Source organism: Rhodococcus mengyinensis, from assembly GCF_048381435.1.
Classification (GTDB): domain Bacteria; phylum Actinomycetota; class Actinomycetes; order Mycobacteriales; family Mycobacteriaceae; genus Rhodococcus_F; species Rhodococcus_F opacus_D.
Window position 1 is genome coordinate 1 of record NZ_JBLWIT010000050.1, and the last position, 57451, is coordinate 57451.

The following is a 57451-nucleotide window of genomic DNA, read 5'->3' on the forward strand; positions in this document are numbered from 1 at the left end:
GCCGCCACCTTGATCGCCGCGATCTCCGTCCGCGCCTCCTTGTTCCCCACCGTATCCATCAGATACGCCGCCTTCAGCGTCAACAACCGAATCATCTCGATCTCGATCCGCGCCTCCGCAATCCAATCCTGAACATTCGCATTCTCACTGACCGGCTTACCGAACGTCACCCGCGACGACGCCCGACGACACATCAACTCCAACGCCCGCTCCGCCATCCCGATCGCCCGCATGCAATGGTGAATCCGACCCGGACCCAACCGCGCCTGCGAAATCGCGAAACCCTCCCCCTCGCCCTTCAGCACATCCTTGGCCGGCACCCGAACATCGGCGAAATCGATCTCCGCATGCCCCTCCCGATCCTGATACCCGAACACCGGCAACCCCCGCATCACCGTCACCCCCGGCGCATCGATCGGCACCACCATCATCGACTGCTGCCGATGCGGCGCCGCCGACGGATCCGTCTTCCCCATCACGATCAACACCCGGCAATTACGGTGCAACGCATTCGACGCAAACCACTTCCGCCCGTTCAGCACATACTCGTCACCGTCCCGGACCATCGACAACTCCACATTCGTCGCATCCGAACTCGCCACCGCCGGCTCCGTCATCGCGAACGCCGACGCCATCGTCCCCTCCAGCAACGGCGTCAGATACTTCTCCTTGTGCTCGGCCGTACCGAACAACTCGAGCACCTCCATATTGCCCGTATCCGGCGCATTGCAATTGCACGCCTCCGACGCAATATGACTGCGCCCCATGATCTCCGCCAACGGCGCATACTCGAGATTCGTCAACCCCGCACCCGTCCCCGGATGCGGATGAAACAGATTCCACAACCCCCGACGCCGCGCCTCCGCCTTCAACTCCTCCAACACCGGCGGCTGGAAATGCGGATCCCCCGACTCCCGCATCTGCTCCTCGTACACCGCCTCCGCCGGATACACATGCGAATCCATGAACTCCAGCAGATCGGTCTGGTATTGCCGGGCGCGATCGGATAAGTCGAACAGCGACATGCGGACTCCTCGTGCGGTCGGGTCAGGACGGCTGGGCGAGGAGCGAGGCCTGGTAGCGGCGCATTCCCCGGATCCATCGGTCGTAGTCGGTGCCCTTGTGCCGATACATCTCCAGCACTTCGGGGTGCGGAAGGATCAAGAACTGTTCGGCTTCCATTGCGGCGAGCACGCATTCGGCCACCTCGGACGGTTCGAGCACCGAACCCGCGGTGGTGACGGCGCGTGCGGCGGTGGCCGACAGGGCGGCGTCGTCGGTGAGCAGCTTGGTGTTGACGCCCATCGGGCACAGGCAACTGACGCGGACGCCCTTGTCGCCGTACGTGACGGACAGCCATTCGGCGAATCCGACGGCGGCATGTTTGGTCACCGAGTAGGGGGCGGAACCGATCTGGGTGAGCAGCCCGGCGGCCGAGGCCGTGCTGACGAAGTACCCCTCGCCGCGCTCGATCCAGCCGGGGACCAGGCGGCGTGCCGCGCGGATGTGCGCACGGACATTCACGTCGAGGGCGAGGTCCCACACCGCATCGTCGGGTTCGAGGCCCTCCCCGGCCGCGACACCCGCGTTGGCGAAGTAGAGGTCGACGGGGCCGAACGCCTCCTCCGCGGCGTCGATGACCGAGCCGATCTGCGCGTCCTCGGACGCATCGGCACCGCGGGCGATCGAGGCCCCTGGACGCGTCGCGTTGATCCGGTCCGACACCGCCTGGGCCGATGCGGCATCGAGATCGGTGACGACTACCCGGGCCCCCTCGGCGGCGAGCCGCTCCGCGAGCGCACCGCCGATTCCACCTCCGCCACCGGTGACGATGGCGACCTTCTGCGCAACCTGCACGAGATTCCTCCCTCGAGGGGACACGGACGTGGCCCCAGTCTTCCACAGAAAACACCTGAACCCGGTGTCGGATTCAGTTTCGTCGACCTGGGTATCCCCACGCGATCACGCCGTCGGAGAGAGCTCAGCTCCGCTCGGGGAACCTCAGTCCATTTGCCCAGATGCGCGTCGTGGTGAACACGACGTCGTCGAAGTCGACGGGAGTGCCGTCAGTCCCGTTCACGCTGGCCACGAACACGTTGTACGCCAACCGGCTGACCATCCCCGACAACGCCCGTGAGGCAAGCATCGGGTCGAGTTCCTTATCTGCGATGCCCCGCGCCTGCAGTTCCGCGATGCCCCGCGCGTTGCGCGCGATGAACGCGTCGGCCCGCTGGCGCCGCAGGTCCGCGAACGCTGGGTCGATGTGCGCGACCTGCTCCAGCAGCCCCATCAACTTGGCGTTACGCCGGTAGGCCTCCAGGTAGGCGCGGTTACTCGCCTCCAGGACGGCGTACGGGTCGTCGGTGTCCTGCACCCGTTTCATGCCCGGGTGCATCATGTCTTCCTGCGCCACCTCCAGTACGGCGGCGAACACCTGTTCCTTGTTGTCGAAGTATGTGTAGAACGACCCCGTCGAGCAGTTGGCTTCCTTCGTGATGTCGGTGAGCCTGGCATCGAGGTACCCGGACCGCTCGAACACCGTCCGCGCGGCCGCCACCAACGCCGCGCGCGTGCGTGCACCGCGCGGGGTCGCCGGAGGCTCCCGCAACAGATCGGTGGCCGCCATCGACGGGGCGGGCTGGTCGTCCCACTCTTCATGGACGGTGCGCGTGGTCATTTCCTACTTATACGCCAGCACGGCAGCCCCGCCCAACCCGACGCTCAGGTGATGGTGATGCCGCCGTCCACCGCGATCGTCTGACCGGTGACGTACGCGGCAGCGTCCGAAGCGAGCCAGACGACGGTCGCGGCCAGCTCCTCCGGGTCACCGAGGCGACCGAGAACGAGCCGCGATTTCATCGATTCGAGGTACCCGTCCTGGTACTGGTCCGTCATCTCCGTCTCGAAGAATCCGGGAGCGATCGCATTCACCCGGATGCCCTTGCGGGCACCCCACTGCTGCGCCAGGTCGCGGGTGAGACCGATGACCCCGGCCTTGCTCGCGGCGTACGCGGCCTGCGGAAGTCCCGCGGTGGTGAGACCGAGCACGCTCGCGATATTCACGATCGCGCTGCCCGGCTTCATGACCTTGCCCGCCGCCTGCGCCGCCCAGTAGGAACCGTTCAGGTTGATGTCGACGACCTGCCGGAACTGCTCCGGCGTCTCCCGCGTCGCGGGGACTGCCGTACCGACGCCGGCGTTGTTGACGAGCACGTCCACGCGGCCGAACTTCTCCATGGCCGCGTCGATCATGTTCTGTGCCTGAGCCGGGTCGGCGATATCCGTCGCAACGCACAGTGCCTCACGTCCGGCGGCCCGCACCAGTTCGGCGGTCTTCTCGAGACGGTCGGTGCGGCGCGCCGCCAGCACCACGTCGGCGCCGGCCTCCGCCGCGGCCTGCGCGAACGCCACCCCGAGGCCCGACGACGCACCGGTCACGACGACCACCCGATCGGTCAAGCTGAACTTGTCGAGAACGGACATACGAAGCGACTCCTTTGTCGTCGGGGTACGGGGTACGGGTTCAGAGGCCGAGGTCGCGGCCGATCAGTTCCTTCATGATCTCGTTGGAACCGGCCCAGATCTTGGTGACACGGGCATCCATCCATGCACGGGCGGCACGGTACTCGGTCATGAATCCGTAGCCACCGTGCAGCTGCACGCAGTGGTCGAGGACCTCGTTCTGCACCTGAGCAGTCCACCACTTGGCCTTGGCTGCGTCCACTGCGGTGAGCTCACCGTCGGCGTGTGCGGCGACGCAGTTGTCGACGTAGGCCTGGGTGACCTCGACACGGGTGACGAGGTCCGCGAGGAGGAACTTGTTCCACTGCAGCGAGCCGATGGACTGGCCGAATGCCTTGCGGTCCTTGGCGTACTGGATCGTCTCTTCGAGAATCGGCGCGGCGTGCGCGATGTTCGAGACGGCGGCGCCGACACGCTCCTGCGGCAGCATCTCCATCATGTGGATGAATCCGCGGTCGATCTCACCGATGATGTTCGTCGACGGCACACGCACGTTCTCGAAGAACAGCTCGGCGGTGTCCGACTCGTGCTGGCCGACCTTGTCGAGCTTGCGGCCGCGCTCGAAGCCCTCCATGCCCGTCTCGACGGCGAACAGGGTGATGCCCTTGGACTTCTTCTCGGGACTGGTACGCGCCGCGACGATCACCAGGTCGGCGTTGTAGCCGTTCGTGATGAACGTCTTGGAACCGTTGATGATCCAGTCGTCACCGTCCTTGACCGCGGTGGTCTTGAGCGAGGCGAGGTCGGAACCACCGGAAGGCTCGGTCATGCCGATCGCGGTGAGCAGTTCACCGGTGCAGAACTTGGGCAGCCAGCGCTGCTTCTGCTCCTCGGTCGTGAGCTGCACGAGGTACGGCGCGACGACGTCGGCGTGAATGCCGAAACTCGACGACACGGCGGCACTCGCCCGCGAAAGCTCCTCGGCGAGAACCGCGTTGAACCGGTAGTCGCCGGCCTCGCTTCCGCCGTATGCCTCGGGGACCTCGAGGCCGAGGAATCCGTTGCGGCCCGCCTCGAGCCAGATCTCGCGGTCGATGAAGCGCTGCTCGATGAGCTTGTCGGCCACCGGCAGGAGGTTGCGGTTCACGAACTCCCGGGCCGATTCGCGGAATGCCTCGTGATCGGGGCCGTACAGGGTGCGTCGCATGACCGCTCCTTTGTCGAAATCCAGCTGACTGTGTCCACGCTTTCCAGCATGTAAGCGTGTGCTTATTTTCTAAGCGCTTGCTTATACTGATGGTGCGGCGCGGTATTGTCAACAGCCGCGCAGCCGAGGATGGAGAAAGACATGAGCGAATCACCGAACCAGGTGATCAGCCCTTCCAAGGCTGCCGCCCGCATCCGAGCCGCAGCCGTCGACGCATTCGCGACCAGCGGTTACGGGGGCACCACTACCCGCGAGATCGCCGCCCGCCTCGACATGAGCCCCGCCGCGATGTACCCGCACTACCGATCCAAAGAAGAGCTGCTCTTCGCGATCAGTTACGAAGGCCACACCGCGGCACTCGACGTTGTCGTGAGCGCAGACCTCCCCGACGAGGCACCCTCGACGAGGCTGCAGGCGCTGATCGGCGCATTCGCGAGCTGGCAGGCCACGCACCACGCACAGGCTCGTGTCGTGCAGTACGAGCTCAACGCACTCACGCCCGAGCACTATCGCGACGTGGTCAAACTGCGCCGTGACATCACCCACATCGTCCGCGCCGTCGTCGACGCCGGGGCAGCATCCGGCGAATTCACGGTCCCCGACGGCGAAGGCGTCACCCTCGCCCTCATGTCTCTGTGCGTCGACATCTGCCGCTGGTTCCCGGCCGGCGCCTACACCGAGCCCGAGGCCGTCGCGGACCTCTACGCCGACCTCGCCATGCGCATGGTGGGTGCCGGCTAGGTATTGCCAAGGCCCCGCGGGGTCGGCTAGACTAGAACATACGTTCGATTCGGGGGAATCGACGGCAGCCGGGGGGTCGGGGTGGATGCAGCAGCGGTAACCGCATTTCTGGCCGAGTTACCGAAACTCGACCGGGACATCGACGATGCGACGCGCATCGACGTACTTCGCACACTCGAAGAGGTGAAAGCCGCCTGTGCGGGCGTGCAAGCCCGGGTGACCGCAGACCTCGACGCCTCCATCCGCACCGCACGAGCAGACCGCCAAGTGCCGGTCTCACATCGAGGGCGCGGTATCGCCAACCAGGTGGCGTTGGCACGACGGGACTCACCGTTTCGAGGTGGCCGTCATCTCGGCATGGCCACCGCTCTGGTCCACGAGATGCCCCGCACCTTGGCGCTTCTCGAACGAGGGGTCCTCAGCGAGTGGCGGGCAACGATCCTCGTCCGCGAAACCGCGTGCCTCACCCGAGAAGATCGCACCGCACTCGATTACCTGCTGTGCGCCGACCCGGCAACATTGGACGGGCTCGGCGACCAGGCGGTGTGCGCGAAAGTTCGCGCGGCCGCTGCAGAAGTCGACGCCGAGGCCATGGTGCGACGGGCCCGCAAGGCGGTATCGGACAGGAGGGTCACCTCCCGGCCCGCACCGGACACCATGGCGTACGTCAGCGCTCTGCTGCCGGTGGCACAGGGGGTCGCGGTGCACGCGACTCTCGCCCGTGACGCCGATTCCATCCTCGCCGCCGGTGACGAGCGAACGCGGTCGCAGATCATGGCCGACCTCCTCGTCTCCCGAGTCACCGGCACGCCCCACACCGCGACGACACCTCCGATCACCGTCAACCTCGTTATATCCGACCGCGCGCTCCTCGACCGAGGGTCCGAACCCGCCTACGTGCAGGGGTACGGTCCCGTCCCCGCGGCACTCGCGGGGCACTGGATACATGAGGCAGTCCAGGCCACGATCGATCCGGAAACCGGGGACGAGGCGCGGGTGACCCTGCGCCGCCTGTACGCGAACCCGCACTCCGGAGCCCTGACCGCAACCGAGTCCCAGGCCCGCTGCTTCCCCGCCGGGTTGGCGAGGATGATCGATCTGCGCGATCGAACGTGCCGGACACCGTGGTGCGATGCGCCGATCCGGCATCACGACCACATCCAACCCCGCGAATACGAGGGCCCGACCACCGCACACAACGGCGCCGGCCTGTGCGCGGCCTGCAACTACGCCAAACAAGGCGCAGGGTGGAACGCCAAACCCCACCAGCTGCCCGGCGGACTGCACAAGATCGAGATCCACACCCCCACCGGACACCGGTACCGATCAACCGCACCACCACTACCGAAACCGTTGCCGTTCCGTGAGGTTCAGATCAGCTCACCAGTGGAACGCATCCTGATCGAATACCTCCACGCGGCCTGAACATCGGGTCGCTGCACACTAGACCGAGTGACACACCCGTGCGGTAGCATCACCGCACGCGGCCGTGGGGGTCCTGTCGAGTACTGGGGGGATGGGGATGAGCAAAACACTGCGTCTGGAAGATGACGCAATCGAGAAATGCGTCGGCGTGTGCAACACGATGCTGGAGCAGGTGCGTGATGCGATGAAGGAAGCAGACAGCCTTCGCATGGTCACCGGCTTCGGAGGATTCACCTCCGCGCAAGAGCTGCAGGCTGGATATCAATCGAAGTTCACCGGTGACGCTGGGTCGGTGCATCAACGCCTTAGTCAGTTCCGTGACGCAATAATTCTGATGCGCGATACCTTCGCGGCCGGAGGCGAAGCCTTCGGGAACGCTGACAGCGCAATCCGACAAGCCCTCGCTGCCATTCAGGAGGACATTCCAGCATGAGGCGTTCTCTTTCATGGATCGGCATTGCGTCGACCGCCATAGCGCTGGTGGGGTGCACGGCGAGCGCGAGGACTGAGTCGGATCCACAAACCTCATCCACCCGAGTTCCGCGCCACGTCGACGAATCGACGCGCCCTCAGGTTGCCTTCGATCCGTGCCTCGACATTCCCGACGAAGCTCTGCTGGAGGCGGGGTACGACCCGGGTAGTGAAGAGAACGCGGACTTCCCTGCGGGGAGTTACACCTTCTTGGGCTGTTCGTACGATTCCACCGACGACCTCTACGGGATGAACGCGTTGTCCGGAAATATCACTTGGGCCGAAGAGCAAGAAAAATCCAAGGACCACGCCACGCAGATTGAAATTAACGGTCGCCGGGCACTTCTGAAGTTCAACCCTGAGGTAACGAATGCGTGCGATCTCAGCATGGAAACCGCCTACGGCATGTTCGGACTAACCCGAAGCATCTTCCCCGATTACGCTGGGTCCGCACCCCAACCGGAATGGTGCGCTGGCCTCGAAGACACCGCCCGCATCTTTGAGCGCTACATTCCGAAGGAGGGCTGAGCCATGCCGCCCAACGATCCTGTATCAGCGATCCTCGGTTCACTGAGTCCGAATGGCGCAGGCGAGCAACGCCGCGCAGGCCTCCAGAGCTCGGCGGACAGGCTCGCTGCGGGTTCGGGAACAGATGACCCGTACATCCGCACCATGGAGAGCTTCCACGGTATGGGTCACGAAGAAATGTACGCGATGGTGCAGACCATGGTTCCCGACGCCATCGGTCAACTCGCCCAGGCCTGCCACAGCATCTCGAACTCCCTCCCCCTTGCCTTCGGATTCGCGATCCTCCGCAATACGATTTCTGAGCGTTGGGAGGGTGCCGCGGCGGATGCCGCGGCACAAGCGACCGAGAAACTCGCTGCAACCAGCGGTCAGCTGACATCGAGTATCGCAGCAATCGCCGTGAAGCTCGATATCTTGAGCAGCGCGGCTGCAGACGTGAAAGCGTCTGTGCCTCAGCCGGCTAGTTCCGACGGTGTCCTGTCCCAACTCCCGCTGAGTCCGCTTGCCGCGGAAACGTCCGAGACTTCGAGGGAAGCCGCACGACTCGAGGCGGTTCGGAGGTTGGAAGCGATCTACGTGCCGAACTACCGCGATGTCGGCACGAACGTTCCGCAACTCCCGGAGCCTTACGCCCCTTCTGGAGATGGTGCCGGCTCCGACGGTGTCCTGAATGCTCATGGAACGTCCCCTCAGGGTTCGAACCCCTGGGGCACAGCCGACAGCAATACCTCCTCCGCGTCGGGCGAGGGCGATTTGTCGGCGGATAGCGAGAACTCCGCGGACGGGGATTCCGCAGGGGAGGATGCCGCGGCTACGTCCGCAGCGAATGCCGAAGCCGCTGCCAGTATGGGCGCCGGGGCTGGATCCGGCTCGGCCGCACAGACTGCCGCCGCGAATGCGCAGAATGCGGCCGGCGCCGGTTCGCAGTCGGGCAGCGGCGCGGGTGCCGGGGGTTACGGTGGCGGAATCGGCGGAGGGTCGGGGTCCAGTGCCGGGGGATCGGGCGTCGGGGGTTCGGCGTCGAGCGCGCGCCGGAAGAACGACAAGCGCGACTCCGAGTCCAACTCGAGCGGTGTGGTTCCGGGTGGCCCGATCCCGTCCGGTGGCGCCGCGGCCGGCGCAGGGGCGGCTGCCGCTGCTGCAGCGGCGACCCCGGTGAAACCGAGCATGAGTCGTCCCGGAATGGGTATGGCACCCGGGATGATGGGTGCACCCGGTCGAGCAGGCGGCAACGGCGATGGTGACACGGAGCATCAGACGCCGAGCTACCTCATCACCGTCGACAACGGCAACGAACTGATCGGCACACTCGACCCCGTCGCACCCCCGGTGATCGGCGCATGAACTGGCGGCTGACGTCAGCCCAGTTCATGTGCCTCTGGGAGGCAACCGATCTCGACCGGATGCCGTACCCGCTGCAATACCGGTCCGCGGCCGCGACGGAAGACCAGTACGCCCTCCAGCAACGCGAGCTGGAGCAGTGGCGGACCGCGCTCGACGAACCGAAACTGGTCGCCGCGATCCAGGCGCTCCGGGATCCGCACTTGTCCGTCACGGTGCTCGCCCCCTCCCCCGAACTCGAGTCGGGGCTTCGCCGGAGGGGCAGCATCCGTGGCAGGGTCGCTGTCGTCGCCGAACAGTTGCGCGGCGCACCGGGCCGCGGCGACATCCGGATCGACGCCGGCACCGCGGGCGTCGACTGGCTGACCACCCAACTCCTGAAAGACCTGCCCGGCTGCGCGCCCGGACGGACCCCGTCGCTGACCGCGCACCCCGACGACCTCGAGAACCGAAGCAGCGGTACTTCCGTCCTGCAGAACGCCCGAGCCTCCGACGGCACTCTTCTGCGAAGGATCGTGGGCCGGCCACGGACCGGAATCGGGTATATCTGCATCCGGGGTGCTCGCAACGGGCTCGACGAGCCCGTTCTGGGTGAACTGACCTGGATCGACGTCGAAGCGGACGGCCGGTACCTCTATCACCAGGACGACCGCGTTCACCTGCGGTCCGCGACAGTCCGGTTGGTTCGCGACGAGCTGTCGAAACGCGTGTCGGCGGCCCTCGCCAACCCTTCGCCGACCCGCGGCTGAGCGTTACCCTTGTCCCATGACCGATCGGGACAGGGACGGGACGGGGAAACCCCTCAACGCACGCCCCCGCGATGAGCTCGGCCGACCCCTGCCGCACGACGCCGAAGGGGTACCGCGTATCCCCGACGACCTCCGATTACCACCCGATGAGGCGATCACCGAGGCTCAGCGGCTACTTGACCACGGCATGCCGTTCCATGCCCACGAGATCCTCGAGGGTACGTGGAAGATCGCGCCCGAGGACGAGAGGGAGCTGTGGCAGGGGCTCGCCCAGCTCGCGGTGGGTCTCACCCATCTGATGCGGGGCAACAAGACCGGTGCGCGGTCACTGCTGCGCCAAGGCCACGACCGGATCCGGCATTACGAGGTGGAGGCGCCGCACGGCCTCGACATCGCCGGCCTGCTGACGTGGTCGGAACACCTCACGGACGAGATCGATCGCGTCGACCCGCTGCCGGCGACGCCCGTACCCCGATTGAGAATCCCCTGATGACTCTGCTTCCCATGTTCCCGCTGGGCTCGACGATGCTGCCCGGTCAGCAGCTCCCCCTCCACGTGTTCGAACCCCGCTATCAGGAACTGGTCCGCGACTGCCTGGACTCACCGGACGGTCCCCGCTTCGGTGTCGTTCTCATCGCCCGCGGCAACGAGGTGGGCGGCGGCGACGTCCGCCACGATGTCGGCACCATCGCGCGGATCGAATCCCACGCGTCGATCGGCGAGGGGCGGTACGAGCTGTTCTGCCGCACCGAGGAACGGATCAAGGTGTCGAAGTGGTTGCCCGACAACCCGTATCCGATCGCCGAGGTCGATGTGTGGCCGGACGAGAACACCGGGACCCAGACAGCGGATTACGAATTCCCGTCCCTCATCGAGAGACTCGAATTCCTGTACGGCCTCCTCCGCCGTCTCGCGACGGAGACCGGCAACGTCCCGCCCGACGTTCCCGTCATCGGCGGTTTCCGCGGGTCGCTCGGCACGAGGCTCTACGAGATCGCCACCTACATTCCGATGGGGGACGCCGACCGCCTGCAGATCCTCGCTGCGGCCGGCGCGGACGAACGCCTGCGGGAGGTGTCCGAGGCGATCGAGAACGCCATCGAAATGGTCCAGTTCCGGCTGATGTGACCTAGCCCTCCCCGGGGTTGGTCAAGAGCACTCCGGGAAGGGTGTAGTGTTGTCAATGCAACGCGGGGTGGAGCAGCTCGGTAGCTCGCTGGGCTCATAACCCAGAGGTCGCAGGTTCAAATCCTGTCCCCGCTACCACTGGAAACGGCTCCGGAGATTCAATTCTCCGGAGCCGTTTTTCGTTGTTCCACATCCTCCAGGACTAGAACGTATTCTCGTACGTGAGGCCTCAGGAGGGACAGTGCAGCTCGCCGACGTCGATCTCTACAACCCGGACACCTTCGCGAAGGGCGTGCCCCACGAGATGTTCGCCGTGTTGCGGCGGGAGGCCCCGGTCTACCGGCACCTCGACGAGCGCGGCGACCCGTTCTGGTGCGTCACCCGCCATGCCGACATCGTGACGGTGAACCGGGACGCCGAGACGTACTCGTCGTGGCGGGGCGCCACCTACATCGACGACCTGAGCCCGGACGACCTGGCGGGCCAGCAGTTGATGATGCTGAACATGGACCCACCGGACCACACGGCGCTGCGGAAGATCGTGAGCAAGGGTTTCACGCCCCGCCGCATCGGCCAGCTGCACGAGATTCTCGCGCGTCGGGCCACGGCCATCGTCGACGCGGTGATCGAGCGCGGCGAGTGCGACTTCGTCGTCGATGTCGCCTCCGAACTCCCACTTCAGGCGATCGCCGATTTCCTGGGGGTGCCCCAGGAAGATCGCAAGCTGATCTTCGATCTGACTAATCAGATGATCGGCTCGTCCGACCCGGAATTCCATCTCGAGGAAGGGCAGGAACGGGCGGCGGCGGCCCAGATGTTCGCGTACAGCCTGGAGATGTTCGAGGACCGCAAGAAGCACCCCCGCGACGACATCGCGACAGCTCTCATCCAGGCCGATGTACACGGCGAGAAGCTGGGCGAACTGGATTTCAACATGTTCTTCATGCTCCTCGCGGTCGCGGGTAACGAGACCACCCGCAACGCCATCTCACACACCCAGCTGGCGCTGATGGAGAATCCCGAGGAGCGCAGGAAGGTTCTCGAGGATCCGTCCAAGCTCGACGCTCTGATCGAGGAGGGGTTGCGCTGGGCCACACCCGTCATGCAGTTCCGCCGGACCGCGACCACGGACACCGTGCTGCACGACGTCGAGATCTCCGAGGGCGACCGCGTGGTCATCTGGCACATGTCGGGAAACCGCGACGAGGCGGTGTTCGACGACCCCTACACGTTCGACATCGACCGGCCCACCGGCCACTATTCCCAGCACATTGCGTTCGGCGGCGGTGGTCACCATTTCTGCCTCGGCGCCAACCTTGCTCGCGCGGAGATGAAGGTGATGCTGAGCGAGATTCTGCGTCGTATGCCCGATATGGAACAGACGGCACCGGCGCAGCGCCTGCGCTCCAACTTCATCAACGGGCTCAAGCACCTGCCGGTGTCGTTCACGCCCTCGTCCCTCTGAGCGGAGCGCCGCCTTTTCTGACAGCCTGGTCGGGTGAACAACGTCGACGCAGTGGTGATCGGATCCGGTCCCAACGGACTCGTCGCTGCCGCGACCCTGGCGGATGCGGGCTGGGACGTCGCGGTCGTGGAGGCGCAGCCGACGCCCGGCGGTGCGGTGAGGTCGGCGGAACTCGTCCCGGGCTTCACGTCGGACCTGTTCAGCGCGTTCTATCCCCTGTCCACCGTGTCGCCGGCGCTCCGCGGTCTCGATCTCGAGTCGCACGGTCTTCGGTGGAGTCACGCGCCCAGCGCGCTCGGGCACGCCCGCTCGGCCGCCGACGAGGACGCGCCGGTGATCCATCCCGACCCCGCGGATACGGCCGCCGACCTCGAACGCCGTCAACCTGGTGACGGCGCCGCGTGGACGGCGCTCGTCGAGCAGTGGCACGACATCAAGGAACCGCTGCTGAGCACCTTGTTCAGCCCGTTCCCGCCCGTGCGTGGCCCGAGCCGACTGCTGCGACAGCTGGGGACCGCCGAGTCGTTGCGGCTGGCCCGATTCCTCCTCCTGCCCGCACGGCGGATGGCCCATGAACTGTTCCGCAGCGAGGCGGCACGACTTCTGTTGCTGGGTAACGCGATGCACGCCGACACCCCTCCGGACGCACCGGGCAGCGGTGTCATGGGTTACATCCTGACGATGCTCGCCCAGGACGGCGGTTACCCCGTTCCGGTGGGCGGCGCGGGCGAGTTGTCGGCCGCGATGGTGCGCCGGGCCGAGCACGCGGGTGCGCGCTTCTATTACGGCGACGCCGTGACCGGGATCGACGTCCGGTCGGGTCGCGCCGTGGGGGTGCGGACGGCGTCGGGTGGCCGTTACACGGCACGTCGGGCGGTGATCGCCGACGTCTCTGCGCCCGCGCTGTACGGGTCGCTGCTTCCGGACCACGCCGTCCCCGCCCGCGTGCGGGCCGACCTCGCGCACTTCGAGTGGGACACGCCGGTCCTGAAGGTCAATTACGCCTTGTCGCAGAAGATTCCGTGGCGTTCCCCCAGCCTGAACGGTGCGGGCACCGTCCACCTGGGGGCCGACGACAACGGACTCGTCCACTGGATGGCCGACCTGACCACCGGCACCGTCCCGTCCAGCCCGTTCCTGCTGTTCGGGCAGATGACGACCGCGGATCCCACCAGGTCGGCGGAGGGCACCGAAAGCGCCTGGGCGTACACGCATCTACCGCGCGACATCACCGACGACGCGTCCGCCGATCTGCTGGCCGCGCGAGTCGACGATGTACTCGAGGCGCACGCACCGGGTTTCTCGGAGCGGGTCGTCGGACGGGTCGTCCAGCGCCCGTCGGATCTCGAGGCGGCCGACGCGAATCTCGTGGGCGGTGCCGTCAACGGCGGGACGGCGCAACTCCATCAGCAGCTGATCTTCCGGCCGGGGCCGGGCACGTCCCGTTCGGAGACGCCGGTTCAGGGCCTGTACCTGGGAAGCGCCTCCGCGCACCCGGGTGGGGGCGTACACGGGGTGTCGGGCCTGAACGCCGCCCGCGCCGCGCTGGGCGAGGACGGACCGCGCGGGTGGCTGCGGCGGCGCACGTCGCGCGCCGTGATCGACCTGTTGTCGAAGGGACCGATACCCTAATTTGTCCCGTGCCGGGGTACCACACCGTGCAATGATCTGAGTCGTCGAATTCGGACCACGAAGGGGCATCATGCAGCATCGAGAATCATCCTTCGCCGGCGTCGGCGGAATTCCCATCGTCTACGACGTGTGGCTCCCCGAGCGGCGCCCGCGCGGCGTGCTGGTTCTGTGCCACGGCTTCGGGGAGCATGCCCGGCGCTACGACCATGTGATCGAACGGCTCGGGGAACTCGACCTCGCGATCTACGCGCCCGACCACCGTGGGCACGGGCGGTCGGGCGGCAAACGGGTCCACCTCAAGGACTGGACCGAGTTCACCGACGACCTGCACCAGTTGTTCGGCATCGCATCGACGGACTGGCCCGGCACCGACCGGTTCCTCATCGGGCACAGCATGGGCGGTTCCATCGCGCTGACCTACGCACTCGACCACCAGCAGGACCTGAAGGCACTCATGCTGTCCGGGCCTGCGGTCGACGTGACGAGCGGCACGCCGCGCATCGTGGTCGAGATCGGCAAGCTGGTGGGTCGCTTCCTGCCCGGAGTGCCCGTCGAGTCGCTCGACGCGAAGCTGGTCTCCCGCGATCCTGCGGTCGTGTCGGCGTACGAGGAGGATCCCCTCGTCCACCACGGGAAGGTGCCTGCCGGGATTGCGCGCGGGATGATCCTCGCCGCCGAACGGTTGCCGGAACGTCTGCCGTCGCTGACGATTCCCCTGCTTCTCCAGCACGGCCAGGACGACGGACTCGCGAGTGTGCACGGCACGGAACTGATCGCGGAGTACGTCGGTTCGGAGGATCTCACGGTGGAAATCTACGAAAACCTGTTCCACGAGGTGTTCAACGAACCGGAGAACGAGGAGGTACTCGACGACCTCGTCGAGTGGTTGCGGCCGCGCGTACGGGCCTGACTTCGTCGGGGGTGTTCTGCACCCCCGGACGATGGATGCCAGGATGGGCTGATGAAACGTCACGTCAGCGCCACTCTCGACATCGAGGTCACCGACGCCACCAGTCTCGAATTCAAGATCGCGGTGGCCCGGACGCCCGGTTCGGAGTTGTCGGAATCGTTGACGTTCACCCTCGACGGTAACCGTGTCGAGGCACGAGAGATGGTGGCGGAGCACGGTACTCGCGTCCACCTCCTGGACAGCGCACCCGGCTCGCTGCACGTCGAGTACTCGGCTTCCGTTCTGGGTAAGGCCGATTCGCCTCCGGTCACCGACTACGACCTGTCGAAGTATCTGCGCCCGAGCCGATATGCGGAGGCGGACAAGTTCTTCGGCTTCACCGGCGGCGAATTCAATCTGTCCAAGCCGCACTCGGAACTGCTGCAGGACATCACCACCTGGGTGGGATCGCGACTGCTGTACCAGGCGGGTTCGAGCAGATCCACCGACAGCGCCGTCGACACGATGCTGTCCGGGGCGGGCGTGTGCCGTGACTTCGCCCACCTCACGGTGGCGCTTCTGCGGGCCGTCACCATTCCGGCGCGGCTGGTGGCCGTGTACGCGCCGGGGTGCGATCCGATGGACTTCCATGCTGTCGTCGAGGCGTTCGTCGATGACGAATGGCGTGTGGTCGACGCGACCCGACTGGCGCCGCGTTCGGCACTCCTGCGGATCGCGACGGGTCGCGACGCCGCGGACACGGCATTCCTGGACAATCACGGCGGGGCGATCACGCTCGAAAACACCGTGGTGACTGCCGTCGTCGACGGCGAGTTCCCGTATGACGACTATGCGACACCCACCTCACTGACCTGACGGGTCAGGTTGCGTCCGAGAGCCTTTCGGTGAGCACGCCCACCTGAATCTTCTTGGCGTCGGCGTGCACCTCACGGCCGGCGTCGGTGACGTCGACGAACACACCTCGCCGGTCCGCCTCGCACAGCGCCCTCGCGACCAGGCCCGCCTTTTCCAGCCGGGCCACGCTCCGGGACAGGGCGCTGGGGCTGAGGTACATCTCGGCCGCGAGGTCCTGCATCCGGGGCCGCTCGCAGGTGGCGTCCATGAGTCGGTCGAGCGTCTCGAAATCGCTCATGCTCAGACCGTGGGCGTGTTGCATCTCACGATCCAACTCGCAGGCGATGGAGTTGTATCTGCTCGCGAGCAGCCGCCACGTGCCGCGCAGGTCTGCTTCAGAGCTCATGCCCCGCACCCTAGCGCGCGTCCGCAAAAGGTGCAAGCGAATTAAATGCAAACGAAATTAGTGCTTGCGCATTGATTGCACGTGCATCTACATTCTCCCTGTGACTATCAGCGACGCCACCCCGGACCTCGCCATCTCGTCGGGCGCCACCGCCACCCCGTCGACCGACCAGGCCTGGACACCCCGCCTCTGGGGCGTCCTGGCCGTGCTGTGCCTCGTCATGTTCCTCGACGGTCTCGACGTCTCGATGGTGGGTGTTGCGTTGCCCTCCATCGGAACCGAGTTGGGGCTGTCCACCACCTCACTCCAATGGATCATCAACGGATACGTACTCGGATTCGGTGGTCTGCTGCTGCTGGGCGGACGCACTGCCGACCTCCTCGGCCGCCGCCGCGTCTTCCTGATCGCACTCACCGTGTTCGCGATCGCGTCCTTGGTCGGCGGACTCGTCGACAACGGCACGCTGCTCATCGCGAGCCGCTTCGTGAAGGGTCTCGCCGCGGCGTTCACCGCACCGACCGCGATGTCCATCCTCACCACCACGTTCAAGGAGGGGCCCGCCCGCAACCGGGCGCTGTCGATCTTCTCCGTCTTCGGAGCCAGCGGCTACTCGTCCGGCCTGATCCTGGGCGGACTGCTGACCAGCGCCGGGTGGCGCTGGACCTTCCTGATGCCGGTGCCGTTCGCGGTCCTCGCCCTGGTCGCGGGCGCCGTCCTGATCCCCCGCGACCGCGCCGCCGACAACGGCGGACACGACATCGTGGGCGCCGCCACGCTGGTGTCGGGAATGCTGCTCGCCGTCTACACCGTCGTGTCGGCACCGGCCCGCGGCTGGGCCGATCCGCTCACGCTGGGCTCGTTCGCTCTGGCCGCAGCCCTGCTGGCGTCGTTCTTCGTCGTGGAGAACCGGGTGGCGCACCCGCTGGTGCGTCTGAGCATCCTCCGGGTCGGCTCGATCGTGCGGGCGAACCTCAGCATCGTCGCGCTGTTCGGCTCCTACCTGAGCTTCCAGTTCATGATGACCATCTTCCTGCAGTCGGTGCTCGGATGGTCGCCGCTGGAGATGGCGCTGGGTCTCCTGCCCGCCGGCATCATCGTGGCCTTCGGGTCGCCGTTCGTCGGACGCCTGATCGACGCGTTCGGCACGGCACGCATGATCATCGCGGCACTGACCTCGTTGAGCCTCGGCTACCTGTGGTTCCTCTTCGCAGGGAGCGACCAGCCCCACTACGCGGTCGCGATCCTGCCGAGCGTGCTGCTGCTGGGCGTCGGTTTCGCACTGGGCTTCACGTCGATCATGGCCCAGGCCACGTCGGGCGTCGACGACTCCGAGCAGGGGTTGGCGTCAGGCCTCGTGCAGACGTCCGCGCAGGTCGGTGCCGCGCTCGTGCTGGCACTCACCACCGCACTCGTCACCGCCGGCTCGCACACGGCCGCCGGGATCAGTGGCGCCGGGTTCCACCAGTTCCACTCCGGCCTCGTGCTCGTCACGGGAGTCGCACTGCTGGGACTGCTGATCACGGTGTCACCGCTGCTGCGCAGGGTGCTCAACCCCGCGTGAGACCCGAACGGCAGAACGGGTGGGCACAGGCCCACCCGTTCTGCCGTTCACATCGTTCAGGCCGAGTGCCGCTTCGACTCCGTGAGCGCGCGGGACGCGAAGTCGACAGTGAGTCCGATGATCGTGCGACTCTCCCGCAGCACCTTGCCGATCACAGGGAACGCGTGGATCTGCCCACTCCAGATGTGGGTCTCGATCTGCCGCCCCTCCCGATCGAACCGGTCCGTGATGATCTCCACGTCGGGCCGCATGATCTCGTATTCGGCGGCGGTGAGGAAAACAGGCGGGAACAGTGCCGGGTCCGCATTCACCGGGGACTGGGCGCCCGGAATCTGATCGGGCCCGGCCAGCCAGCGATCCTTCAGCTTGGCCACCTGCGACATCGGCAGGTACGCGTCACGTTTCATGAAATCGGGGTCGTGATCCTCGAGGTCGAGGTTGAGCAGCGGGGAGTACCCGATGACGGCCGCCGGGCGGGTGAGGCCCCGCAACGCGGCAACTTCCGCGACCTTCATCGCGAGATATCCACCCGCCGAGTCCCCCGCGACGATCACCCTGCTGGGGTCGTCGCAGACCTTCAGCACCTCGGTGTACGCGGTCATGGCGTCCACCAGCGACGCCCCGATCGCACCCTTGGGAAGCTGCCGGTATTCGACCGAGACGACGGGCGCACCCGAACGTGCGGCGAGCAGTCCGCACAGTGCCCGGTGGGTGGCGAGCCCGCAGAACACGAATCCGCCGCCGTGGAAGTAGAGGATGGTTGCGCCGTCCATCGACGTGATCGTGGGTCGCGGATGGGTGATCTTCTCGCACGGCACCCCGCCGAGCGAGATCGCCTCGATGTCGAGGCCCTTCGGCTTGGGAAGCCGGTCGATCAGCTCGTCGAGGGTCGCCAGCAATTCGATGCCGCGGTCCGTCGTCGGCCATATCGTGAACAGCGGTTTGACGAAAGCCCTGGCAAACCAGAACGTCATGCGCGCCCGGCGACTGACATCCCAGTGCCACACGATCGATTCACGCGTTCGCATACTGCCCTCCGTTGTATCGGACGCTTGTCCAGCCAAGTGGACACCCTAGGGCGATCCGGAGAGAAACGCACCCGAAACTTCTCACGTCCGCTCTCCGAGACCTCCCGCCACGGTAAGTCGAAGCCGCCCGTTGCCGAGCGACTTTGACCGATTTCCGTCCGATTGCGGGAGGTTCACCGAGCCAGTCGCTCCTCCAACCGAGCGATGATCTCGGTCGCAACCTGGGTGGGCGATCCGCCCACGTCCACCACGATCGCGTCCTCGTCCGGCTCGATCGGTTCGAGCGTCGAGATCTGCGTGTCCAGCAACGACGGGGGCATGAAGTGGTCGAGCCGGGCGGTCAGCCGTTCCCCGATCTGCGCCCGCGACCCGGCGAGATGCACGAAGACGACGTTGTCGCCCCGCAACACGTCGCGGTAGCTGCGCTTCAGCGCCGAGCAGGTGATGACCCCGGGAAGACCGTTCTCGGTATGTTCCCGAATCCACCCCGCGACGACATCGAGCCACGGCCAGCGGTCCTCGTCGGTCAACGGCTGCCCCGACGCCATCTTCGCGACATTCGCGGGTGGGTGCAGGGCGTCTCCCTCCTGGAGGTCCCAGCCCATGGCGCCGGCGATGATTCCCGCGACCGTCGACTTCCCGGACCCAGACACCCCCATCAGCACCAGGACCGGATCTACCGTCTGCGGCGTGCGTCCTGCAGGTTCGCGCGTACTCACGTGCATCTCACCAACCTCACTCGACATTTCTCAGCCCCCTTTAGATGAATACGCTCAGTGCGAGGACCCCGGCGAGACCGGTGACGGAGATGATGCATTCCATCACCGTCCACGTCTTCAGGTTCTGCACCACCGTGACGCCGAGGTATTCCTTCACCAACCAGAATCCCGCGTCGTTGACGTGCGACAGGAACAGCGAGCCGGAGCCGATCGCCAGCACCATCAGCGAGACGTGCGTGGAGGTCAGTTCGGCGGCGACGGGTGCGAGGATGCCGGACGCGGTGACCGTCGCGACGGTGGCCGATCCGGTGGCGACGCGGATGAGCACGGCCACGAGCCAGGCGAGGAACAACACGGGAAGGGCGCTGTCCTTGATCGCGTCGGCGATCACGTCGGCGATGCCGGTGTCGATCAGGACCTGCTTGAATCCGCCGCCGGCGCCGACGATGAGGAGGATTCCGGCGATCGGGGGCAGCGAACTCTCCAGCGAGACGGCGATGGCCTTGCGGTCCATGCCGCCACCCCGGCCGAGAAGCGCCATCCCGGCGAGCACCGCGAGCCCGAGGGCCACGACCGGCGTTCCGAGGAAGTCGAGCAGCGCCTTCGCGGGCGACTCCGAGTCGGCGGCGATGACGTCGGCGATCGCCTTGCCCAGCATCAGGACGACTGGCAGCAGGATGGCGGACAGTGTTGCGGCGAAGCTGGGCCGGCGACGCTCGGCGGCGGCTTCGGCGCCTTCCCGGTCCTCGACGGTGACGTAGAGCTCGGGGACGGGGACGTCCACCCAGCGGGCCGCCAGCTTGCTGAACAGCGGCCCGGCGATGACGACGGTGGGAATCGCGACGAGGACGCCGAGGGCGAGGGTGAGTCCGAGGTTGGCGTTCAGGGCCGCCACCGCGACCAGGGGCCCGGGGTGCGGCGGAACGAGACCGTGCATGGCCGACAGACCTGCCAGCGTGGGAATCGCGATCCGCATCAACGACAACCCCGAACGCCGCGCGACCAGGATGATGACGGGCATCAGCAGCACGAGGCCGATCTCGAAGAACATCGGCAGGCCGATCACGGCGCCGACCAGCGCCATCATCCACGGCAGCGTCCGCGGGCCCGCCCGTCCGACGAGGGTGTCGACGACGCGGTCGGCACCACCGGAATCGGCGAGCAACTTGCCGAACATGGCACCGAATCCGATCAGGATTCCGACGCTGCCCATCGTGGCCCCGAAGCCCTCGACGAACGCCTTCACCGAGTCTTGCCCGCCCAGACCTGCGGCGATACCGACGCCGACGGCGCCGATCGACAGCGCGAGGAACGGGTGGAGTTTGAGCCAGGTGATCAGCGCGATGATGACGGCGACGCCGACGACGGCAGCCGTGATCAGCCGCGCGTCGTGACCGGCACTGTCGGCCGCTGCGAGTAGTGACGCGGTACTCATTCTGTTGCTCCAGGGAGATCGGTGATGGAATTACCCTTATTCGTGACTCACGTCACTGTGCCCCATAAACCATATGATTTCAAGCCCCGGACTTATTAAGTACTACTTAGAGGCTGGATTGCGTGCCAACGTGTGTTCAATGGAGGCAACCGTGGGAACATCGGCGGATGACCAACGCAGACGGCGGCGAGTACCGGCAATTGCACGAAACGGTGCTCGATCGGCTGGGTAGCGACATCGTGGCCGGCGTCGTGGCACCCGGCACCCGGATCTCCGCCGACGACGTGGTCACCCAGTACTCCGTCTCCCGAACCGTCGTCCGCGAGGTGGTCCGGGTTCTCGAATCCCTCGGACTGCTGGCCGTGCGACGTCGCGTCGGGATCACCGTCCTGGGCGAGGAGCACTGGAATTCACTGGATCCGAGCGTGATTCGGTGGAAGCTGGCCGGCCCGCAGCGGTTCGAACAGCTGTCGAGCCTGAGCGAGCTACGGTCGGGCATCGAACCGCTCGCCGCGCGTCTCGCGGCGACACGCGCGACACCCGAACAGTGCGGGGCGCTGACGGCCGCCGTCATCGGAATGTCGTCGACGTCCCGCGCCGCGGACACGGACGCCTACCTGGCCCACGACTCCGATTTTCACCGCACGCTGCTGACCGCGTCGGGGAATCCCCTGTTGCGCGCGATGTCGCAGATCGTCGTGGAAGTGCTCGAGGGCCGCACCCGGCACTCACTGATGCCGCACGTCGCCGAGACGGAAGCAATCCGCCTCCACGGCGTCGTGGCGTCGTCCATTCAGATGGGCGACGCCGACGCGGCGGAGGCGGCCATGCGCGCGATCGTGAGCGAATCCGCGACGGCGGTCGAGCAGATGAAGGACGAAGAAGACACCCACGAGTGAGCTACTCGCGGGTGCCTTCTTCGCAGCGCGGTAAGTCCTACGCGACCGAATCCGAATGCATGGCTTCGAGTTCCAGGCCCTTCGTCTCCTTGACCCAGCGCAACACGAACACGAGGGACAGCACCGCGCACACGGCGTAGAAGCCGTACGAGATTCCCAGCGAGAAGTCCTTCATGGACGGGAACGTCACGGTGATCAGCCAGTTCGCCGCCCACTGAGCGCCCGCGGCGAGCGACAGGGCGGCGGCCCGGATGCGGTTGGGGAACGCCTCGCCGAGCAGGACCCACACCACGGGGCCCCACGACATTCCGAAGGCCACCACGAAGAGGTTGGCGGCAACGAGGGCGATAGGACCCTGCAGTCCGGTCAGCTGCGGCGTCGTGACGCCGTCCACGACGGTGGTGGACGCGGTGCCGAAGATGAACGCCATGGTCGCGAGCGTCACGGCCATACCGGCGGAGCCGATGATCAGCAGCGGCCGCCGGCCCACCCGGTCGATGTAGGCGATGGCGATGAGGGTGGTGGCGATGTTGACCACCGACGTGATGACCGTGATCTGCAGTGAGCTGCCCTCGTCGAAGCCGACTGCCTGCCACAGGACGCTGGAGTAGTAGAAGATCACGTTGATACCGACGAACTGCTGAAAGACGGAGAGTCCGATACCGATCCAGACGATCGGCATCAGGCCGAACGCGGAGCCCTTCAGATCACGGATCGACGGTTGCGTCTCGCGGGCCAGCGTCGAGCGGATGCTCTCGATCTTGAGGTCCAGGCCCTTCTCGCCGAGCAGGACCGCGAGGATGCCGCGGGCCTCACCGAGGCGGCCCTGGGCGATCAGGTAGCGGGGAGATTCGGGAATCGTCAGCGACAGCAGTCCGTAGGCCAGTGCGGGCACGCACATCGCGAGGAACATCCAGCGCCAGGCCTCGAGCCCGAACCAGAGTTCTTCCTGCGACCCGCCGGCGAGGGCCGCGAGGGCGTAGTCGACCAGGAGCGAGACGAAGATGCCCGTGACGATCGCGAGTTGCTGCAGCGACCCGAGACGTCCGCGCACCCGGGCGGGCGAGATCTCGGCGATGTAGGCGGGTGCGATGACCGAGGCCAGACCCACACCGATGCCGCCGACGATCCGGAACGTCACCAGCATCTCGACGTTGGCCGCGAATCCGGTGCCGATGGCGCTCAGCAGGAACATCACCGCAGCGGCCCGCATGGTGACGAGGCGTCCGTACCGGTCGGCGATCCGCCCGGCCAGCATCGCTCCCGCCGCGGCGCCCAGCAGCGCCGAGGCGATCGCGAATCCGAGGAGAGCGGAATCGACCTGGAACTTGCCCTCGATCGCCGACACCGCGCCGTTGATGACTGCGCTGTCGTAGCCGAACAGCAACCCGCCGAGTGCGGCGACGACCGCGATACGGACGGGAACCGAAGTGCCCTCTGCTGTGTTGCCTGGCGATTCCGCACCGGGCAACAGGACGTTTTCAGTCATGGGACTCCTCGTGAGCAAGGGGGTGATCGAGTCTCGGATCGAGCCGAGGCCTGCGCGAGAGCGCATTCGTTGTGGTGCGGAACACAGTAAGCAACGAAACAGGGAACCGTCAAGATATGAACATAAATAGGCGACATTCGCCGGAAGTATGTTCATAAATGAACGCGACTACCGTGACGAGCGCAGAGTTCACCCCACAAGCTGGTGGGAGACTTCAGCGGCGAACAGTCAGGCCGGAAGCGCGGATCGCAGACCCAGCGCGACGGCGCCGAGCACCTGCGCCCGGGGGCCGAGTTCGGCGACGCGGATGTCCAGGGAGCGAACCGCGCTGGGCACCGCGTAGCGGCCGACGACCTCGCGCATCGGCCCGAGCAGCAGTTCGCCGGCCAGCGCGAGTTCGCCGCCGATGACGAGTCGTTCGGGATTGACGAGGTTGCACAGGCTCGCTGCCGCGACCCCGACGTGCCGCCCCGTGTCGGCGAGCACCCGGATGCAGGCGGCATCTCCACCCTCGGCCATAGCGACGATGTCGGCGATGGTGAGATCGGGGCCGCGACTCGGTGCGAGCAGCCCGATCACGACGTGCGAGGCGACGAGGGTCTCGAGGCAGCCGCGGTTGCCGCAGCGGCATACCTGACCGAACTCGTCGAGCGTCAGGTGGCCGATTTCGCCTGCGGTGCCGCCTCTTCCGCGGTACAGCCGGCCGTCGAGGACGAGCCCGGCTCCCACACCGTCGGACAGTTTGATGTAGGCGAGATCGGTGGTTCCCCGGCCCGCTCCCCACATGTGTTCGGCGAGCACGCCGAGGTTCGCGTCGTTGTCGACGTGCACCGCGGTGCCGAGATACTCCGACGCGATGGCGGCCGCGTCGACACCGACCCACCCGGGCAGGATCGACGGGCCACCGACCTCGCCGGTGTCGGTCTCGAGCGGCGCGGGCAGACCCATTCCGACCGCGAGGACGGACGTACGGTCGCAGCCGAGTCGATCGAGGGCCGCGTCGAGAAGAGCGCCCGCCTGCACCACGCCATCCTCGGCGCGGTGCCCGGCACCGAGTTCGACGCGCTCCTCGGCGAGCACCTGGTGTGCCATGTCGGCGACGGCCACGGTGAGATGCCGGTGCCCGAAGTCGATCCCGACCGCGAGCCCCATCTTGCGGGTCAGTCGCACCGCGCGGCCCCGCTGGCCGGGGTGGTCGCCGCCCGGCACGGCGACCATCCCGGCCGCGGTCAATTCCTTGACCATGTTGGAGACGGTGGCGGGAGCCAACCCGGTGCGGCGCGCAATCTCCGCCTGGGTGAGCTCACCCGACGTCTGGAGCGCGCGGACCACACGGTGCTGGTTGGCGGACTTCAGCGAGGACTGAGAACCCGGCCTCTGGGAGTCACCGTTGTCACTGTCGCGCACGAATTCACCGTACCGCGCCGCTTCTCCTGCTATCGGGCGAGTGCCGCCGCCTCACGCGCGAGGCCGCTGATCCGGTCCCAGTCCTTCTTCTTCACGGCATCGGCGGGCGTGAGCCAGGATCCGCCGACGCAGCCGACGTTGGGCAGCGACAGGTAGTCGCCGACGTTCGACGTCGAGATGCCGCCGGTGGGGCAGAACCGTGCCGCCGGAACGGGTGAGTGGATCGAGCCGAGGAACTTCGCGCCACCCGACGCCTCGGCGGGGAAGAACTTGAGTTCGCGGTAGCCGTGCTCGAGCAGGAAGAGCACCTCCGAGACCGTCGCCGCGCCCGGGAGGTGCGGCAGTCCGGTGTCCGTCATCGCCTTCAGCAGAGTTTCGGTGCTACCCGGCGAGACCAGGAACTGTGCTCCCGCGTCGGCCGCCTGCGCAGCCTGCACCGGTTCCACGATGGTGCCCGCGCCGACGCAGATCTCCGGCACCTCGCTCGCGATCGCCTTGATGGCGTCGAGAGCACACGGCGTGCGCAGGGTCAGTTCGATCATCGGGATGCCGCCGGCCACCAGCGCGCGAGCCACCGGCACTGCGTCGCCGAGGTCGTCCACGACGACGACGGGGATGACCGGAACGCGGTCGAGGAGGGAGGGGCTGTTCGTCACTGAAATTTCTCCTTAGACGGGTTGGGGGTGGAAAACGCTGGCGCCCTGGGTCGCCGGTCCGACAGCGGCGCGCAGGCCGGCGAAGAGTTCGCGGCCCGTGCCGACCCATTCGTCGGCGCCCAGTGCACGACCGGTCGCCGGGCGGGCGGCCAGCTCCTCGTCGTCGAGGTGCACGTTCACGGATCCGGTGACGGCGTCGACGGTCAGGACGTCACCGTCACGCACACGCGCGAGCGGTCCGTCGGCGGCCGCCTCGGGGGTGAGGTGGATGGCCGCGGGAACCTTCCCGGAGGCACCGGACATCCGGCCGTCCGTGACCAGCGCGACCTTCCGGCCCTGGTCCTGCAGAACGCCGAGAACCGGTGTGAGCTTGTGCAATTCGGGCATGCCGTTGGCGCGTGGGCCCTGGTACCGGAGTACGGCCACGAAATCACCGGTCAACGTGCCCGCCTCGAACGCGGCGAGGAAGTCGAGCTGATCGTCGAAGACCCTGGCCGGAGCGGTCACCACGCGGTGGTCCGGGTGGACGGCAGAGGTCTTCATCACGCAGGAACCGAGATTTCCGGTCAGCATCTTGAGCCCGCCGTTGACGTCGAACGGATCTTCCGGTCCGCGCAACACGCTGGTGTCGAGGCTGATTCGCGTACCCGGCTGCCATTCGACGCCCTCGCCCGACAGCTTCGGTTCCTCGGTGTAGCGGCGGAGCCCGGGGCCGACGACGGTCTTCACGTCCTCGTGCAGCAGTCCCGCGTCCAGCATCGAGGACACGACGTAGCCGAGTCCACCGGCGGCGTGGAAGTGGTTCACATCGGCCGAGCCGTTGGGGTAGATCCGGGCGAGCAGCGGCACCACCGCGGACAACTCGGACAGGTCGTCCCACGTGAGCGTGATTCCGGCGGCGCGTGCGATCGCCACGAGGTGCATCGTGTGGTTGGTCGAACCGCCGGTGGCGAGCAGCGCCACGCAACCGTTGACCACGGCCTTCTCGTCGACGACCTCGCCGACCGGCGTGTAGTCGTCGCCGAGTGCGGTGAGACCGGTGACGCGCCTTCCCGCCTCCGACGTCAGTGCGTCACGCAGCGGGGTACCGGGGTTCACGAAGCTCGACCCGGGCAGGTGCAGGCCCATGACCTCCATGAGGAGCTGGTTGGAGTTGGCCGTGCCGAAGAACGTGCACGTGCCCGCGCCGTGGTAACTCGCCGCCTCCGCGTCGAGCAGTTCCTCGCGTTCGGCCTTGCCCTCCGCGTACAACTGCCGCACGCGCGACTTCTCGTTGTTGGGCAGACCGGATGTCATCGGCCCGGCCGGGACGAAGATCGTCGGCAGGTGACCGAACCCCAGGGCGCCGATGAGCATCCCCGGCACGATCTTGTCGCACACGCCGAGCATGAGGGCGCCGTCGAACATGTCGTGGGACAGTCCGATCGCCGTCGCCATCGCGATGACGTCGCGGCTGAACAGCGACAGCTGCATGCCGTCGCGGCCCTGAGTGATGCCGTCGCACATCGCGGGGACACCGCCGGCGAACTGGGCGATGCCACCGGCCTCCATGACCGCGGCCTTCAGCTGCCGCGGGAAGTGCTCGAACGGCTGGTGGGCCGACAGCATGTCGTTGTACGACGAGACGATCGCGATGTTGGGCTTGACGAAGCTGCGCAGCGCCTTCTTGTCGGCCGGGCCGGACGCGGCGAAGCCGTGTGCGAGGTTCGCGCAGGCCAGCTTGCCGCGCGCCGGGCCGCGGTCCCCCGCCGCCCGGATACGGTCGAGGTAGACCGTGCGCTCGGGTTTGCTGCGCTCGATGATGCGTTCGGTGACGGCGGCGAGGACGGGGTGCACGTCGGCCGTCGGTGTGGGTGCGTCGGTCATGCGGTGACTCCTTCGTGCCAGGCGCGGCCGTCGCGCTCGATCAGGGTGGTCGCGTCGGTGGGTCCGTTGGTGCCGGCCGGGTAGCGGCGCGGGGCGCGCTCGGACTTCTCCCAGCCGACGAGGATCTGCTCGACCCACTCCCAGGCGGCCTCGACCTCGTCGCGGCGCATGAACAGGGTCGGGTTACCCCGGACCACGTCCATCAGCAGCCGCTCGTAGGCGTCGGGTGACGGACGCTTGAACGTTTCGATGTAGTTGAGGTCCAACGACACCGGCTTGAGTCGGATACCGCCGGGGCCAGGTTCCTTCGCCGTCATGTGCAGCCGCATGCCCTCGTGGGGCTGCAACTGGATCACCAGGCGGTTGGGTTCGCTGTGGCCCTCGCTGCCGGGGAACATGGGGTGCGGGACGGGCTTGAACTGAACCACGATCTCCGAGCAGCGCCGGTCCATGCGCTTGCCGGTGCGCAGGTAGAACGGAACGCCGGCCCAACGCCAGTTCTGGATCTCGGCCTTGACGGCGATGAACGTCTCGGTGGTGCTCTCCGGGTTCTCGACGTCCTCCTGGTATCCGGGGACGGCGATCCCGTCGGCCAGGCCGGGGCCGTACTGGCCTGCGACGGTGCAGCTTTCGACGTCCTGCGGGCTCATCGGCTTGAGGGCCTGGAGGACCTTGAGCTTCTCGTCTCGCACGGTCTCGCGGTCGACGTAGGTGGGCGGTTCCATCGCGACGAGGCAGAGCATCTGCAGGAGGTGGTTCTGCAGCATGTCGCGCAGGGCACCCGCCGACTCGTAGTAGCCGCCGCGACTGCCGACTCCGAGCGACTCGGCGACGTTGATCTGCACGTGGTCGATCGACGAGGAGTTCCACAGCGGTTCGAGGAACGTGTTGGCGAATCGCGTGACCAGAAGGTTCTGGACGCTCTCCTTGCCGAGGTAGTGGTCGATGCGGAAGATCTGCGATTCCTCGAACACGGCGCCGACCGCGTCGTTGACGGCGCGGGCCGAGGCGAGGTCGTGTCCGATCGGCTTCTCCAGCACGACGCGGGACTGTGCGTCGGCGAGACCATTCAGGGCGAGGTTGTCACAGATCGGCCCGAACAGACTGGGAGCGCAGGCCAGGTAGAAGACCCGGATCGAACCTTCCCGCGCGGCGAGGCACTCGCTGAGGCCCGCCCAGTTCGCGGGGTCTGCGGCGTCGACGGAGACGTATTCGAGGCGATTGAGAAATCGCTCACAGGTGTCCGAATCCAGCTGATCGCCGGAGACGAACCGCGCGAGTTCTCCTCGCACCTTGTCGCGGTAGCCGTCGGTGTCGAGACCGGCTCGCGAGGCACCGATCACGCGGGTTTCTGCGGGCAGCTGGCCGTCCCTGTCGCGCAGGTAGAGCGCAGGAAGCAGCTTACGAACCGCCAGGTCGCCGGTCCCGCCGAACACGACGAAATCGCACGGTTCCACGGTGGTCGCTGGTGACATGTCATCTCCCTCTGAAAGCCGGATGTGTGGGCCGTCACAGACGACAGTAGGCGACCTTTGGCTTTTGATCAATACAGACTTAAGTATTTCTGCGAACAAAGATCAGGGGCTTACGTTGTCAGACGCGTGTCCGGTTGGTTGAATGGCCTGCATGCGGACGCCTCGCTCGACGACCTCCCCGGCGACGGGTGGCGACGTCTTCGCCCTCATTCGCGCAGGGCAAGCAACGACGCGCACCGAGATCGGCACCCTCACCGGCCTCTCCCGCACCGCGGTCGCGGCGCGGGTCTCCTCGCTGCAGGCGTCGGGGCTCGTCGTCGAGCGCGAGGAGGGCGTCTCGACAGGCGGTCGCCCGCCGGTGAAGCTCTCGTTTCACGTACAGGCCGGTGTCGTGCTGTCGGCAGCCATCGGCCGGAGCCGCACCCAGCTGGCCATCTGCGACCTCGCTGGCGACGTCATCGTCGCCGAGGACGTGGAGCAGGAGATCGGCACCAGCCCGGCCGAGCTGATGCCCGTCATCGCGCAACGTCTCATCGCGCTGCGCGAGAGTCTGGGCGAGACCGCGGGACGGACGGTCGGGATCGGGATCAGCCTCCCCGGGACCGTCGACACCGAACGCGGGTGCAGCCTGAACTCCCCCATGATGTCGGGCTGGGACGGCGTCCCCCTCCAGCCGTTCCTCGCCGACGTCACCGACGCGCCCGTCTTCGTCGACAACGACGCCAACGTCATGGTGCTGGCGGAGCGGCGCGGAGAACGCCGCGACTTCGCCGACATGCTGCTCATCAAGGCGTCGACCGGGCTGGGCGCCGGACTCGTGTCCGGTGGTGTGCTCCAGCGGGGCGCCCTCGGCGCGGCGGGCGAAATCGGGCACACGAAAACCGCAGCGGCACAAGGTGTGGTGTGCCGCTGCGGTGATGTGGGTTGTATCGAGGCCGTGGCCGGCGGGTGGGCGCTGGTCCGCAATCTGCAGGAGCAGGGACGCGAAGTCACCCACATCCGCGACGTGATCACCCTCGCCCTGGCCGGGGACGCCGAGGCCCGGCGGATGATCCGCGAGAGCGGACGGCAGATCGGCGAAGTGTTGTCGGGTGCGATCAACCTTCTCAACCCGGAGGTCGTGATCGTCGGCGGCGACATGGCGCAGGCCTACGACACGTTCGTCGCCGGGCTACGCGAAACCCTGTACGGCAACGCCATCGCCGTTGCCACCCAACAGCTTCAGATCCTCCCCTGGACGCACGGGGAACTGTCGGGAGTCGTCGGCAGCGCCACCATGGCGCTCGACCACGTCCTCAGCGTGCGCGCCGTCGACCAGCTACTCGCAGGCGCTCCGCGCCCGTGAGCGGTTGACGAGTCCAGAGACTCGCTCACCGCGCACGGGCCCGGAGGGCCTACTTGACGTCGGAACCGTGCTTGGTGAGCGGCATGATCTCGATCGTCATGTACGGGAACAGTGGAAGGTTCCACAGGATCTCGTGCAGTTCGTCGGCCGACTCGACGTCGAAGATGCTGATGTTGCTGTACTGGCCGACGATCCGCCAGATCTCGGGCCACTTGCCGGAGCGTTGGAGCTCCTGCGAGTACGCCTTCTCCTTGGCGACGGTCTCGTCCCGAACCTTCGGGTCGAGGTCACGGGGAATGGCGACGTCCATGCGGACGTGAAAGAGTGCCATCGGGTGGTGTGCTCCTTAGTTCCTGGTCCAGGTCTTGACTGCGTCCATGTTGAGCTCGATTCCGAGTCCGGGACCTTCGGGCAGGAACACCTGGCCGTCGGCGTAGCGGATCGGTTCCTGCAGCAACTCCTCGCTGAACAGCAGCGGTCCGAACAGTTCGGTGCCGAAGTCGATGCCGGGTTCCGCGCACGCGAAGTGGATGGACGCCGCGGTTCCGATCGGGCCTTCGATGGACGTGGCTCCGTGGCAGGCGATTCCGGCTGCCTTGGCGACCGCGACCACCTCGCGGCTCTTCTTCAGGCCGCCGCATTTGGTGGTCTTGAGGGCGATGACGTCCGCGGCGCCGCGGCGTGCGACCTCGAGGGCGTCGTGCGGAGTCTGCACGCTCTCGTCCGCCATCACCGGGACGGGGACGAGGCGGTTGAGCTCGGCGAGGACCTCGAGTTGCTCACCGGGTGTGGGCTGCTCGATCAGTTCGACGCCGCCTTCGACGAGGCGGGGCACGTACTTCAGCGCGGTGAGCCTGTCCCAGCGGGCGTTGACGTCGATGCGGACGCCGGCCTTGCCCTGCAGAGCCTGCGCGATCTGGACCACCCGGGCAGTGTCGACGGCGGGATCGAGCGCACCCATCTTCAGCTTGAAACTGAAGTGCCGCTTCGACTCGACGAGACCGAGGGCCTCCTCGATGATCTCCTCGGCGGGTGCGGCGCCGAGGGCCCACGTGACGTCGACGCTCTTCCGGAAGGCGCCGCCGAGCAGCGTGTGCACGGGCACACCCAGGCCGCGGGCCCAGGCGTCGTGCAACGCGACGTCGACGGCGGCTTTCGCGAAACGTGCATTGGCGACGACTCGTTCGATGTCCGACATGATGCCGGTGATCTCGTCGACACCCCGGCCCAGCAGCACCGGGACGATGTACTTCTCGACGATCGCCTGCATCGTCTCCACCGATTCGCCGCCCCACCACGGGCCGCCGGGGACGACGCCCTCGCCGTAGCCGGTCACGCCGCCTGCGGTCGTGACGGCGACGAGCAGCAGCGGCTGCGCCGTCATCGACGTGGTGGCGAACTTGTGGGGACGCACCAACGGCACATCGAGGATCGTCGTTTCGACGGAGACGATCGACAGGTCGGTCATCGGATCACTTTCTCTACGGGTGGAACGGGTCACGCGGGGTCGAGCACGAAGTTGTAGGTGACGTGGTTCTTGCCGTCGTCACCGGTCTTCGGGTCGAGGATGAGTTCCGGCTTGGTTGCCGACGCGACGTCGCTGTCGATCCACTCGCCACCCTTGAAGTACAGCTGCGTGGTCACCGACTCCTTGCCCGGCGCCGACACGATGAGGTGCAGGTGCGCGGGACGCCACGGGTGACCGTTCTGCGCCTCGATGAACTGACCGGTCGGGCCGTCGGTCGGGATCTGGTAGGGCGCCGGCTGGATCGTGGTGATCTCGTAGCGGCCCTCCTCGTCGGCGATGATGGTGCCGCGCAGGTTCCACTCGGGCAGATGCGGGGCGAACTGCGAGTAGTAGCCGTCGTTGTCGGCGTGCCACAGTTCGACCTTCGCGCCGGCGAGGCCGTTGCCGTCGAGATCGGTGACCTGGCCGGAGAAGACGAGCGGGGTGATCTTCTCGTCCTCGGGACGCATCGGCAGGGTGCACTTCGACGGCAGTTCGGGCGAGTTCTCGATGTAGTACGGGCCCTCGATGCTGCCCTTCGTGCCCTTGCGGCTGCGGGCGAGGACTTCTTCGACCGAGTGCTCGATGAACACGTCGAGGAACAGCGGCCATTCGCCACCCTCGCCCACGTCGATGAGCCACTGCTTGAACACGCGGTACTCGGGGTAGGTGACGCCGTGCTTGAGGATCACGTCGTTGAGTGCGCCGAGTGCATCCTTGGCGATGGCCGCGAGCCGCTCGGGCGAGGTGTCGGCGGTGGCGCGCTCGGCCTTGAACTTGTCGGTGGCGGCGGAGCCGGATCCGGCGGCGGTGGGGCTCTCGGTGGTGGTCATCTGTTTCTCCTTGGGCTGGGAGGGGAGCGGATTGGGCTGATATCGAGTTTTGGGCGACGCGGTGGGTGTTCACGCGCCGGAGGCCTTGCGTTGTGTACGCTGTGCGTACTAACATCACGCTGTGCGTACACCCCTACTGTGCGCGCAGTCACATTGAAATGTCAACCCCGAGTCCGAATACGCACACGAATCGCTGGTGGAGGCCGCAATGACCGAGAGCGATCGCGATTACATCCAGAGCATCGAGCGCGGGTTCGCAGTGCTCCTCGCATTCGACGCGCAGCGTCCGAACCCGACGCTCGCCGAACTCGCCACAGAAGCGGGACTGTCGCGTCCCGCGGTCCGCCGGATCCTGCTCACCCTGCAGAAGCTGGGGTACGTCGCCGGCTCGGGAGGCCGGTGGTCGCTCACCCCCCGCGTGCTCAGCATCGGACAGCACTACTCGGAGTCGCACGCACTGATCGAGGCCGCGATGCCCCGACTGCTCGAGGTGGCCGAGAAGACCCAGGAGTCCGCGTCGCTCGGCGTGCTCGACGGCGCCGACGTGGTCTACGCGGCGCGCGTTCCCGTCCGCCGGATCATGAGCATCAACGTCTCCGTCGGCACCCGCGTCCCCGCGTACGCCACGTCCATGGGTCGTGCGCTCCTTGCCTGGGCCCCCGCCGACGTCGTCGAGCGGGTGGTCGCCGAGTCCACATTCGAGAAGCTCGGGCCCGAAACCATCGGCACTGCAGCCGAACTCGAACGGGAACTCGCCAAGGTCCGCGAGCAGGGGTTCGCCCTGACGTCCGAGGAGCTGGAGAAGGGGCTGATCTCACTGGCCGCCCCCGTCCGCGACGCCGGCGACACAGTGGTCGGCGTGGTCGCGTGCTCCACGTCGTCCGCGCGGAACACTCCGGCACAGTTCCGCGAACAGGCCGTTCCGTGCGTCCTCGCCGCCGCGGCCGCCCTGAGCACGGACATGGGTTTCGCCGGCTGACGGCATCACGTCGGTCAGATCGGGTCGAGCACGAAGTCGCAGGAGACCTCTCCGCCGAGCCCGACGTCGACGAGCGACTCGACGGCGGACGCGTCCACTTCTCGCGATGCGCCCGGCGTCGGCACCAGCCGCGTCTCGAGCGGACGGAAGCCCCGCGCATGCACGATCACGTTGACATGCCCGACATCCGCTTCGCCTCGGGCGCTCGAGAATTCGCACGGCGCCGGCTGCACGGTCGAGATGTCGAAGCGGCCCCCGGCGCATGTGACGACGATGCCGCGCAGGTTGTTGCGCAGAATCTCGACGGAGTACCCGGAGTAGCAGCCGTCGGCGTCCGCGTGCCAGATCTCGAGCTCCGCCCCCGACAGCGGTTCGCCGTCGCGTGAGCGCACGACCCCCGCGATGCGGAGCGGAGTTCCCGGTTCGCCGGGAAGTGCCGCGAGGTTCGCCTTCCACGGCAGCACTCGCTGCGCGGGGAGGTAGAACTCCCGGTCGACGTGGTCGAGGCAGGCCTGGTCCACGTGAGGTGCGGTCGTCGTCGACGTCGAGGTCATCACCTGATCCGATCACTTGCGTACGCTGTGCGTACGTTGAGAACGCTGTGCGGTCGTTGTCGAGTGTGCGCGTGGTCACACGCGTTCGTCAACCTCCGTTCCGTTCACATTGCGGACGGGTCGGCCCGGTGCATCTGTGGGATAATTTCCCCGCCACCGGCGGACAACGACGTTTCGCCGTCCCCGGTTCGCGCCCTCGTGCCGGCCACGTCGAATTCCCGAGGATCACATCGATGACCACGCCTCCCCGCAGCATCACCCTCCGCTTCCTGGCCGCACCCACCGAGGTGGCGACGCTCGGAGGGGCCGTCCAGGGTGGCCGGATCCTCGAATGGATCGACAAGGCCGCCTACGCCTGCGCGGTCGGCTGGAGCGGGAGCTACTGCGTCACCGCCTACGTGGGAAACATCAAGTTCACCCGGTCCATCGAGTCGGGTCACCTCGTCGAGGTCGAAGCGCGGCTCGTCCACACCGGGCGCTCGAGCATGCACATCCAGTGCACCGTGTCGTCGGCCGACCCGCGCACCGGACAGTTCACCGAGGCCAGCAACTGCCTGATCATCTTCGTCGCCGTCGACGACTCCGGTAAGCCGACGAGCGTGCCGCCGTGGCAGCCCGTCACCGCCACCGACCGTGCCGAGTCCGAGGAGGCGGTCATGCGCATCGGCCTGCGGGCCGACATCGAAGAGGCGATGAGCAAGCAGAACTACACCGACGCGGGCACCGCACCGGAATCGCTCACCCGCTTCCTCGCCGCGCCCACCGACGTCAACTGGGGCGGCAAGACGCACGGCGGAACCGTGATGCGCTGGATCGACGAGGCCGCCTACCTGTGCGGCACGTCGTGGAACGGCACGCCGTGCGTGTCCGTGTACGCCGGCGGGGTGCGCTTCTACCGCCCGATCCAGATCGGTCATGTCGTCGAGGTCGACGCCCGCCTGCTGCACACCGGCGCGCAGACCATGCACATCTCCGTGCACGTGCGATCCGGCGACCCTCGCACCCGGGAAATGAACCTCACCACCCACTGCCTCACCGTCGTCGCCGCCGTCGACGAGGACGGCGCCGCAACGGCAGTGCAGCAGTGGGTGCCGCAGTCCGACGAGGACCGCAAGCTGGAGGCGCACGCCCGCGAACTCATCGCCCTCCGCGACCGGGCGCGAATCGGCGCCCTGGCGTAATCCGCCCGAGTAGCGTCACGGGAAACGGTCTACCCGCGGAAGGAGCGGGGGGGATGCCTGGGAACCGTCCACTCGACGTGCAGTTGTCCCGGCGGCGGGTGCTGCAGTGGGGAGCCGGAGCTGCACTCCTCGGGCTCACCGGAGCCTGCGCCCGCAGCGACGACACCGAGGGCGCGATCGGACCCGACTCTCCGGAGGTCCGCGCGTTCGCCGAGGCCGAGTCCCGGCGATTTCCCGGCGGGAGGCCGGTCGCCTACGAGCTCTCCGCGACACAGTCCGACGTCGACATCGCAGGTACGCGGACTGCCGCGTGGTTGTACAACACGCAACTGCCGGGCCCGATCCTGCGGGCGAACGTCGGGGACAGGGTTCAGGTGCGGTTTCGCAATCAGCTCCCGGATTCCACCACCGTGCATTGGCACGGGCTGGCCATCCGCAACGACATGGACGGGGTCCCGGATGTCACGCAGGCTCCGATACCGGCGGACACAGAGTTCGTCTACGACTTCATCCCGCCCGACCCGGGCACGTACTGGTACCACACGCACGGCGATCTCCAGCGCGGCCGCGGGCTGTACGGGGCTCTGATCATCGACGATCCCGGGGCTCCCGCGAACTACGACGCCGAGTTCGTCGTCGTGCTCTCCGACTGGTTGACCGACCGCACGCCGTCGCAGGTCTTCGACGAACTCCACGGCAGGCGGATGACGTCCATGCCCGAGATGACGTCGCGCGTGCTCGGCGGTGACTCCGGCGACGTCCGGTACCCGGTGTACCTGCTGAACGGGAAACCACCCGGCGATCCGGCCGTCTTCACCGCACGACCGGGGCAGCGAGCCCGCATCCGGCTGATCAACGCGGGCGACGACACCGCGTTCCGGGTCGCGCTGGGTGGCCACCGGCTGACCGTCACGGACACGGACGGATTCGCCGTCGAACCGGTCGACACCGACTCGGTGCTGATCGGCATGGGCGAGCGGTACGACGCCGTCTTCACCCTGCAGGACGGGGTGTTCCCGCTGGTCGCGGTCGCCGAGGGGAAGGGCGCGCAGGCATTCGCGGTGGTGCGCACCGGCGGCGGCGCGGCCCCCGACCCCGCCGTGACGCCCCGTGAGCTGGGCCCTCCCCCACTCACCGTGGTCGGGCTGCGGGCCACCGACGCCGTCCGGTTACCCGTCGTCGACCCGAGTGTCACCCTGGAGGCGTCGCTCGGCGGCGACATGAAGCAGTACGTGTGGACGGTGAACGGCGAGGCCTATCCCGACCACACCCCGCTGACCGTCCACCGGGACCAGCGAGTGCGGCTGGTCTATACGAACCCCACGATGATGTTCCACCCCATGCACCTGCACGGGCACACGTTCGCCGTCGCCCGGCCGGACGGCTCCGGACCGCGGAAGGACACCGTGATCGTGCTCCCGGGGCAGACCGTCGCCGCCGACATCGACGCGACCAACCCCGGTCAGTGGATCACGCACTGTCACAACGACTATCACCTTGCCGCCGGGATGGCGACGATCTTCTCCTACGTGAGCTGAAGCCGCACCGTCAGCCCCGGAGCGCTTCGGAGGGCGCCACGCCGTACTTCCGGCGGTACGCCGCCGCGAACCGGCCGGTGTGGGTGAAACCCCAGCGCATCGCGACCTCGGCGACCGTCGACGAACCGTCCGCGCGCAGCAGGTCGTCGTGGACACGTTCGAGCCGGACGTCCAGCAGGTAGTCGCGGGGGCTCACCCCGACGTACTCCTGGAATCCCTCCTGCAGGCGGCGGACCCCGACACCCGCGATCTCGGCCATCTCGGCCGCCGTCCACGCCCGTGCGGGATCGGCGTGGATCTCGTCGATGACGCGCTTGACGATGCGCGGCCGGGTACCGGCACCGGCCGTCTCGTCGTCCGGGATCGCTGCCAGGACCAGTGCCGTGGTGACCGCCCCCGACAGTTGCTCGGCGACGAGGGGGTTGGTGTAGATGCCGTCCGACCGCAGCATCTGGTCGAGCAGCGACCGCACCAGAGCCAGCCAGCTGGCACCGTTCTCGCTGGTCAGATCCAACTGCGGGGGCAGTCGCAGTCCCGGCCGCGCCAGGATCCGTGCCATCTCGCGGTGCAGGTAGTCGCGGTCGACGCGCACGCCGATGATGGAGCAGTCCTTGCTCCAGTCGGTGATGAGCGTCGTCGTGTCGGGCGGGCATATCGTTCCCGCCCCGGGCACGGACGACACCTCGTGCTTGCCGGTCACCGATTCCAGATGCCCCGACAGCGGCACGTTGATCGCATACGCGCCGGGGTGGTCCGACTGGATCGACACGTCCGCGCCCCAACCGATATGGGTGATCTTCACCGGCCCGAGTTCCACCGCCTCCGCGACGGTGTTGCCCGCGTTGGACCTGTTCAGCGGGGTCAGCCGGTGTGGGAAGTACACGTCCGACACCACGTGCGACGCTTCGTCCCAATCTTCGGGGCGAATCAGCTTGGACGCGGGCTGCATGGCACCAGTGTGACTACGGACACCTTCGATTGCAATTTTCGGCGTGATCCAAGTCACCGCGCAAAGCGGATCACCTCCGCGCTCAGCGGATCGACGCGCCGTTCCCACGGTCGTACCTTCGTCCGTACCTCATCAGCGCCCCGGACAGGAAGGGAGGCTCCGACCATGGAGCAACGCGAACTCCGGAACATTTTCGGGCAGTTTGCCAGCGGAGTCACGGTCATCACGTGCGCCAACTCCGAGGGCCTGCCGCACGGAGCGACGGTCACCGCCTTCACCGCCGTCTCGATCGAGCCGAGATTGTGCCAGATCACCCTGACCCGAAAGTCCAAGGCCTGCAACTACTTGAGCAAGGCACCGTTCGCCGTCAACATTCTCGCCGCCGACCAGGTGGACACCGCGATGCATTTCGCCGGGCGACCGCAGAACCCCGAACCCGTGTGGGCCGACGGACCGACCGCCCCCATCATCTGCGGTGCCGCCGCCACGTTGTCGTGCCGGCCGTGGGCCGAGTACGACGGCGGCGATCACATCATCTTCATCGGTGAGATCGTCGCGGCCGAATCCAGCGGCAAGGACCCGCTGCTGTTCTACCGGAGCACCTTCCACGATCTCGGCTCACCGTCCGCGTCGGCCGCGTGGAACGGATCGATGGACGATCCGAACAACGGCTGGTTCGACTCCACCACCTCCTTCACCCCGTTCCATCTTCAGCCCGTCAACTGACCGCCGAATCCGAAAGGACATTCCATGACCACCACCGAAAGCGCTCCCGAGACCGCGCTCGACCCGACGAAGGTCAACCCGGCCGCAGACTGCGAAGCCAACCGCACCGCCAACTTCGCGTCGCGCCCGATGACCGGCGACGAATACATCGAGTCGTTGCGCGACGACCGCGAAATCTGGTTGCACGGCGAGCGCGTCGAGGACGTCACCACGCATCCGGCGTTCCGCAACCCCATCCGGATGACCGCACGCCTCTACGACTCGATGCACACCGGCGAACACGTCGACAAGGTCACCACCCCCACCGACACCGGCAACGGCGGCGTCACGATGCCGTTCTTCAAGGCACCCAGCTCCTCGGACGACCTGCTGAAGGAACGCGACGCCATCGCCACCTGGGCGCGCATGACGTACGGCTGGATGGGCCGGTCGCCCGACTACAAGGCCTCCTTCCTCGGCACCCTGCATGCCAACAAGGAGCTGTACTCGCCGTTCCAGGACAACGCCGAGCGCTGGTACAAGGAATCGCAGGAAAAGGTCCTGTACTGGAACCACGCGATCATCAACCCGCCGGTCGACCGGCAGCTCCCGCCCGACGAGGTCGGCGACGTGTTCATGAAGGTGGAGAAGGAGACCGACGCCGGCCTCATCGTCTCCGGCGCCAAGGTCGTGGCCACCGGCTCGGCCATCACCAACTACAACTTCATCGCCCACTACGGCCTGCCGATCAAGAAGAAGGAATTCGCCCTGATCTGCACCGTCCCGATGGACGCACCGGGGGTGAAGCTGATCTGCCGGTCCTCGTTCACCCAGAACGCGGCCGTGATGGGCACCCCGTTCGACTACCCGCTGTCGAGCCGGATGGACGAGAACGACACCATCTTCATCTTCGACAAGGTGCTGGTGCCGTGGGAGAACGTCTTCATGTACGGCGACGTCGACAAGATCAACGGCTTCTTCCCGCAGTCCGGATTCCTGCCCCGCTTCACGTTCCAGGGCTGCACGCGTCTCGCCGTGAAACTCGACTTCATCGCCGGCATGCTGATGAAGGCCCTCGACGCCACCGGAGCCGGCGGCTTCCGCGGCGTGCAGACCCGCGTCGGTGAGGTCATCGGCTGGCGGAACCTGTTCTGGTCGTTGACCGAATCCATGGCACGCAACCCCGAGCCGTGGATCGGCGACACCGTCATCCCCAAGCTCGAATACGGCCTCACGTACCGCATGTTCATGATCCAGGGCTACCCGCGGATCAAGGAGATCATCGAGCAGGACGTCGCGTCCGGCCTGATCTACCTGCCCTCGAGCGCCCGCGACTTCAAGAGCCCCGACGTCCGCCCGTACCTGGACAAGTACGTCCGCGGCTCCGACGGCATGACCGCCGTCGAACGCGTCAAGATCATGAAGGCACTGTGGGATTCGATCGGCAGCGAGTTCGGTGGCCGCCACGAACTCTACGAGCGCAACTACTCCGGCAACCACGAAAACGTCAAGGCCGAACTGCTGTTCGCCGCCGAGAACCGTGGCGACGTCGCCTCGATGAAGGGCTTCGCCGAGCAGTGCCTGTCCGAATACGACCTCGACGGCTGGACGGTCCCCGACCTCATCGGCAACGACGACGTCTCGTACTTCGGCAACAAGTAATCGCACACCCGCGCAATCCCCGTCAGAAGCGAATCAGCTCTGACGGGGATTTGCCGTACCGCCGGCGGTAGGCGGCGGAGAATCGGCCCGCATGGGTGAACCCCCACCGGGCAGCGACTTCGGAGACCGTGACCCCGGGTTCCAGCGCTCGCAGGTCGGCATCGGCGCGACTCAGGCGGATGTCGAGGAGGCATTCCGACGGACTGCGCCCGACGTACTCGCGAAACCCTTCCTGCAACCGGCGGACGCTGATACCCGCCAGCTCGGCCATGTCGGCTGCCGTCCAGGCGCGGGCCGGGTCGTCGTTGAGTCCGTCGAGCACTCGCTTGACGATTCGCGGTCGGGGTGCGCCCCCGCGCACCTCCTCGTCGGGCGTGACGGCCAGGACGAACGCCGAGGTGATCGCGCCGGCGAGCTGTGGGCCGACCACCGGGTTGGCCAGGAGGTCGGCCGGCTCCCGCAGTTGCGCGGTCAATGAGCGCACCAGACGAAACCAGCTGTGTCCGAGGGCCTCGGTGAGATCGATCTGCGAGGGCAGGTGCAGCCCGGGCCGCAGGTCGGAGCCGAGGATCCGGTCAGCCTCCTTCTCGAGGTAGGCGCTGTCGAATTTGACGCCGAGCACCGAGCAGTCGCCGCTCCACCGGGTGATCAGGGTCGGCTCGTCCGCCCGGAAGACCGTGGCCTGACCCGGGCGCGACAGCACTGTGTCGCCCTGCGAACAGGACTCCAGCGAACCGGACAGCGGAATGTTGATCTCGTACGCATCCGGATAGTCGCACTCGATCGACACGTCGGCACCCCAGCCCAGCCTGCCGAGAGTGACGGGGCCGAAGTCGACGGTCCGCATCGACAGCTTCATCGCACCGTTCGGCGACAAGTCGGTCAACGTGTGGGGAAAGTACGCACCGGCCACCGCCCTCGACGCCGCATCCCAGTCCTGGGTTTCGGTGATCGTCGATGCCATCGTCATGCACCTGCCTCACTGAAGAATCGTTCCGACCTCATTGAAACCGTGTCGTCACGCCCAGTCGAGGATAACTGAGACCGCAATCACAAGTAGTCGCGCAGATGGTCCAGAGACCGCGCAGAGTGGCTAGACCACCCTCCTGCGACGGCCTACCTTCTTCCTCACCCCGCTCACACAACGAAAGTTGTTTCCGAGCAGTTGCTTTGAATGAGGAGATTCAGATGACCGCCACCCTCTCTTGGATCGACGAGATCACGATGACGGAACTCGAGCGCAACCCGTACCCCGTCTACGAGCGGCTGCGCGCCGAGGCGCCGCTGGCCTACGTCCCGGTCCTCGGCTCGTTCGTCGCGACGACCGCCGACTTGTGCCGCACCATCGCCAACAGCCCCGACTTCGAGGGGATCATCACCAAGGCCGGCGGCCGCACGTTCGGTCACCCTGCGGTGATCGGCGTCAACGGCGAGATCCACCGCGACCTCCGCTCGATGGTCGACCCCGCACTGCAACCGTCGGAGGTGGACCGCTGGGTCGACGGACTCGTCCGCCCCATCGCGCGGCGCTACGTGGAGCAGTTCGAAAACGACGGCAAGGCCGATCTGGTCTCGCAGTACTGCGAACCCGTCAGCGTGCGCGCACTCGGCGACCTGCTGGGGCTGAACGACGTCAGCTCGGACACGTTGCGTGACTGGTTTCACCGACTGTCGAACTCCTTCACCAATGCCGGGGTGGACGCGAACGGCGACTTCACGAACCCGGAGGGATTCGTGCAGGGCGACGAGGCCAAGGCAGAGATCCGGGCCGTCGTCGATCCGCTCATCGACAAGTGGATCGTCGACCCCGACGACAGCGCCATCTCGCACTGGCTGCACGACGGCATGCCCGAAGGACAAGTCCGCGACCGCGAGTACATCTACCCCACGCTCTTCGTCTACCTGCTGGGCGCGATGCAGGAACCCGGGCACGGAATGGCATCGACACTCGTGGGCCTGTTCACCCGCCCCGAGCAGCTCGAGGCCGTCATCGACGAGCCCGCCCTGCTTCCGCGGGCGATATCCGAGGGAATGCGCTGGACCTCCCCGATCTGGTCGGCCACGGCCCGCATCAGCACCAAGGACGTCACGCTCGGGGATGTGTTCCTTCCCGAAGGATCCGTGGTCCTGTTGTCCTACGGTTCGGCCAACCACGACACTGCCGTCTACGACGCCCCCTCCGACTACGACATGACGCGCCCCCCGCTCCCCCACCTGGCGTTCGGTTCCGGCAACCACGCGTGCGCGGGCATCTACTTCGCGAACCACGTCTGCCGCATCGGCCTGGAGGAGTTGTTCGAGGCGATCCCGAACCTCGAACGTGACTCCGGCGCGGACGTCGAGTTCTGGGGCTGGGGTTTCCGCGGCCCGACCGCCCTCCGGGCCACGTGGGAGGTGTAGCCGTGACCGTCACCGTCTCGGTCGCCGCGGACAGGGTGGAATGCCGCACCGACCAGCCGATACTCGACGCCTTCCTGCGGGGCAGCGTGTGGATGCCGAACTCCTGCAACCAGGGCACGTGCGGAACGTGCAAGCTGCGGGTCGTGTCGGGATCGGTCGATCACGGGCGCTCGCCCGAGACCACGCTGACCCAGGCCGAGCGCGAGCAGGGATTCGCCCTGGCCTGCCAGGCCACTCCGTGTGGTGACACCGTGGTGGAACGCCTGGACACGGCGCCGGCGGGCACCGTCCACGCCCTGCGGGACCTGGTCGGCACCGTGAGCGCGATCGAGGACGTCGCCCGTGACACGCGGCGGGTACTCGTCACGCTCGACAGCCCGCTCGAGTTCTCCGCGGGGCAGTACGTCGAACTGCGAGTACCCGGCACCGACCACGGCCGCCAGTACTCCATGGCGAACACGCCGGGCGAGTCGAAACAGCTCGAGTTCCACATCCGCAGACAACCGGGTGGAATCGCGACGGACGGTTGGGTGTTCGGCTCGCTGTCCGTCGGCGAGCGCGTCGACATGGCGGGGCCGCTCGGCGACTTCCGTCTCGATCCGGAGGACGAGGGTCCGATGATCCTGCTCGGCGGCGGAACCGGGCTCGCCCCACTGAAATCGATGGTCCGCCAGGCACTCACGGTCACACCGGAACGCGGGATCCACCTCTATCACGGCGTACGGGAAGCAGCCGACCTGTACGACATGGAACTGTTTCGGGAGTGGGAGCGCGCACACCCGGGCTTCCGGTACGTGCCGTGTCTGAGCGACCAGTCGTGGTCCGGGCGGTCCGGCTACGTCACCGACGCATTCGTGGAGGACTTCGACACGTGCCGCGGCTACTCCGGGTACCTGTGCGGGCCGCCGGCGATGGTCGACGCCGGCATCAAGGCGTTCAAGCGCCGGCGCATGGCTCCGCGACGGATCTTCCGGGAGAAGTTCACGCCCGCCGCGTGACGACGGCACCCGATGCGCACGCCGAGGCCCCCGAGCCTCGGCGTGCGCATGCCGAACACGTCCTAGTCAGTACTCGGCAAATGCCTAGTGTGATGCAGCGCACAGGCTGTAAGAGTGGAATCCATTGCCGGACCCGGGCGCCCTCGCAGGGCGCAAGCCCCCGGAGATCTTGGAGGATCCCATGACTGAAACCCTGTACACAGCGCCGTCCGACGACGTGCGCGCCAAGCTGGCCGACGCGCTCATCGAGGACGCGGAAACCGGCCGCTACCAGGTGCGACGTAGCGTTTTCACCGACGAGGACCTGTTCGAACTCGAGATGAAGCACATTTTCGAGGGCAACTGGATCTACCTGGCCCACGAGAGCCAGATCCCGAACGTCGGCGACTACTTCACCACGTACATGGGCCGCCAGCCGATCGTGATCTCCCGCAACAAGGAGGGCGAACTCAACGCCCTGGTGAACGCGTGCAGCCACCGCGGCGCCATGCTCTGCCGGCGCAAGACGGACAACCGGACCACGTTCACCTGCCCGTTCCACGGCTGGACCTTCAACAACTCCGGCAAGCTCCTCAAGGTCAAGGACCCGCGTGAGGCCGGCTACCCGGAACAGTTCAACAAGGACGGCTCCCACGACCTCACCAAGGTCGCGCGGTTCGAGAACTACCGCGGTTTCCTGTTCGGCAGCCTCAATGCCGACGTCCCGCCGCTCGAGGAACACCTCGGTGACACCACGAAGATCATCGACATGATCGTCGACCAGTCGCCCGACGGCCTCGAGGTCCTGCGCGGTGCGTCCACCTACACCTATGACGGCAACTGGAAGCTGCAGACCGAGAACGGTGCCGACGGCTACCACGTGTCCGCCACCCATTGGAACTACGCGGCGACCACGTCGCGCCGGGAGTCGGGCGAGTCCACCAACGCCACGAAGGCGATGGACGCCGGCAAGTGGTCGAAGCAGCAGGGCGGCTACTACTCGTTCGACAACGGTCACCTGCTGCTGTGGACCAAGTGGGCCGACCCCGCCAACCGTCCCCTCAACGAGCGTCGTGACGAACTCGTCGCGGACTACGGCGAGGACCGGGCCGATTGGATGATCGGTGTGTCCCGCAACCTGTGCCTGTACCCGAACGTGTACCTGATGGACCAGTTCGGTTCGCAGATCCGGCATTTCCGTCCGATCTCCGTCGACAAGACCGAGGTCACCATCTACTGCATCGCCCCCAAGGGTGAGAGCCGCACGGCGCGCGCCGCCCGCATCCGCCAGTACGAGGACTTCTTCAACGCCACCGGCATGGCCACCCCGGACGATCTCGAGGAGTTCCGCTCCTGCCAGAAGACGTACCAGGCTGGCGCCGCCCCGTTCAACGACCTCAGCCGCGGTGTCACCCACCAACTCCAGGGCCCCGACGAGGACGCGAAGAAGATCGGCATCAACCCCATCTCCAGCGGCGTGAAGACCGAGGACGAGGGCCTGTACCCGATCCAGCACGGCTACTGGGTGCAAGCGCTCACCAAGGCGCTCGACGCCGACGTTGCCGCGAACAACCGCTGAGGGAGACGAGAAACATGACCGCAGTAGCCGAAAGCACTGTCACCCAGCACGACATCGAGCAGTTCCTCTACCGTGAGGCCCGCTACCTCGACGACCGCGAGTTCGAGAAGTGGATCGAGTGCTATCACCCCGACTCCGAGTTCTGGATGCCGGCGTGGGCCGACGACGGTGAACTGACCACCGACCCGATGACCGAGATTTCCCTGATCTACTACGCCAACCGTGGTGGAATCGAGGACCGGGTGTTCCGCATCAAGACCGACCGGTCGAGCGCGACGAGCCTGCCGGAACCCCGCACCGGTCACAACATCTCGAACGTCGAGGTCACCGACCGTCGCGGCGAAGTCGTAGATGTCCGGTTCAACTGGTTCACGCTCTACTTCCGGTACAACACGGTCGACACGTACTTCGGGAATTCGTTCTACACCATCGACTTCTCCGGTGAGCAGCCTCTGATCCTGAAGAAGAAGGTCGTGCTCAAGAACGACTACATCCACCACGTGGTCGACATCTACCACATCTGATTTCTTCCCCATTCTTCGCGAATCGAGCTGTTTTCCATGACTTTCCAAGTTGCACTGAGTTTCGAGGACGGGATCACCCGCTTCATCAAGTGTGACGGCGACGAGACGGTCGCCGACGCGTCCTACCGCGCGCGCATCAACATTCCCCTCGACTGCCGAGACGGGGCGTGCGGCACCTGCAAGTCGCTCTGCGAATCCGGCACGTACGACGGCGGCGACTACATCGAGGAAGCGCTCACCGACGAAGAGGCGGAGCAGGGCTACTGCCTTCCGTGCCAGATGATGCCGGAAAGTGATCTGGTGCTGCAGATCCCGACGACGTCCGACGTCGCGAAGACCGCCGCAGGCACGTTCACCTCGACGGTCACCGAGATCCGTAAGTTCTCCGACACCACCATCGGGTTCACGATCGAGATCCCGAACCGCGACGACCTGGTTTTCCTCCCCGGCCAGTACGTGAACATCACCGTTCCCGGGACCGAAGCGACGCGCTCGTACTCGTTCAGCACCGGACCCACGTCGAAGGAACTGTCGTTCCTGGTCAAGATCACCGACGGCGGCCTGATGTCGGAGTACCTGCGCAGCCGCGCACAGGTCGGCGACACGCTCGAGTTCACCGGCCCGATGGGAAGCTTCTTCCTCCGCGAGCAGAAGCGTCGCGCCCTGCTGCTGGCCGGCGGCACCGGGCTGGCCCCGCTGCTGTCGATCCTCGACAAGATGCGCACCGACGCCGCCGACCACCCCGTGCACCTGGTCTACGGTGTTTCGTCCGACGCGGACCTGGTGGAACTGGACAAGCTCGAGGAATACACGAAGTCCCTGCCCCAGTTCACGTTCGACTACTGCGTGTCCGACCCGGAGAGCAGTGCGCCGAACAAGGGGTACGTCACCGGACTGTTCGAGCCCGCACACCTGAACGACGGCGATGTGGACGTGTACCTGTGCGGTCCGCCTCCCATGGTCGAGGCGGTGCGCGACCATCTGAAGTCGGAGGGCGTCACGCCGGCGAACTTCTACTTCGAGAAGTTCAACAACGCCGCGACACCGAGTGGCGCCGACGCGTCCGCACCGCCGGCCGCCGCCGTCGACGCGGCCCCCGAGTACGAGATCGGTGAGGAACACCAGCCGCTGTCCGAGTCGGACGCACAGTTCGACGCCCGCATGGCGCTCGAACTCGGTGCGATGGAACTGACCATCGGCCGGATGACGAAGGAACAGCTGTCCGAGTACCGGATCCTCGCCGAGACCTCCTGCGAATCGATCGAGAACGACCACTTCACGGACGCCGGCGCCTTCACCGACACCAACGCCGCCTTCCACGAATTCCTGTTCCGGTGCACCGCCAACGACGTGCTCCTCGAGGCGTACAACCGCCTGGAGGTCACGCAGCTCATGACGAAGGTGCTCCGCACCGCGGACTGGGTGGAGGAGCACATCCAGCACGACCACCTCGACATCGTCTCCGCCTTCGAGAAGGGTGACCGGGCCGCCGCCCACGACCTGATCGTCAGCCACAGCGCGCACGCCAAGGCCACCATGTGCCGCGCCATCGAGAGGAGTGCCGTCGCATGAGTGGACTCGTCACTCCGCACCGCTTCGACGGCAAGGTCGTCGCGGTCACCGGCGCAGCGCAGGGCATCGGCCTGACGGTCGCGACCCGACTCGCGGCCGAGGGTGCGTCGCTGATCCTGATCGACCGCGCCGAACTCGTCCACGAGGTCGCGAAGGGTTTGCGCGAGAACGGCACCGACGCGCACAGCATCACCGCCGATCTGGAACAGTTCGCGGACGCCGAGGCGGCGATCGACGAGGCGCGGCAGCAGCACGGCCGGCTCGACGTGCTGATCAACAACGTCGGCGGCACCATCTGGGCCAAGCCGTACGAGCACTACACGGCGGAGCAGATCCAGGCGGAGGTGCAGCGGTCGCTGTTCCCGACCCTGTGGACGTGCCGCGCCGTCCTCCCTTACCTGATCGCGCAGCAGTCGGGCACCATCGTCAACGTGTCCTCGGTAGCCACGCGGGGTGTCAACCGCGTGCCCTACGCGGCGTCGAAGGGCGGCGTCAACGCCCTCACCGCCTCCCTGGCTCTCGAAGCCGCGCAGTACGGAATCCGTGTGGTCGCCACCGCTCCCGGCGGCACCGAGGCGCCCGCTCGCCGTGTTCCCCGCGGTCCCGGCGCGGAGACTGATCAGGAAAAGGCCTGGTACCAGCAGATCGTCGACCAGACCGTCGACTCATCCCTGCTGAAGCGGTACGGGACGCTGGACGAGCAGGCCGCGGCCATCGTCTTCCTGGCCTCCGACGAGGCCACCTACATCACCGGGACGGTACTGCCCGTCGCCGGTGGCGACCTCGGCTAGCAGCCCACAGATCTCGACCGCCTCATCGGCGGGGCGCATTGCATCGTCTCGCCGATGGGGCATTTCTTTAGCCGAATTCGATTGTGACACAGCACACTTACGAGTTCGACCCGGTTCCCCGTCACACCCACCGAGCGGAGATCACCATGAACCCATCCACCACCCCCGATACCTGGGCGAGTCCGAGACACCGTAGTGCCGTCACGTGGGTCGTCGCGATCGCCACGATCGCGATCATCTTCGACGGCTACGACCTGGTCGTGTACGGCACCATCCTCCCGACGTTGATGAACGATCCCGGCCAGCTCGGCGAGATCTCCGCGCAGCAGGCCGGTGCACTGGGCTCGTACGCGCTCATTGGTGTCATGGTGGGCGCACTCACCGCCGGCGCCGTGGGCGACTACCTGGGCCGGCGGCGGATGATGCTCGTCAACATCGCGTGGTTCTCCATCGGAATGGGACTCGCCGCGTTGGCCACCAACGTCACCATGTTCGGCCTGCTGCGATTCTTCACCGGCATCGGGGTCGGTGGCCTCGTCGCCACCGCCGGTGCGATGGTGGCGGAGTTCGCACCGCCCGGAAAGCGGAACCTGTACAACGCCATCGTCTACAGCGGCGTCCCCGCCGGCGGAGTTCTCGCCTCCCTCCTCGCGATCGTCCTGCGCGACACGATCGGCTGGCGCGGCCTCTTCTGGATCGGCGCACTGCCCATCGTGATCCTGCTTCCGCTGGCTCTCGTGAAACTGCCCGAGTCGCCGAAGTGGCTCGTCGCCCGCGGCCACGAGGACAAGGCACGCCGCATCTCCGAACGCACCGGCATCCCGATGCCCGACGCCGACGAGATCGCCGCGGAACGGGCCTCCGTCGAGAAGGTCGGCTTCGCCGCACTCGCGACCCACCGTTACGCCTGGGGCACTGCGCTTCTCGGAATGATGAGCTTCTCCGGCCTCCTGCTCACCTACGGCCTCAACACATGGCTTCCGAAGATCATGGAAGACGCCGGTTTCAACGCGAAGGGTTCGCTGTCGTTCCTACTCGTCCTCAACGGCGGCGCGATCCTCGGCGGTCTGATCGCATCCAAGGTCGCCGACGGCATCGGACCACAACGCGTCGTCGCCACGACGTTCGGTCTCGCCGCGCTGGCACTGATACTCCTGACGCTCGGCTTCCCGCTGCCCGTGCTCCTCGCGTCCGTCGCCGTCGCCGGAGTCGGCACCATCGGCACGCAGGTCCTGATCTACGGCTTCGTCTCCAACTACTACTCGACGTCCGCGCGCGGCGCCGGGGTGGCCTGGTGCGCCGGATTCGGCCGGCTGGGCGGCATCTTCGGCCCCCTGATCGGCGGAGCACTGATCAGCGCCGGCATCAGCAGCCAGGTTGCGTTCTACGTCTTCGCGGGCATCGCCGTCCTGGGCGGGATCGTGACGTTCTTCGTTCCGCGCGCACGGGTCACCCGCGCCGCGCCTGCAGCCGCCTACTCCACCGTCCAGGTGTCGTGACCGGTAAGCAGTCGCTGCAGCGAGCCGTCGTCGACGGGGTCCTTCTCCCGCGCGATCTCGTTCTGCAGGCGCACCATGTCGTCGTACGTGTCCCGTGTGACGCTGCGGAACACACCGGTCACGGTGTGGGTGAGGTCCTGGTCGGAGAGCCTCGACAGTGCGTACGCGTAGTCGGGGTCGTCGGTGTGGGCGTCGTGCACGACGATGTCGTCCCGGTCGACGTCGGCGGTCGCAACCACCTTCAGACCGAAACCCGATCGGACGACGCAGTATTCGCCCGCTCCGCCGAAGACGACCGGCTCGCCGTGGGTGAGCGGGATGAGGCGCTGCTCCGAACCGTCCTTGCGTAGGACGTCGAACGAGCCGTCGTTGAAGATTGGGCAGTCCTGGTAGATCTCCACGAACGACGTGCCGCGGTGCGCCGCCGCCTGCCGCAGCACCTCCGTCAGCCCCTTGCGGTCCGAGTCCATGGCGCGGGCCGCGAAGGTGGCCTCGGCTCCCAGCGCGAGGGACAGGGTGTTGAACGGGTGGTCCACCGATCCCATCGGAGTCGACTTGGTGACCTTGCCGACCTCCGACGTCGGCGAGTACTGCCCCTTGGTCAACCCGTAGATCCTGTTGTTGAACAACAGGATCGTCATGTTGACGTTTCTCCGCAGGGCGTGGATGAGATGGTTGCCCCCGATCGACAGGGCGTCGCCGTCGCCGGTCACCACCCACACCGACAGGTCGGGGCGCGTCACCGCGAGACCCGTCGCGATGGCGGGCGCACGACCGTGGATCGAGTGCAGGCCGTACGTGTCCAGGTAGTACGGGAACCGGCTCGAGCATCCGATACCGGAGACGAACATCAGATTCTCGCGTCGGAGTCCCAACTCCGGCAGGAAACTTCGGATCGTGGCGAGGATGACGTAATCGCCGCACCCCGGACACCAACGGACCTCCTGGTCCGACGTGAAGTCCTTGGCCTTCTGCGGTTCGTCGGTCCTGGGCACGTGCGCGGTGGCGCTCAGGCCCAGATCCGCACCGACACGACTGATCATCCGTGTCACACCGATTCCTCCTGCCGGGGTCCGGTCGATCGGTAGGTAGCCGACGCGAGCGCGTCGGCGGTCTTCGCGAGCTCGTGCTCACGCAACGTTCCGGCCAGCGCAGAGTCGATCACCTCGTGCAGTTCGTCACCGAGGAAGGCGAGCCCCTGCACCTTGGTCACCGAGAGCACGTCGACGAGGAATCTCGAACGGAGGATCATCGCGAGCTGGCCCAGATTCATCTCCGGCGCGACGACGGTCCCGTAGCTGCGCAGCACCGCACCGAGATTGGCGGGCAGCGGATTGAGGTTGCGCACGTGCACGTGGGCCACCTTCTTGCCCTCGCGGCGAGCACGGCGGCAGGCCTCGCCGATGGGTCCGTACGAGCTGCCCCACCCGACGAGCAGCAGGTCGGCCTCACCCGACGGGTCGTCGACGACCGCGTCGGGAACGGCGATTCCGTCGATCTTGGCCTGGCGCAACCGCACCATGAGGTCGTGGTTGGCGGGATCATAGGAGATGTCGCCGCTGCCGTCCGCCTTCTCGAGTCCGCCGATGCGGTGTTCGAGCCCGGGCGTTCCCGGTATCGCCATGGCACGGGCGAGCGTCTCCCGGTCGCGGGCGTACGGTGCAAACTCGCCGTCCACCGGTGGTGCCGTGTCGCAGCCGGGGTCGATCCGGTCCAGTTCGGACACGTCCGGGATGGCCCACGGTTCGCTGCCGTTCGCGATGGCGCCGTCCGACAGCAACAGCACCGGTGTGCGGTACGTGAACGCGATCCGGGCGGCCTCGACCGCGGCATCGAAACAATCCGCGGGTGAGCGTGGCGCGATCACGGCGACCGGAGACTCGCCGTTGCGTCCGTACATCGCCTGCAACAGGTCCGACTGTTCGGTCTTCGTCGGCAGACCGGTGGACGGGCCACCGCGCTGGACGTCGATGACGAGCAGCGGGACCTCCGTCATCACCGCCAGCCCGATGGCTTCGCTCTTCAACGCCAGTCCGGGTCCGGACGTGCTGGTCACGCCGAGCGCACCCCCGATCGACGCGCCCAGCGCCGCGCCTATTCCGGCGATCTCGTCCTCCGCCTGGAACGTGGTGACGCCGAGATTCCGGTGCTTGCTCAGCTCGTGCAGGATGTCCGACGCCGGCGTGATCGGATAGGTGCCGAGGAAGACGTCCCGCGACGCCAGCCGTCCCGCGGTCACCACCCCGTAGGCCAGGGCCGTGTTCCCGGTGACCTGGCGGTACGTGGCCGGTGGGAGCGTCGCCGCGGACACCTCGTAGGTGGTCGCGAAACTCTCCGTCGTCTCCCCGTAGTTCCACCCGGCCTTGAACGCGAGCAGATTGCCCTCCGCGATCTGCGGCTTCGCTGCGAACTTGGTCTCCAGGAACCGCTCGATGCTGTGGGTGGGGCGGTTGTACATCCACGACAGCAGTCCGAGCGCGAACATGTTCTTCGCCCGCTCGCCGTCCTTCCTGCTCAGTCCGGCGGGTTCGACCGCGCCGACCGTCAACGTCGACATCGCCACCGGATGCACCACGTAGTCCTCGAGGGAGTCGTCGTCGAGGGGGCTCGTGGCGTATCCGACCTTCGCGAGATTCCGTTTGGTGAATTCGTCCGTGTTCACGATGATCATGCCGCCCCGCGGCAGATCGTCCAGGTTCGCCTTCAACGCCGCCGGGTTCATGGCGACCAGAACGTCCGGGCGGTCGCCGGCGGTGAGGATGTCGTAGTCCGCGATCTGGATCTGGAACGACGACACACCGGGGAGCGTGCCCTGAGGCGCCCGGATCTCGGCGGGGAAGTTGGGCTGGGTGGCGAGGTCGTTGCCGAACGCCGCCGCCTCCGACGTGAACCGGTCGCCGGTCAACTGCATGCCGTCGCCGGAGTCTCCGGCAAAGCGGATCGCCACCCGTTCCAGCTTCGTGGAGTTAACCTCCGTCGTCATGAGTGCACCGAATCCTTCGACTCGTAGTCGTTCTGACCAGCAGCTTCTAACCTCACGGTACAAGCGTTCCCAGTTTTCGCCAGGAACACGCCGAAATCAGGCGTCGCGATACGGTGAGTGGTGTGAGTGACCCAGGGAACATCGAGCTCGTCGGGCGTTCCCGCGAACTCGCCGAACTAGAGTCGATCCTGCGTGAGGCGCGCGAGAACGCGCCCGCCGTCGTGGTCGTCGAAGGCGTGCCGGGCGTCGGCAAGACCACTCTGATGGAACACTTCCTCGCGGCACATCCCGACCTGCCGGCGTTCTCCGCGGTCTGCGCCCCGTGGGCGTCCGGCCATCCCTTCGGCGTCGCCGAACAGCTCCTCGGGGCGGCCGTGACGTCGGAGGACCCCGTCGACGTCGCCCGCGAACTCGTCGCTGCAGTGGATCCGCCTGCCGGTGACGTTCCGTTCGTCTTCGTGCTCGACGATGCGCACTGGGCAGACCTCACCTCACTGCAGGCGCTGACCTCCGCCGTGCACCTGCTCGACCGACCGGCAATGATCGTCCTCGTCACGAACTCGGAACCTCCTGAGGGTGTTCCCGCGGACGTCCTCGACCTCCTCGACCGGCATCGCCGGCATCGGATCCAGGTCCGTCCGCTCGATGCGTCCGACACCCGAAGACTTGCGAATACCCTTGCGCATCTCGACCTTCCGGCCCCGGTGGCGCACCAGCTCGTTCAGCACACGGCGGGGAATCCACGGCACCTCACGCAACTTCTGCAGGAAGTCGACCCGAGCGCGTGGAGCCAGTGGCAGCCAGTGCTCCCGGTGCCCCGCACGTTCGCCGCGAAAGTGCAGTCACAACTGTCCGCGTGCTCGGCGCCTGCCCGGGCGCTCGTCGAATCGGCGGCGGTACTCGCCGGAGATCCCCGATTCGCCGACGCTGCCGCGCTCGCCGCCATCGAGAACCCGGTGGAAGCGCTCGACGAAATCCATCGGGCCGGCCTCCTCACCGTCGGCGAGCATCGCGGCGTGACCGTGCTGACCTTCCCGTCGCCGCTGACCCGGGCCGCCGTCTACCGCAGCCTCGGGCCCATCCGGCTGCGTGACCTGCACGATCATGCCGCACGGATCGTCGAGGACGAGGGCAGGCGACTGGACCATCGCGCCGCGGCCGCCCCGTTCGCCGATCCGGCGCTCGCGGACGAACTGGACATCTACTCTGCGCAGCGGGCGACCGTCGGGGCGTGGTCGGCTGTCGCGGACGCATTGATCAAGTCGAGCCGCCTCACCGCGGACCGCGGCGAACGCGAACAACGCCTCATTCGGGCCGTCGACGCTCTCGTCGGTGCCAGCAACCTTCCCCAGGCACTGGCTTTCGCGCCGGAGATCGAGAGCTTCCCCGAAAGTCCGTTACGCGACGCCGTACTCGGCTACCTCGCCATCCTCCGGGGACGACCCGCGGAAGCCGATCTGCTGCTCACCCAGTCGTGGACCGCATGCGACCCGGATACCGATCCGGCCACCGCCGCGCTGATCTGCCAGCGCCGCGTCCTGGACTCACTCGTCCGCTGGCACGGACCGGACCTCGTCGAATGGGCCAGCCGGGCCGTGGCTCTCGTCGATCCGGGCGATCCGTCGGCCGTCGAATCCGCGGCGATCATGGGACTCGGACTCGCCGCCACGGGTCAGATCGTGGAGGCACGGGCCGCCTACGACACGCTGTCCGCGAAGATCGCTCTCGGTGCCCAGTCCCAGCGCTTCGACATGGCCAGGGGCTGGCTCGACCTGGCGCTGGACGATCCCGAATCGGCGCGTCAGGAACTCGAGAGCGCCGTCCCCACGGCCTTCCGGATGGGCTCGACCCGCATCTCGCTGTGGGCGCAGGCCTGGCTGGCGCGAACGCAATTCGCCCTCGGTGACTGGAGCGGCGCGATCGCCACGGTCGACCGTGCCGCACACCAACTCGAGGACGCCGCGCTCGACCTCGTCCGGCCCCTCGTGCACTGGACCGGCGCGCAGACACACGCGCTGCGCGGAAACTGGCCCGCTGCGCAGGAGCACCTCCGCCTCGCGGCGGCGAGTTCGCACGACTACCCGATGATGTTCATTCCGTCCTCCCTGGCCCGCGCCCAGTGCGCCGAAGTGCAGGCCGACTACGCCGCCGTGATCAGGGCGCTCGAGCCTCTCACCCGCCTGCAACCGCGGGAGGGCATCGACGAGCCCGGCTTCTGGCAGTGGCCCGACGTCTACGCGAACGCTCTCGTGATGGCCGGTCGCGTCGACGACGCGGACGCGTTCCTCATCCCGCACGAGGAACGCGCCGTGGAGCGCGGGCACCGGTCGGCGATGGCTCGCCTCGGTTACGCCCGCGGTCGCGTCGCCGGCGCGCGTGGCGACATCGATGCCGCCCGGGACGTGTTCGAGACGGCGTTGACGCACCTCGACACACTTCCTCTCCCCTACGATCGGGCGCGCGTGAACTTCGCGTACGGCCAGACTTTGCGCCGGGCAGGCAAGCGGCGCGAAGCGGACGCCGTCATGCAGGCCGCCCGGGAGGGATATTTCGCGCTCGGAGCCACCTCCTACGTGCAGCGGTGCGACCGCGAACTCAAGGCCGGCGGCCTCAACCTCAAACGCAGCAGGTTCACACTCGAGGAACTCACTCCGCAGGAACGGGCCGTGACCGAACTCGTCGCCGGCGGAGCCAGCAACAAGGAGGCTGCGGGCGAACTGTTCCTGTCCGTCAAGACCGTGCAGTACCACCTGACCCGGGTCTACGCGAAGCTCGGCATCCGCTCGCGCAGCGAACTCGCGGCGCAGTTCCGCGACCAGGACTGACGTTCGGGGTGGCGGGAACCTACCCCGAGGGTGCCTGTTCGGGGCACCGCCGTCCGGCCAGGCTGGATCTCGACCGATGCAGCCGACCCACCGGAGTACCGAGATGGATGACACGATCGACGCAGTGCAAGCCGACCGCGACCTGAAGAACAAACACCGCGCCATGTGGGCTCTCGGCGACTACCCCGCCCTGGCCACCGACATCATCGCCGGCCTCGGGCCCGCCCTGGTCCGCGCCAGCCGGGTCAGGCCCGGCGACCGCGTTCTCGACGTCGCGGCAGGCTCCGGCAACGCCGCCATCCCCGCGGCGCTGTCCGGCGCGAGCGTCGTCGCCGGTGACCTCACCCCCGAACTGTTCGACGCCGGACGCCGCCGTGCCGCCGAACTCGGAGCCGAGGTGGAGTGGCGCGAAGCCGACGCCGAGGCCATGCCGTTCGCCGACAACGAGTTCGACACCGTGCTGTCGTGCGTCGGCGTCATGTTCGCCCCGCACCATCAGGCGAGCGCCGACGAACTCGTCCGCGTCTGCCGACCGGGAGGAACGATCGGCCTACTCAGCTGGACCCCCGAAGGTTTCATCGGGCAGATGTTCGCAACGATGAAACCGTATGCACCCCCGCCCCCTCCGGGCGCGCAGCCTCCGCCACTGTGGGGTCGTGAAGAACACGTCCGGGCATTGTTCGGCCATCGCGTCACCGACATCGTGGCAACCCGGCACACCGTGCGCATCGATCAGTTCCGGTCGCCGGAAGACTTCCGTGACTACTTCAAATCCCGCTACGGCCCGACCATCGCCGTGTACCGGAACATCGCCGACGACCCCGCCCGCGTCGCCGCGCTGGATCACGAACTCGCCGATCTCGCACGTCGTTTCGACCACGGCACCGGCAGCACCGTGATGAACTGGGAATACCTCCTCCTCACCGCACGGAAGTGGTAGCGAGGTCGACCACGATCGTCCTCTCGTTGCCCGGGTCGGCAGCGTCGTACCAGATCTTCGTCGTCTGACCGTCGACGACCGGTGCGTCGCTGCTGATCACGGCACGACGCCCGGTGTGGTGGCAATGAACTCGAGTTCCTCCAGTGTCAACGGCGACGCGGATGCTTCGGGCGCCGACGCGCTGACCACGACCTGCGCACCGGACGGCCGGGTGACCGACACGAAGGCACCGCCGTTCGACGGGTAGGCCGCGCGAACGATGACGGAACCGTCTTGCAGCGTTTCGGACTTCCTGTCCCGGTCGACTTCCGACAAAAGTTGCTCGTGAGGCGACGGAGTATCCCTACCGCTCAGGAGCGCGATCTCGAGCCGACCGGAGCCGCCCCCGGATGTTGTCGTGAGCACCTCGCACACGTTGTCTCTGCCGAAATCCCCCGGACGCAGCGAACCGATCGGACGGTCCAGGGAGACGCCGGTGCTCGACACACCGGACCACCGCTCATCGAGTGCCCGATTGATGTCGGCAACGGCTCCCCGGGTCAACACGGGTCCCGTCCCGTTCGATTCGGTACTGCACGCACGCATCGGCGGCAACGTGCCCGGCGGAACCCCGGCTGCGACAGCCAAATCCGGCGTCGTCGCGATGGCAGTGAGGTCGTCGAGGGTCAGCGGGGTGCGGCCGGCGTGCCGGGTTCGGGCGTTCGGCTCCGTCGAGTCGCTGTCGTCGACTCTGGCGACGACCCTGGTTCCGTCCGGTAAGTACGCCACTACGTCGCGCTTCAGGTGTCGCACACCGTTGCTTTCGGCCCACGTTTCCTGCAAGTCGAGCACGGTGCCGTTCGGTAGCATTTCGCGCCGGCCCAATCCGCCGGCTACGCAAGGCGGCACCGGCCGATCCCACGCGCGGACATCGACTGTCAGCGTGCCGACCTGTCCGTCCCGGACCAGCGAGCCCCGAGCACTGGTCGACCCATTGAACAGTGCCGCGTCGACATCATCGGGCAACTGCGATTGTGCGATGTCATCGATCGGCTGAAACTCGAGCGACTCGCCGGGACTGGCGAACACCACGTCCACATCGGCGGGCAGAGATTGGATGACGGCGTTCGTCATCGCGGTCGCCTTCGGACCGGAAAACCATGGGTACTTCGCGTTGTAGTAGTCCTGTGACGGGGAATACGCGACGCTGAAGCGCCTCGGCTCCATGGGCGGCTCGACGACGTCGCAGCCCGGGATGCGCGAGTCGGCGGACGATTCTTCGGCAGGCTCGTTCA

Annotated in this window: 52 protein-coding genes and 1 tRNA gene (1 of these 53 cut by a window edge); 30 read left to right on the plus strand and 23 right to left on the minus strand. The window is 66.9% G+C overall.

What is annotated here, in order from left to right; genetic code table 11:
- The 5 genes from ACNJ7E_RS09105 to ACNJ7E_RS09125 all read right to left on the minus strand — a co-directional run.
- On the minus strand, positions 1 to 1025 hold a 1025-nt coding region (locus ACNJ7E_RS09105; protein ID WP_418339661.1), incomplete at its 3' end, for an acyl-CoA dehydrogenase family protein.
- Between the two features lie 22 nt (positions 1026 to 1047).
- Positions 1048 to 1857, minus strand: coding sequence for an SDR family oxidoreductase (locus ACNJ7E_RS09110; RefSeq protein WP_280780421.1), 810 nt, complete (start codon positions 1855 to 1857; stop codon positions 1048 to 1050).
- A gap of 124 nt (positions 1858 to 1981) precedes the next feature.
- Positions 1982 to 2677: a TetR/AcrR family transcriptional regulator gene (locus tag ACNJ7E_RS09115; protein ID WP_005569496.1), complete on the minus strand. Its 696-nt coding sequence runs from the start codon at positions 2675 to 2677 to the stop codon at positions 1982 to 1984.
- A 44-nt stretch (positions 2678 to 2721) separates the two neighbouring features.
- Complete coding sequence (locus tag ACNJ7E_RS09120) at positions 2722 to 3483, minus strand: SDR family NAD(P)-dependent oxidoreductase (protein WP_280780422.1); 762 nt, start codon at positions 3481 to 3483, stop codon at positions 2722 to 2724.
- A 40-nt stretch (positions 3484 to 3523) separates the two neighbouring features.
- Entirely contained in the window at positions 3524 to 4669 is a 1146-nt protein-coding gene (locus tag ACNJ7E_RS09125; protein ID WP_283333885.1) for an acyl-CoA dehydrogenase family protein, read from the minus strand.
- Between the two features lie 141 nt (positions 4670 to 4810).
- Between ACNJ7E_RS09125 and ACNJ7E_RS09130 the strand changes: the two genes are divergently transcribed.
- From ACNJ7E_RS09130 to ACNJ7E_RS09190, 13 genes are all read left to right on the plus strand, one after another.
- On the plus strand, positions 4811 to 5410 hold the full coding sequence (locus ACNJ7E_RS09130) for a TetR/AcrR family transcriptional regulator (protein WP_037182564.1): 600 nt from the start codon (positions 4811 to 4813) through the stop codon (positions 5408 to 5410).
- A gap of 81 nt (positions 5411 to 5491) precedes the next feature.
- The gene (locus tag ACNJ7E_RS09135; RefSeq protein ID WP_280780424.1) at positions 5492 to 6835 is read left to right on the plus strand and encodes an HNH endonuclease signature motif containing protein; all 1344 of its coding nucleotides are present in this window, start codon (positions 5492 to 5494) and stop codon (positions 6833 to 6835) included.
- Between the two features lie 91 nt (positions 6836 to 6926).
- Positions 6927 to 7268 (plus strand): hypothetical protein, encoded by a 342-nt coding sequence (locus ACNJ7E_RS09140; protein ID WP_037196998.1) that lies wholly within the window; start codon positions 6927 to 6929, stop codon positions 7266 to 7268.
- A complete protein-coding gene (locus ACNJ7E_RS09145; protein ID WP_418339662.1) occupies positions 7265 to 7834 on the plus strand; it encodes a DUF3558 domain-containing protein in 570 nt (189 codons plus the stop codon). Before ACNJ7E_RS09140 ends, ACNJ7E_RS09145 begins: the two co-directional genes overlap by 4 nt.
- Before the next feature lie 3 nt (positions 7835 to 7837).
- Positions 7838 to 9178 (plus strand): hypothetical protein, encoded by a 1341-nt coding sequence (locus ACNJ7E_RS09150; protein ID WP_418339663.1) that lies wholly within the window; start codon positions 7838 to 7840, stop codon positions 9176 to 9178.
- The gene (locus ACNJ7E_RS09155) at positions 9175 to 9924 is read left to right on the plus strand and encodes an ESX secretion-associated protein EspG (RefSeq protein ID WP_283353742.1); all 750 of its coding nucleotides are present in this window, start codon (positions 9175 to 9177) and stop codon (positions 9922 to 9924) included. Before ACNJ7E_RS09150 ends, ACNJ7E_RS09155 begins: the two co-directional genes overlap by 4 nt.
- Positions 9925 to 9940: 16 nt before the next feature.
- On the plus strand, positions 9941 to 10414 hold the full coding sequence (locus ACNJ7E_RS09160; RefSeq protein ID WP_007297214.1) for a DUF309 domain-containing protein: 474 nt from the start codon (positions 9941 to 9943) through the stop codon (positions 10412 to 10414).
- Complete coding sequence (locus ACNJ7E_RS09165) at positions 10414 to 11052, plus strand: LON peptidase substrate-binding domain-containing protein (RefSeq protein ID WP_283333874.1); 639 nt, start codon at positions 10414 to 10416, stop codon at positions 11050 to 11052. Before ACNJ7E_RS09160 ends, ACNJ7E_RS09165 begins: the two co-directional genes overlap by 1 nt.
- Before the next feature lie 61 nt (positions 11053 to 11113).
- Positions 11114 to 11190 (plus strand) — tRNA-Met (locus ACNJ7E_RS09170).
- Positions 11191 to 11293: 103 nt separating this feature from the next.
- Positions 11294 to 12517, plus strand: a complete 1224-nt coding sequence (locus ACNJ7E_RS09175; RefSeq protein WP_418339664.1) for a cytochrome P450 — start codon at positions 11294 to 11296, stop codon at positions 12515 to 12517.
- 33 nt (positions 12518 to 12550) lie between these two features.
- Positions 12551 to 14149: a phytoene desaturase family protein gene (locus ACNJ7E_RS09180; RefSeq protein ID WP_418339665.1), complete on the plus strand. Its 1599-nt coding sequence runs from the start codon at positions 12551 to 12553 to the stop codon at positions 14147 to 14149.
- Positions 14150 to 14219: 70 nt separating this feature from the next.
- Complete coding sequence (locus ACNJ7E_RS09185) at positions 14220 to 15059, plus strand: alpha/beta hydrolase (RefSeq protein ID WP_418339666.1); 840 nt, start codon at positions 14220 to 14222, stop codon at positions 15057 to 15059.
- 51 nt (positions 15060 to 15110) lie between these two features.
- Positions 15111 to 15914: a transglutaminase-like domain-containing protein gene (locus tag ACNJ7E_RS09190; RefSeq protein WP_164059878.1), complete on the plus strand. Its 804-nt coding sequence runs from the start codon at positions 15111 to 15113 to the stop codon at positions 15912 to 15914.
- A 4-nt stretch (positions 15915 to 15918) separates the two neighbouring features.
- Here the strand turns inward: ACNJ7E_RS09190 and ACNJ7E_RS09195 are convergent, their stop codons facing one another.
- Entirely contained in the window at positions 15919 to 16299 is a 381-nt protein-coding gene (locus tag ACNJ7E_RS09195) for a MarR family winged helix-turn-helix transcriptional regulator (protein WP_009475022.1), read from the minus strand.
- Between the two features lie 64 nt (positions 16300 to 16363).
- On the opposite strand from ACNJ7E_RS09195, the gene ACNJ7E_RS09200 reads away from it, so the two are divergent.
- On the plus strand, positions 16364 to 17860 hold the full coding sequence (locus tag ACNJ7E_RS09200) for an MFS transporter (protein ID WP_317568248.1): 1497 nt from the start codon (positions 16364 to 16366) through the stop codon (positions 17858 to 17860).
- Positions 17861 to 17916: 56 nt separating this feature from the next.
- Here ACNJ7E_RS09200 and ACNJ7E_RS09205 read toward each other — a convergent pair whose 3' ends face one another.
- From ACNJ7E_RS09205 to ACNJ7E_RS09215, 3 genes are all read right to left on the minus strand, one after another.
- Positions 17917 to 18888, minus strand: a complete 972-nt coding sequence (locus ACNJ7E_RS09205; protein ID WP_317568247.1) for an alpha/beta hydrolase — start codon at positions 18886 to 18888, stop codon at positions 17917 to 17919.
- Between the two features lie 173 nt (positions 18889 to 19061).
- On the minus strand, positions 19062 to 19613 hold the full coding sequence (locus tag ACNJ7E_RS09210; protein ID WP_105415478.1) for a gluconokinase: 552 nt from the start codon (positions 19611 to 19613) through the stop codon (positions 19062 to 19064).
- A 34-nt stretch (positions 19614 to 19647) separates the two neighbouring features.
- Entirely contained in the window at positions 19648 to 21042 is a 1395-nt protein-coding gene (locus tag ACNJ7E_RS09215; protein ID WP_105415481.1) for a GntP family permease, read from the minus strand.
- A gap of 167 nt (positions 21043 to 21209) precedes the next feature.
- Here ACNJ7E_RS09215 and ACNJ7E_RS09220 point away from each other — a divergent pair, with 167 nt between their 5' ends.
- Positions 21210 to 21941 carry a FadR/GntR family transcriptional regulator gene (locus ACNJ7E_RS09220; protein ID WP_005251406.1) on the plus strand — a complete coding sequence of 244 codons (732 nt, stop codon included), beginning with the start codon at positions 21210 to 21212 and terminating at the stop codon, positions 21939 to 21941.
- 37 nt (positions 21942 to 21978) lie between these two features.
- On the opposite strand, the gene ACNJ7E_RS09225 is transcribed toward ACNJ7E_RS09220, so the two are convergent.
- The 5 genes from ACNJ7E_RS09225 to zwf form a co-directional block, all read right to left on the minus strand.
- Positions 21979 to 23430, minus strand: a complete 1452-nt coding sequence (locus ACNJ7E_RS09225) for a sugar porter family MFS transporter (protein WP_418339667.1) — start codon at positions 23428 to 23430, stop codon at positions 21979 to 21981.
- A 228-nt stretch (positions 23431 to 23658) separates the two neighbouring features.
- Positions 23659 to 24837, minus strand: coding sequence for an ROK family transcriptional regulator (locus tag ACNJ7E_RS09230; protein WP_418339668.1), 1179 nt, complete (start codon positions 24835 to 24837; stop codon positions 23659 to 23661).
- Between the two features lie 29 nt (positions 24838 to 24866).
- Positions 24867 to 25493, minus strand: coding sequence for a bifunctional 4-hydroxy-2-oxoglutarate aldolase/2-dehydro-3-deoxy-phosphogluconate aldolase (eda, locus tag ACNJ7E_RS09235; RefSeq protein ID WP_280780437.1), 627 nt, complete (start codon positions 25491 to 25493; stop codon positions 24867 to 24869).
- A 12-nt stretch (positions 25494 to 25505) separates the two neighbouring features.
- Positions 25506 to 27359 carry a phosphogluconate dehydratase gene (edd, locus tag ACNJ7E_RS09240; protein ID WP_418339669.1) on the minus strand — a complete coding sequence of 618 codons (1854 nt, stop codon included), beginning with the start codon at positions 27357 to 27359 and terminating at the stop codon, positions 25506 to 25508.
- Positions 27356 to 28834 carry a glucose-6-phosphate dehydrogenase gene (gene zwf, locus ACNJ7E_RS09245; protein ID WP_105415489.1) on the minus strand — a complete coding sequence of 493 codons (1479 nt, stop codon included), beginning with the start codon at positions 28832 to 28834 and terminating at the stop codon, positions 27356 to 27358. Before zwf ends, edd begins: the two co-directional genes overlap by 4 nt.
- A 151-nt stretch (positions 28835 to 28985) precedes the next feature.
- Here zwf and ACNJ7E_RS09250 point away from each other — a divergent pair, with 151 nt between their 5' ends.
- Entirely contained in the window at positions 28986 to 30179 is a 1194-nt protein-coding gene (locus ACNJ7E_RS09250) for an ROK family transcriptional regulator (protein ID WP_005264060.1), read from the plus strand.
- A 49-nt stretch (positions 30180 to 30228) separates the two neighbouring features.
- Here ACNJ7E_RS09250 and catC read toward each other — a convergent pair whose 3' ends face one another.
- Genes catC through catA form a run of 3 tightly spaced genes read right to left on the minus strand, consistent with a single transcriptional unit; the run spans position 30229 to position 32519 of the window.
- Positions 30229 to 30510 carry a muconolactone Delta-isomerase gene (gene catC / locus ACNJ7E_RS09255; RefSeq protein WP_418339670.1) on the minus strand — a complete coding sequence of 94 codons (282 nt, stop codon included), beginning with the start codon at positions 30508 to 30510 and terminating at the stop codon, positions 30229 to 30231.
- A 15-nt stretch (positions 30511 to 30525) separates the two neighbouring features.
- Positions 30526 to 31647, minus strand: coding sequence for a muconate/chloromuconate family cycloisomerase (locus ACNJ7E_RS09260; protein WP_280780439.1), 1122 nt, complete (start codon positions 31645 to 31647; stop codon positions 30526 to 30528).
- 29 nt (positions 31648 to 31676) lie between these two features.
- Entirely contained in the window at positions 31677 to 32519 is an 843-nt protein-coding gene (catA, locus tag ACNJ7E_RS09265; RefSeq protein WP_418339671.1) for a catechol 1,2-dioxygenase, read from the minus strand.
- Between the two features lie 208 nt (positions 32520 to 32727).
- On the opposite strand from catA, the gene ACNJ7E_RS09270 reads away from it, so the two are divergent.
- Positions 32728 to 33498 (plus strand): IclR family transcriptional regulator domain-containing protein, encoded by a 771-nt coding sequence (locus ACNJ7E_RS09270; RefSeq protein ID WP_418339672.1) that lies wholly within the window; start codon positions 32728 to 32730, stop codon positions 33496 to 33498.
- Positions 33499 to 33512: 14 nt separating this feature from the next.
- On the opposite strand, the gene ACNJ7E_RS09275 is transcribed toward ACNJ7E_RS09270, so the two are convergent.
- The gene (locus ACNJ7E_RS09275) at positions 33513 to 34052 is read right to left on the minus strand and encodes a dioxygenase family protein (protein ID WP_418339673.1); all 540 of its coding nucleotides are present in this window, start codon (positions 34050 to 34052) and stop codon (positions 33513 to 33515) included.
- A gap of 233 nt (positions 34053 to 34285) precedes the next feature.
- Between ACNJ7E_RS09275 and ACNJ7E_RS09280 the strand changes: the two genes are divergently transcribed.
- Both ACNJ7E_RS09280 and ACNJ7E_RS09285 read left to right on the plus strand, forming a co-directional pair.
- The gene (locus ACNJ7E_RS09280) at positions 34286 to 35233 is read left to right on the plus strand and encodes an acyl-CoA thioesterase (protein ID WP_005573872.1); all 948 of its coding nucleotides are present in this window, start codon (positions 34286 to 34288) and stop codon (positions 35231 to 35233) included.
- A 53-nt stretch (positions 35234 to 35286) separates the two neighbouring features.
- Positions 35287 to 36771 carry a multicopper oxidase family protein gene (locus tag ACNJ7E_RS09285; RefSeq protein WP_418339674.1) on the plus strand — a complete coding sequence of 495 codons (1485 nt, stop codon included), beginning with the start codon at positions 35287 to 35289 and terminating at the stop codon, positions 36769 to 36771.
- A gap of 10 nt (positions 36772 to 36781) precedes the next feature.
- On the opposite strand, the gene ACNJ7E_RS09290 is transcribed toward ACNJ7E_RS09285, so the two are convergent.
- A complete protein-coding gene (locus ACNJ7E_RS09290; protein ID WP_112302510.1) occupies positions 36782 to 37720 on the minus strand; it encodes an AraC family transcriptional regulator in 939 nt (312 codons plus the stop codon).
- A gap of 165 nt (positions 37721 to 37885) precedes the next feature.
- Here ACNJ7E_RS09290 and ACNJ7E_RS09295 point away from each other — a divergent pair, with 165 nt between their 5' ends.
- Both ACNJ7E_RS09295 and ACNJ7E_RS09300 read left to right on the plus strand, forming a co-directional pair.
- Entirely contained in the window at positions 37886 to 38446 is a 561-nt protein-coding gene (locus ACNJ7E_RS09295) for a flavin reductase family protein (protein WP_037231006.1), read from the plus strand.
- A 24-nt stretch (positions 38447 to 38470) separates the two neighbouring features.
- Complete coding sequence (locus tag ACNJ7E_RS09300) at positions 38471 to 40087, plus strand: 4-hydroxyphenylacetate 3-hydroxylase family protein (RefSeq protein ID WP_005264050.1); 1617 nt, start codon at positions 38471 to 38473, stop codon at positions 40085 to 40087.
- Between the two features lie 22 nt (positions 40088 to 40109).
- On the opposite strand, the gene ACNJ7E_RS09305 is transcribed toward ACNJ7E_RS09300, so the two are convergent.
- Positions 40110 to 41057 (minus strand): AraC family transcriptional regulator, encoded by a 948-nt coding sequence (locus tag ACNJ7E_RS09305; RefSeq protein ID WP_280780444.1) that lies wholly within the window; start codon positions 41055 to 41057, stop codon positions 40110 to 40112.
- Positions 41058 to 41275: 218 nt separating this feature from the next.
- Here ACNJ7E_RS09305 and ACNJ7E_RS09310 point away from each other — a divergent pair, with 218 nt between their 5' ends.
- The 7 genes from ACNJ7E_RS09310 (at position 41276) to ACNJ7E_RS09340 (ending at position 49429) form a co-directional block, all read left to right on the plus strand.
- Positions 41276 to 42487 (plus strand): cytochrome P450, encoded by a 1212-nt coding sequence (locus ACNJ7E_RS09310; protein ID WP_418339675.1) that lies wholly within the window; start codon positions 41276 to 41278, stop codon positions 42485 to 42487.
- 2 nt (positions 42488 to 42489) lie between these two features.
- Positions 42490 to 43485, plus strand: coding sequence for a 2Fe-2S iron-sulfur cluster-binding protein (locus tag ACNJ7E_RS09315; protein ID WP_418339676.1), 996 nt, complete (start codon positions 42490 to 42492; stop codon positions 43483 to 43485).
- A gap of 181 nt (positions 43486 to 43666) precedes the next feature.
- A complete protein-coding gene (gene benA / locus ACNJ7E_RS09320; RefSeq protein ID WP_280780447.1) occupies positions 43667 to 45043 on the plus strand; it encodes a benzoate 1,2-dioxygenase large subunit in 1377 nt (458 codons plus the stop codon).
- A 14-nt stretch (positions 45044 to 45057) separates the two neighbouring features.
- A complete protein-coding gene (gene benB, locus ACNJ7E_RS09325) occupies positions 45058 to 45567 on the plus strand; it encodes a benzoate 1,2-dioxygenase small subunit (protein WP_164059864.1) in 510 nt (169 codons plus the stop codon).
- Between the two features lie 36 nt (positions 45568 to 45603).
- Positions 45604 to 47139, plus strand: coding sequence for a benzoate 1,2-dioxygenase electron transfer component BenC (benC, locus tag ACNJ7E_RS09330; protein WP_280780449.1), 1536 nt, complete (start codon positions 45604 to 45606; stop codon positions 47137 to 47139).
- Entirely contained in the window at positions 47136 to 47930 is a 795-nt protein-coding gene (locus ACNJ7E_RS09335) for a 1,6-dihydroxycyclohexa-2,4-diene-1-carboxylate dehydrogenase (RefSeq protein ID WP_280780450.1), read from the plus strand. The genes benC and ACNJ7E_RS09335 overlap by 4 nt, the downstream gene beginning before the upstream one ends.
- A 146-nt stretch (positions 47931 to 48076) precedes the next feature.
- Positions 48077 to 49429, plus strand: a complete 1353-nt coding sequence (locus ACNJ7E_RS09340) for an MFS transporter (RefSeq protein WP_280780451.1) — start codon at positions 48077 to 48079, stop codon at positions 49427 to 49429.
- Here the strand turns inward: ACNJ7E_RS09340 and ACNJ7E_RS09345 are convergent.
- Together ACNJ7E_RS09345 and ACNJ7E_RS09350 are read right to left on the minus strand one after the other, a co-directional pair.
- The gene (locus ACNJ7E_RS09345; RefSeq protein WP_280780616.1) at positions 49405 to 50472 is read right to left on the minus strand and encodes a 2-oxoacid:ferredoxin oxidoreductase subunit beta; all 1068 of its coding nucleotides are present in this window, start codon (positions 50470 to 50472) and stop codon (positions 49405 to 49407) included. The genes ACNJ7E_RS09340 and ACNJ7E_RS09345 overlap by 25 nt on opposite strands.
- 5 nt (positions 50473 to 50477) lie before the next feature.
- Positions 50478 to 52412: a 2-oxoacid:acceptor oxidoreductase subunit alpha gene (locus tag ACNJ7E_RS09350; RefSeq protein WP_280780452.1), complete on the minus strand. Its 1935-nt coding sequence runs from the start codon at positions 52410 to 52412 to the stop codon at positions 50478 to 50480.
- A 122-nt stretch (positions 52413 to 52534) separates the two neighbouring features.
- Between ACNJ7E_RS09350 and ACNJ7E_RS09355 the strand changes: the two genes are divergently transcribed.
- Both ACNJ7E_RS09355 and ACNJ7E_RS09360 read left to right on the plus strand, forming a co-directional pair.
- Positions 52535 to 55237 carry a helix-turn-helix transcriptional regulator gene (locus ACNJ7E_RS09355; protein ID WP_280780453.1) on the plus strand — a complete coding sequence of 901 codons (2703 nt, stop codon included), beginning with the start codon at positions 52535 to 52537 and terminating at the stop codon, positions 55235 to 55237.
- Between the two features lie 103 nt (positions 55238 to 55340).
- Entirely contained in the window at positions 55341 to 56177 is an 837-nt protein-coding gene (locus ACNJ7E_RS09360; protein ID WP_280780454.1) for a class I SAM-dependent methyltransferase, read from the plus strand.
- 96 nt (positions 56178 to 56273) lie between these two features.
- Here the strand turns inward: ACNJ7E_RS09360 and ACNJ7E_RS09365 are convergent, their stop codons facing one another.
- Positions 56274 to 57451 carry the 3' portion of a hypothetical protein gene (locus ACNJ7E_RS09365; protein WP_418339677.1) on the minus strand. 100 nt of this gene lie beyond the right edge of the window, so the window shows 1178 of its 1278 coding nt (coding positions 101-1278); its start codon lies beyond the right edge, outside the window — the gene reads right to left on this strand; its stop codon occupies positions 56274 to 56276.

Coding starts and splice junctions, on each gene's coding strand:
- ACNJ7E_RS09305 (WP_280780444.1), bottom strand. CDS start 41,057: ATGACGATGGCATCGACGATCACCGAAACCCAGGACTGGGATGCGGCG.
- ACNJ7E_RS09190 (WP_164059878.1), top strand. CDS start 15,111: ATGAAACGTCACGTCAGCGCCACTCTCGACATCGAGGTCACCGACGCC.
- benB (WP_164059864.1), top strand. CDS start 45,058: ATGACCGCAGTAGCCGAAAGCACTGTCACCCAGCACGACATCGAGCAG.
- catC (WP_418339670.1), bottom strand. CDS start 30,510: ATGGCACTCTTTCACGTCCGCATGGACGTCGCCATTCCCCGTGACCTC.
- ACNJ7E_RS09275 (WP_418339673.1), bottom strand. CDS start 34,052: ATGACCTCGACGTCGACGACGACCGCACCTCACGTGGACCAGGCCTGC.
- benA (WP_280780447.1), top strand. CDS start 43,667: ATGACTGAAACCCTGTACACAGCGCCGTCCGACGACGTGCGCGCCAAG.
- ACNJ7E_RS09285 (WP_418339674.1), top strand. CDS start 35,287: ATGCCTGGGAACCGTCCACTCGACGTGCAGTTGTCCCGGCGGCGGGTG.
- ACNJ7E_RS09160 (WP_007297214.1), top strand. CDS start 9,941: ATGACCGATCGGGACAGGGACGGGACGGGGAAACCCCTCAACGCACGC.
- ACNJ7E_RS09280 (WP_005573872.1), top strand. CDS start 34,286: ATGACCACGCCTCCCCGCAGCATCACCCTCCGCTTCCTGGCCGCACCC.
- zwf (WP_105415489.1), bottom strand. CDS start 28,834: ATGTCACCAGCGACCACCGTGGAACCGTGCGATTTCGTCGTGTTCGGC.
- ACNJ7E_RS09145 (WP_418339662.1), top strand. CDS start 7,265: ATGAGGCGTTCTCTTTCATGGATCGGCATTGCGTCGACCGCCATAGCG.
- ACNJ7E_RS09250 (WP_005264060.1), top strand. CDS start 28,986: ATGCGGACGCCTCGCTCGACGACCTCCCCGGCGACGGGTGGCGACGTC.
- ACNJ7E_RS09300 (WP_005264050.1), top strand. CDS start 38,471: ATGACCACCACCGAAAGCGCTCCCGAGACCGCGCTCGACCCGACGAAG.
- ACNJ7E_RS09140 (WP_037196998.1), top strand. CDS start 6,927: ATGGGGATGAGCAAAACACTGCGTCTGGAAGATGACGCAATCGAGAAA.
- ACNJ7E_RS09260 (WP_280780439.1), bottom strand. CDS start 31,647: ATGACCGACCTGTCGATCGTCTCCGTCGAAACGACGATCCTCGATGTG.
- ACNJ7E_RS09270 (WP_418339672.1), top strand. CDS start 32,728: ATGACCGAGAGCGATCGCGATTACATCCAGAGCATCGAGCGCGGGTTC.
- ACNJ7E_RS09290 (WP_112302510.1), bottom strand. CDS start 37,720: ATGCAGCCCGCGTCCAAGCTGATTCGCCCCGAAGATTGGGACGAAGCG.
- ACNJ7E_RS09215 (WP_105415481.1), bottom strand. CDS start 21,042: ATGAGTACCGCGTCACTACTCGCAGCGGCCGACAGTGCCGGTCACGAC.
- ACNJ7E_RS09340 (WP_280780451.1), top strand. CDS start 48,077: ATGAACCCATCCACCACCCCCGATACCTGGGCGAGTCCGAGACACCGT.
- ACNJ7E_RS09350 (WP_280780452.1), bottom strand. CDS start 52,412: ATGACGACGGAGGTTAACTCCACGAAGCTGGAACGGGTGGCGATCCGC.
- ACNJ7E_RS09360 (WP_280780454.1), top strand. CDS start 55,341: ATGGATGACACGATCGACGCAGTGCAAGCCGACCGCGACCTGAAGAAC.
- catA (WP_418339671.1), bottom strand. CDS start 32,519: ATGACCACCACCGAGAGCCCCACCGCCGCCGGATCCGGCTCCGCCGCC.
- edd (WP_418339669.1), bottom strand. CDS start 27,359: ATGACCGACGCACCCACACCGACGGCCGACGTGCACCCCGTCCTCGCC.
- ACNJ7E_RS09150 (WP_418339663.1), top strand. CDS start 7,838: ATGCCGCCCAACGATCCTGTATCAGCGATCCTCGGTTCACTGAGTCCG.
- ACNJ7E_RS09210 (WP_105415478.1), bottom strand. CDS start 19,613: ATGCACGTGAGTACGCGCGAACCTGCAGGACGCACGCCGCAGACGGTA.
- ACNJ7E_RS09125 (WP_283333885.1), bottom strand. CDS start 4,669: ATGCGACGCACCCTGTACGGCCCCGATCACGAGGCATTCCGCGAATCG.
- ACNJ7E_RS09295 (WP_037231006.1), top strand. CDS start 37,886: ATGGAGCAACGCGAACTCCGGAACATTTTCGGGCAGTTTGCCAGCGGA.
- ACNJ7E_RS09345 (WP_280780616.1), bottom strand. CDS start 50,472: ATGATCAGTCGTGTCGGTGCGGATCTGGGCCTGAGCGCCACCGCGCAC.
- benC (WP_280780449.1), top strand. CDS start 45,604: ATGACTTTCCAAGTTGCACTGAGTTTCGAGGACGGGATCACCCGCTTC.
- ACNJ7E_RS09115 (WP_005569496.1), bottom strand. CDS start 2,677: ATGACCACGCGCACCGTCCATGAAGAGTGGGACGACCAGCCCGCCCCG.
- ACNJ7E_RS09155 (WP_283353742.1), top strand. CDS start 9,175: ATGAACTGGCGGCTGACGTCAGCCCAGTTCATGTGCCTCTGGGAGGCA.
- ACNJ7E_RS09130 (WP_037182564.1), top strand. CDS start 4,811: ATGAGCGAATCACCGAACCAGGTGATCAGCCCTTCCAAGGCTGCCGCC.
- ACNJ7E_RS09220 (WP_005251406.1), top strand. CDS start 21,210: ATGACCAACGCAGACGGCGGCGAGTACCGGCAATTGCACGAAACGGTG.
- ACNJ7E_RS09205 (WP_317568247.1), bottom strand. CDS start 18,888: ATGCGAACGCGTGAATCGATCGTGTGGCACTGGGATGTCAGTCGCCGG.
- ACNJ7E_RS09120 (WP_280780422.1), bottom strand. CDS start 3,483: ATGTCCGTTCTCGACAAGTTCAGCTTGACCGATCGGGTGGTCGTCGTG.
- ACNJ7E_RS09185 (WP_418339666.1), top strand. CDS start 14,220: ATGCAGCATCGAGAATCATCCTTCGCCGGCGTCGGCGGAATTCCCATC.
- ACNJ7E_RS09310 (WP_418339675.1), top strand. CDS start 41,276: ATGACCGCCACCCTCTCTTGGATCGACGAGATCACGATGACGGAACTC.
- ACNJ7E_RS09165 (WP_283333874.1), top strand. CDS start 10,414: ATGACTCTGCTTCCCATGTTCCCGCTGGGCTCGACGATGCTGCCCGGT.
- ACNJ7E_RS09335 (WP_280780450.1), top strand. CDS start 47,136: ATGAGTGGACTCGTCACTCCGCACCGCTTCGACGGCAAGGTCGTCGCG.
- ACNJ7E_RS09195 (WP_009475022.1), bottom strand. CDS start 16,299: ATGAGCTCTGAAGCAGACCTGCGCGGCACGTGGCGGCTGCTCGCGAGC.
- ACNJ7E_RS09225 (WP_418339667.1), bottom strand. CDS start 23,430: ATGACTGAAAACGTCCTGTTGCCCGGTGCGGAATCGCCAGGCAACACA.